A 57,671-nucleotide genomic window follows, 5' to 3' on the forward strand; every position below is an offset into this window, starting at 1 on the left:
AGTTGCTGCTGGCTTAGGAGCTGGCTTAGATGCAGCTTGTGGCTGCGCTGCTTGTGTCGCTTGATTTGGATCGTAGTTCGCAACATCTTGTGAACGTACTCTTCCCATAGGATCTGTTGTTGGAACTTCACTTAAATCGATTCCTTTTTCACGCGCCATTTTTCTAGCTGCCGGTGAAGCAATTGTGCGTTGTTTATTATCTTCCGCTGGTTTGGAATCAGCTGGTTTCGCTTCTTCTTTCACCTCTTGAGGTGCTTCCTCTTTTTTCTCTTCTGCTTTAGGAGCAGGAGCTTCTCCACCTTCACTTACAACTGCGATGGTATCCCCTACATTCACAGTGTCTCCTTCTTCTGCTTTTAATTCTGCAAGTACACCACTATATTCAGAAATGATTTCTACATTTACTTTGTCTGTTTCAAGCTCAACAACATAATCACCTTTATTGACTGTATCACCAGGTTGTTTTAGCCACTGAGCGACCGTACCTTCTGTAATTGATTCTGCTAATTCAGGAACTTTAATATCTGCCACAATAATTTCCTCCTTATTACTTACGTGTTAAAGATTCTTCAATAATTCTCTGCTGCTCTTTTTTATGCACGACTGGATCGCCTTCTGCTGTGCTTGAGCGGCGGCGTCTACCGATATAATTTACCTCTACTCCGTCAGGGGCAATATGTTTTAACCTTGGTTCAACAAAATTCCATGCGCCCATATTCTTCGGTTCCTCTTGCACCCAGATCATTTCTTCAAGATTTGGATAACGTTTTACTACTTCCGTAATGTCAGCAAATGGGAACGGATAAATCTCTTCTACACGTACAATATGGAACCACTCTTTATCTTCAATATCTTTTAATTTATCTTCTAAATCAATAGCCATTTTTCCTGATGTGAAAACAATTCTTTTCACTTGCTCTTTTTTCTCACCAAGGCCAGATTGCTCGAGAATCGAGTTAAACTGTCCTTCTGATAAATCTTTAGCAGTTGCAGCAACTGTAGGGTTACGTAAAAGACTCTTAGGTGACATTATGACCAATGGTCTTACTTCTTCCTGATTCAAAATCGCTGCTTGTCTTCTTAAAATATGGAAGTACTGTGCTGCTGAAGAAAGGTTAGCTACTGTCCAGTTGTTTTCAGCTGCCAGCTGCAGGAATCTTTCTAATCTTGCACTTGAATGCTCTGGACCTTGTCCTTCATATCCATGTGGAAGAAGCATTACTAGACCAGATTTTTGTCCCCATTTCGCGCGACCAGCAGAAATGAATTGATCAAACATAACTTGTGCAGAGTTCGCAAAGTCACCAAACTGTGCTTCCCAAAGAACTAAAGTTTCTGGAGCTGACACATTATAACCATATTCAAAGCCTAGAACAGCCATTTCTGACAACGGGCTATTATGAACAGCAAATGAAGCTTTAGCTGTTGAGATTTGATGTAAAGGTGAGAACGATTTACCTGTCACTTCATCATGTAACATGATATTTCTATGGGCAAATGTTCCACGCTCTGAATCTTGACCTGTAAGTCTTACCGGCGTACCATCTGAAATAATTGAAGCGAATGCTAATGTTTCAGCGTGACCCCAATCAATTTTCCCAACCTCTTCTAGTCCATTTTTACGACGTTGTAATATTTTACTTAGCTTTCTAAAGACTTTATATTCTTCCGGCCATTTTAGAAGTTCTTCATTCAATTGCTGTAAAGACTCTAATGGCACAGCAGTTTGAATGCTTGGTATACCATTTTCCACTGTCTCAGGTGGATTTAATTCAGTTGCATCTTCTTGTTTATCCGGCACTTTATCGTAAGCTTGCTGAAGTTTTTCAGCTACTTCCGAATGAATAGCAGTAACCTCTTCTTCTGATAAGTATTGATCTTTTTTTAATTTCTCACCATAAAGCTCTTTAATCGTTGGTCTTTTATGGATAATATTATACATCGCTGGGTTTGTGGTCATCGGCTCGTCCATTTCATTGTGACCAAAGCGGCGATACCCAATTAAGTCAATTAAGAAATCTTTATGGAATTTATCTCTATATTCAATAGCTAATTTAGCGGCATTGATGACTGCTTCGGGATCATCTGCATTTACATGCACGATTGGAACCTCATAGCCTTTGGCTAAATCACTTGCATATCTAGTCGATCTAGAATCATAAGATTCTGTTGTAAAGCCAATCGTGTTATTAGCAATAATATGGATGGAACCACCAGTATTATAGCCATTTAATTGACCAAGATTTAATGTTTCAGCGACAACACCTTGCCCTGGAAAAGCAGCGTCTCCGTGAATAATGATGGAAAGTGCTTCGTCGTAATTAACTTCTGGGAAACCATCAGTAGTACGTTTATCTTGAGCCGCTCTTGTATATCCTTCAACTACAGGACCAACGAACTCTAAATGGCTTGGGTTGTTCGCAAGTGTTAAGTTTGCAACTGTTGTATTTTCAGCCTTGATTTGTTTGTCTAATCCCAGATGGTATTTTACATCGCCTGTCCATCCATAGCTGATACCAATAGAACCTTCAGATGGGACAAGATCTTTGTTCGGCGCATGCTGAAATTCCGCGAATATCATCTCATAAGGCTTACCAAGTACATGAGCAAGCACATTTAAACGTCCGCGGTGTGCCATTCCAATATTTATTGTTTTTGTGCCATTCGCCACTGAACCTGATACAATTTCATCTAACATTGGTACCATCGTATCTAAACCTTCAATAGAGAAGCGTTTTTGACCGACGAAAGTACGGTGTAAGAATTTTTCAAACTCTTCTACTTCCGTTAATCTTTTGTACACTTTCGCTTTTTCAGGTTTTTGCAAGTTAAGTTTAAGGCTATTTGTTTCAACCTTGCGACGAAGCCAATCTTTTTCTTCTAAATTGTCAACATGAGTGAACTCAAATGCTAACGTATCCATATAAGCATTTTTTAAGTATTCAAATGCTTCTAATCCATCTCTTAACGGAATATTCGCATCTGTACATATAAGATGAGCTGGTATTGCACGTAAATCTGCTTCTGTTAATCCATAATTACTTAAATCAAAAATAGCAACATTCTTTTCTTCCCTATTAACTAGGGGATAAATATCAGCAGCTTTATGTCCGTTTGAACGAATAAAATCGGCAAGACGAATAGCTGATAAAGTTTTTTCAATTTGTGCTGGACTTACGCCAGTGCTTTCTGCTCCTAAACTTACAGGAGCTACCCCTGTTTGTTGCAATGGTGAACCATTAACCTCAAAATACTCTCTCATTTCTTGGTCAACTGATTCTGGATTTTCTAAATACATCTCATAAAGCTCGATTACATAGCCAAGGTTAGGACCATAAAAACTTTGTTCTAAAGGTCCGCTACCCTCTGAAGGCTTCTTCATGGAAAATTACCTCCACAACTCTTTTTTAAATATATTTGGATAATTTATTTCCGCCCCATATCCATTCTAGGATAGTAACAATATTATTTCGTATATTAAAATTCCGAATAATGTTAATTTCCAGAGGACGAAATGTTTCCTAAGCCATTTTACCACGTTAAAGGCGCATATACAAAGGGAAAAAAGAGAAAATCACGAAAATACAGCTAATATTTTTAGAAAAAATACTTATATTAAAAAAGTGAATTAATTTAATTCCTATATCACGCCTATTAGTGTAATAAATTGGAAAGATGAACTAACGTCTACAAGTTGATAATCATTCAACTTCTAAACCGTTTGCCTATTTAAGTATATATCAAAAGCCTTATTATTGGTAGAATTGTGCACTAAATATTCAAACTGAATAAAATACTACGAGAGAGGATGTGAACTTATGGATTTAGCTAGAGCGAGGGAACTACTAAAAAGTCAAAACGAATATGAAGTAACTTTCGATGGCGTAAATATCGTCATTGTCGATCTCTATGAATTAACTAAAATGGCAAGGGTGTGCGAAAGAAACAACGTAGATAAGAATCAAGTTGTTCCACTCGCACAATTAATAGAAGAAAATACAATACGTTAACGGTCCGTTTTTTTCGTTAAAATACGGACGATTTTCTCCGAATCTTTATCATATTCAATAAACACATAGAGCCCATATTCTATCTCCTGTTGACGCATCCAAAGTTTAAACTTTTCTATTTCTGTCTCATCCTTTACTTCTTTTCCAAGATGCTGATAATCAACAATATCTGCTGATGGGTATTTTTCCTTTGCGATCATCATCGCTTCTTTACCCCATTTCGCATAAGAAGGTGCATCATAAACGGCAAAGCTTGTTTGAGGGCTTGAAATAAATATATAGCTAAACAACACTATGACAATTGAGAGAAACACTCTTTTCTCCATTTTCTCCTCACCTCTTCACTTTTATTTTTTGATGGAAATATTTATAGTTTTACTATCTTTTCAATGTTTATTCTTTATGAAAGTTTTTTTGGGAAATGGGTTATATAATGAAAGAAAAATTCAAAGCAAAACTTGCTAGTGCAAAAGTAAATATCAATAGATAAAGAAAAGCGGGCAAGTTAATGGTTAAAACTTGCCCGCTTTTCTTTATCTATTGTTCCATTAACCCTTATATCGTAAATGTCAACATAGCCTTTAAAAAATATAAGAAAATGTTCATTATTATTTCATTTGATTAGTTTTAGATATGATTATTTTAATAAAAGTAATCGTACAACATCTAAAACAAAAAGTGGAAGACATAAAGGCCTATTTTGTTCTCTCAAGTAAATCATCTATTTCAATTATTTCTATTAAATGATGAATATCATCAGTCGGGTTATATACACCGTCTAAAAATTGATCAATATCAAATTTCTTTAACAAGATAACCCTCCTCTTTTTTCATCCGTTTCAAAACCATTCGAAGACTTCACACTTTTTTTGTGGGTACTGTTAGTCAAATACACAACATCATTTATATTAATATAATAAATAAAGAAGCAACCTTTAAAATTTATTGAACGATGCAATATTCATTTTTCAGTTTTTTCTTAAAATAGAGTATTTAAATAATATTATTTTTTCTTTTTACTTTCAGTTTCATGAACATTTTGTGACCAAATTCATCATTTGTTCATGAACATTTTGTGACACCTATCACATTCAATTGTTTTTAACCATTTATGATACTAACATAGGGTTACAGGCGTGATATTCACGTTCAAATAAAACAATAGATTTTTAGAAAGATAGAAAGGGGTACATCAATGAAATTGAAAAGGGCTCTTTTATTGGCTATAGTTGCCATTGCCGCTGTACTTGCTGGGTGTGAACCACTTACTGTTCTAAATCCTAAAGGTCCACAGGCCGAAGTCCAGGCTAACGATATTATGATGTCCATATGGTTAATGTCTGGTATTGTTATTGTAGTTTTTGCAATGCTTGCATATATGCTCATTAAATTTCGTTCATCTAAACAAGGAAAAGATTATGAACCACCTCACATCGAGGGAAATAAATGGGTGGAGGCAGTTTGTGTCGGAATACCTGTACTAATTGTTGCTTATCTATCATTTGTTTCTGTCCAAAGTAACTATAAAGTTGAAGCAACACCACCAGGGTATGAAGATAAGGAGCCATTAGTTGTATATGCATCATCATCTAACTGGAAATGGCACTTCAGCTATCCTGAAGAAGATATTGAAACAGTAAATTACTTATATATACCTACAGATCGAGCACTTGAATTTAAACTTTACTCATTCGGTCCAATTACCAGCTTCTGGATTCCACAACTTGGCGGACAGAAATATGCAATGGCCGATATGGTAACAACATTACATTTAGCTGCTGATCATCCTGGTGAATTCATGGGTAGAAATGCAAACTTCAGCGGAAAAGGTTTTGCTGAAAATACGTTTGATGTAACAGCAATGTCTCCAGTTGAATTTGAGGAATGGGTAGATGAAGTTCATCAAACAGCTGATCCAATTACTGAAGATAAATTTGAAGAGTTACTAGAGCCAGGTCACTTAGGTAAGATGACCTTTACTGGCACTCATTTAGAGTTTAGCCCAGCACCTGAAGGGCATGAACATCATCAATCAAATGATGAAGATTCAGAAGAAAATCATGAAAATCATGATGAGCACGAAGGTCACACTGACCACAGTAGCCATTAATTAGATGAAGTGTCTATTGACATCTTCTGAAAGGAGTATACAGGATGGAGTTCTTTGAACGTTTTGCCATACCACATCCAAGTCCAGCTATTTATGCTTCAATGGTAGCAATTGCAATTGTTTCTATTGCCATTGTAGTTGGGATAACATATTTTAAAAAATGGGGTTATTTATGGCGTGAATGGTTAACAACTGTTGACCATAAACGATTAGGTATTATGTATATTATTGCAGCGATCCTCATGCTATTCCGAGGAGGCGCTGACGCAATTATGATGCGTGCGCAATTATCAGCACCTGAGAACAAATTGCTTGATGCACAGCATTATAACGAGATATTCACTACACATGGTGTTGTTATGATTCTCTTCATGGCTATGCCATTTATTATCGGGTTTATGAACTTTGTTGTTCCACTGCAAATTGGGGCTCGCGATGTTGCGTTCCCACGTCTTAATGCACTTAGCTTCTGGTTATTCTTTGCCGGTGCAATGTTATTTAATATCTCTTTCGTTATCGGAGGATCACCAGATGCGGGTTGGACATCTTATTTCCCGTTAGCAGATAATGAATTTAGTACCTCTGTCGGTACGAACTATTATATGATTGCGATACAGATTGCCGGTCTAGGTACATTAGCAACAGGTATCAACTTTATGACGACAATCTTGAAAATGCGTGCTCCAGGCATGACATTAATGAAAATGCCAATGTTTACTTGGTCAGCATTAATTACGAACGTTATTATCGTATTTGCTTTCCCTGTATTAACAGTTGCGCTTGCAATGGGTACATTAGATCGTTTATTCGGTACACATTTCTTTGCATCAACAAATGGCGGTATGGATATGTTATGGGCCAACCTTTTCTGGGTTTGGGGACACCCTGAAGTATATATCTTAATCTTGCCTGCATTCGGTATTTACAGTGAGGTAATCTCTACTTTCGCTAGACGTAACCTATATGGTTATAAATCAATGGTTGCTTCAATGGTAATCATTTCACTATTATCATTCGTTGTATGGGTTCACCACTTCTTTACAATGGGTCAAGGCGCTTTCGTTAACAGTATTTTCTCTATTACAACGATGGCAATAGCAGTACCTACCGGTGTAAAAATATTCAACTGGTTGTTAACACTGTATAAAGGTAAAATCGTGATGACAACGCCAATGCTTTACTCAATGTTGTTTATCCCACTTTTCACACTTGGTGGTGTAACAGGGGTTATGCTTGGTATGTCAGCAGCTGACTATCAATACCATAATACAATGTTCTTAGTTGCTCACTTCCATATGGTAATCATTCCTGGGGTTGTGTTCGCAATGCTAGCTGCCCTTTATTACTACTGGCCAAAAATGTTCGGCTTCATGTTAAATGATCGTCTTGGTAAAATCGGCGCTTGGATTATTGCGATTGGTACATTAGTTGCCTTTATGCCAATGTTCATCTCTGGTTTAGATGGTCAAGCTAGACGTATGTACACTTATTCTGAAGCAAGTGGATTTGGTATTTGGAATATGATTTCTATGGTTGGCGCCCTTATGTTAGCAGCTGGATTTGCGTTAATCGTTTATAATATTTACTATAGTTTCCGTTATGCACCAAGAGATATTGGATCAGATCCTTGGGATGCACGTACACTTGAATGGGCTACACATACGCCAGTTCCTGAGTATAATTTTGCAACTATGCCTAAGATCGATTCCTATGAAACATTCTGGGATTCAAAGAAAAAAGGCACACCGTTATTCCCAGATAAAATTGAAAAGATTCACATGCCGAACAACAGTGGTATTCCATTCATTATGGGAATTATCTTCTTCATGTGGGGATTCTCGTTCGTCTTTGCAATGTGGATTCCGTTAATTATTTGTACACTAGGTATTTTCGCTTGTATGGCTTATCAATCATTTGAAAATGATCATGGAAGATATATTTCTATTGAAGAAATAGAAGAAACAGAAAAAGAATTGGGAGGTAAAAGATAATGAAGATTGATCACTCTCTCCCTCTTGAGTACAGTACTGATGAAAATCGCTTAAAGATTCTTGGCTTCTGGATTTTCCTCGGTGCGGAAGTTATGTTATTTGCAACATTATTTGCATCTTACTTTATTTTGTCAGGTGGTACAGGTGATGGCCCATCGGGTGCTGAAATTTTTGAAATCACACCTGTATTAATTGAAACACTCGTTCTATTAACAAGTAGTTTCACAATTGGCCTCATGGTTCACGCGATGAGACTTGGTCGCCAAAAAGCAATGATGGGATTCTTTATTGCAACAATCGTACTTGGGGCTATCTTCCTCGGTGTTGAAATTTATGAATTCGTTCATTATGTTCATGTTGGCGCAGGACTACAAACAAGTGCATTTAGTGCAATCCTATTAACCACTTTAGGAACACACGGCGCGCACGTAACTTTCGGGTTATTCTGGGGAACATGTATCCTAATTCAAGTAAAGAAATATGGCTTAACACCAAGAACAACGAATAAGTCATTTATCTTCTCTCTTTACTGGCACTTCCTAGACGTTGTTTGGATCTTCATCTTCAGCTTCGTCTATCTGAAAGGAATGATGTAATGATGAAAGAATTATTCCCGATGAAACAAGTGATGGGATTTATCTTTTCACTCGTGCTAACAGCTGTTGCCCTAATGGTTTACTTCTTTGATATGTCATTTGCAGTTGGAATGACAATCTTACTTGTAACTGCTTTTATTCAAGCAGGGCTACAATTAGTACTATTCATGCATGCTGGTGAATCAGAAGATAAAAACGCCATCTATATTACAATTTACTATGGTGTATTAATTGCAATCTTCACCATTCTTGGTTCCCTACTAACAATGGTTTGGACTTACCAAATTCAATAAATAAAAAAGGAGCGTCCTCTTTCGGGCGCTCCTACTTTGTTTTAATAGATGTTGCTGTTACTTTTGCTAATGTATCTAGTTTAGATTTTCTTCTACCTGTCTTTTCTAATACTTCCTCTGTAGCTACAAAAAAGACGCCCATTAAAAAGACAAAAATGGCTCCCATTACCGTACCAATACCAATACCAGTTAACGTACTGGAAACGTTTCCAAAGAATCCGATCGAAAAGATGATGATTCCGGCAATCAATAATGTACCTCCATAATACTTAACTGCTTTTAACATAGCTTTTGATGTATTCATTTCCATCATCCTCCTTTTCATCCATTATCCACCCTGTTCACAATTATGTCAATATTTTTTCGCGAATTTGACAAAATTATCTCTTTTTTCGGGTTGACTTTTCGATTAATTTGTTATTTTTTATTATATTATGCAAATAATTATAGTTTGATTTTACTTTTAGCCTTATTTTTGACAAAAATAACGGTTTCACCACTTATTTTCTTCACAAATTATGCATTATATTCCTATGTTAACAACGTTTTATACTAAAAATAGCTTTTCTCTCCCTTTATAATGGACATATATTTACATTACCAAAACATGTTTGATATTAATTTTTTTGGGGGTTATAAATTTGTCACATAAAATAAAACGTGCAACTCTCATTCTTATATCACTGTTATTTATGTTAGCTATTTTTATCACCTATTATTTGATGAATAAACCAACCACTCATACAATCCCCTTCTCTCAATTAGAAGCCAATATACAAAATTATTCCCAAGCTGACATTGAAATGAAGGAATATAAAAACGGAAAAATAGAAGTGGTAATAGACGAGAAAAAATTTATTTCTCATATCACACCTAATAGTGATAAAGTTGAAAACCTTGTCGCTACTTATCCAATAGAATATAAATATTCTGCGACTAACTCATATAGTATATGGATTATTATTGCTTTCTTATCATTATTAATTGCAACAGTTATTTATTTGTTTAAATCAGGAAAAATGGGTGCAACCAATCAACTAAAACAATCTGTATCTAAAGCGAAACCGCTCCCCTCGACAACATTAAATGATGTTGGAGGCTTGCAACCAGAAATGAAGGATGAATTATTACAAACCATATCATCCTTAAAGTCGCCAGCTAAAGCAGTAGAATTAGGGATTAAGCCTCCTAAAGGGATTCTTCTTTATGGCCCTCCTGGCACTGGTAAAACATTGCTTGCACAAGCAATAGCTAAGGAATTAAATGCGCAATTTTACTCTTCAAGTGGTTCTGCTTTTAATGAAATGTTTGTTGGTATTGGTGCTGCAAGGGTACGTTCACTTTTTCAAAATGCCCGCAAGAATCAACCTGCTGTTATTTTTATTGACGAGGTAGATGCTTTAGCAGGCAAAAGAAAGCCTCATGGCGGGGAAGAAAGTGAAAAAACATTAACGGAATTACTCGTTCAATTAGATGGTGGGCTATCAAATGATGGTATTTTATTTATTGCAGCAACGAACAGAAAAGATATGCTAGATGATGCCTTTCTTCGACCAGGCAGAATTGACTTCAGCTTTCATATTCAGTTACCTGATTTGAAAGGAAGAAAAGAAATCATTGATATTCATGCAAAAAATCGACAACTTGCCAGTGATGTCTCAGCTTCACTTACTGTTTTAGCTGAATCAACATCCGGTTTTTCTGGAGCTGATCTCCATTCTCTGTTTGAAACAGCAAGTAGAAAAGCAATACTCAATAATCATAAAGAAATTACAAAAGATGATCTCAATTTTGCATTGGACCGAACTATACTAGGAAATAGCAGCCTACCTTTACAAGATGTAAATATTAAGCGAAGAGTAGCCATCCATGAAGCGGGCCATGCCCTCATTGCAGCTGTGACAAAACCGGGTTCAGTTAGAAAAGCGACCATTATTCCTCGTGGCCAAGCATTGGGTTATGTTGCACCTATTCAAAAAGAACTCCATTTATCTACTTTTAGCGAACTGCTTGATCAAGTGGCAATGATTTTAGGTGGAGGAGTAGCAGAAAGACAACTATTAGGAGAGCATAGTATCGGTGTTAGCGGGGATGTCCAACAAGCAAAGCAACTATTAGAACAGATGGTTGAAAACGGTCTCTTAGAAGATGGATTCACCCTTTCTTTTGAATCAAAGCGTAAAGACGAATTATTACAATCACTTTATTATCAAGCATTAAAACGAGCAGAGTCCTTACTACTCGAACATAGTAAGGCACATGCAGACATTGTTCACGCCCTCATGTCTTATGAAACATTAGATGGAGATGTAATTGAACAATTAGTACGAAACAAATGAAAATGCCAACACATATAAATGAACACTTTCAACCGCCTGTTGAAAGTGTTCATTTTTTAGTTCTCTCCTCAACGATTCTATTATTCGACAAAATGAAGCAGGAATATCCAACTAAATGTATAATGTTTATATATGAATATATAACCATGTTAGGAATGATGCTTTTGTATGAATTCATCACAAATATTATACTGCATTTTTTGATTTTAATGATTATACCAATAACAAAAATAATTGTCCCTTCTAAATATCATCCTAAAAAGAAAGTTGGCATTTTTTTTGTTTCTATTTTACTTTCCTTAACCTTAACTATTCTTTTTCCAGTGCATCTTTCTAACCATACTGTTTTTGATTTAATGTACATACCCATTTTTATTTGTTTTTTCTATGTTCATAAGTATACCGGCTTATGCTTATTATTTTTCGCTCTTATTTACCGTTTGATTGAAAGCGATACTAGCGATGTATTTCTCATAGTCAATTATCTCGTCCTCGCTTTCATATTTCATTTACTAACAAAATTTTACCAAAAAAGTTCTTTAAGAAAGAAAATATTGATAGGATTATTATTTTATATTCCTATCGCCAGTACTAGAATGATTATATTTTTTAAGAATCAAGAAACACAATTTTTTATTCAAGCATTATTTCTTGTCTTCGTTTACGCTTTAACATTAATATTGATTATTTATATGATTGAAATGCACCAATCTCATTTATTAATGAGAGAGACGATCCAAGCGGCAGATAAACTCAATGCGATTAGTCAATTAGCTGCATCCATCGCTCATGAAATAAGAAACCCAATGACTACTGTAAAAGGATTTATGCAATTAATGCACGCTGAGCAAAATCTTACTAAGACACAAATACAGTACATCGAAGTCTCTTTAAAAGAACTAGAACGAACCAATCAAATGATTAATGATTTTCTCACTTTATCAAAACCTGCTAATAACACTGTAATAACATTTGATCTTATTCCTAACATTCAAGATGTAACTGAATTTATGAAATCATATGCCCATCTGTCTAATATTCAATTGCATTGTAAAATAACCCACTACCCCATTTATATAGATGGAAATGCTAATGAGTTAAAACAACTGCTAATTAATTTTATTAAAAATGCTATTGAAGCCATTAATGAAAATGGTACGGTAGAGATTGAGGTTATTTCCTTAAAAAACAAAGTAAAAATTACGGTTCGAGATAATGGGAAAGGAATGTCAAAAGACGAGTTATCACGAATCGGACAACCGTATTTTTCAACAAAAACAAGGGGAACTGGCCTTGGTTTAATGATTGCCTTTGATATTATTAAAAAAATGAATGGGAAATATGAAATAGAAAGTAATGAGAACGAAGGAACAGCCATTCATTTGTATTTTTCTACATCAGATTCTGTCTAACGATGTCGCATTTCCCTCAATGAAGAAGGAATATGTCACTTCTTGCGCTTGCCTAGGAAATAACAAGAGAATAAAGTCCTTATTTCCTTATATATTAGAAGTGATAATCGCTTCATCTAAAATTATCACTTCTAATATATCTTTTCATAAGTTAGTTCTTAACTTCTCGGAACCATTCTATTAACGAAGCCATTCACTTCCTTCAATCTGTTCAGATAAAGGAATGATATGAGCCTTTTCTTTCAAATGCTCAATATGTCGATTTAATACGGTAACCATCATTGGTCCCGAAACGCCAACATGCCCTATCGCAATTAGGCGGTTTTCAGTTTTAAGTCTATTCTCCAGTCTCTGAGTTTGTTTTTCAATGTGACTGACGGAATAAGTGTCATCAAAAAAAAGATTGTTCTCTAGATAAGGTAAGTGTAGCTCTTCTGCTATTTCTGGTATGACACTCTTGCCAGTGGTTTTACTATCAAGATAATATAATCCCCTTTCAGCACAAACCTCTAGCACAATTTGCATAATTCTTTTATCTTCAGTGATTTTCGACCCCATATGATGATTCATTCCAACAGCATGTGGTACATTCTCAATTGCGTCCTCTACTCTTTTGCGAATTTCTTCATCACTCAGATCAGCAGTAATCGCTCCTGGACCTAACCAACTTTTTTTCCCTACTTTGGGCTCCATCGGCATATGAACGATTACTTCGTGACCTTTTTCAAATGCTGCATTGGCATCTGCAGTTGTTGAAGGCATAAACGGCATAATCGCAACAGTTAACTTTGCCTGTAAATTAAGAATATCTTCTGTTCCATTCATATGGTTACCTAAATCATCAATCACAATTGATAAAGAAGGCTTCCCCCCTTCATCAACTTGTGCGAAACTGCCTTTACTCATTAATGGAAATAACATGATATGAACTAGCAAGCTTATGAACAATAATCGTTTCATCTCATCACTCCTCAAAGTTAAATTTCCCATAACTTTGAAGAAAATTGCATTTGTTTTTTATAAAGCTGATTTTTTTTCTACTTGCGTGTAGGGCGTTTTTCTATTTCGAACCCACGCTATGATTACAGCAGCTATAAGAACTAAACCTAAATAACCAGTAATCGGATACAGGATACCAACTAAGTTAGTAAATCCAAAGAAACTAGAGACAAAAGATGTCAAACTAATGGCAAGAACTGCCCATTTAAAGTGTTTGCTTTCTCTTTTCACTATCCTTGAAGTAAAGCTATAGATCATTCCAACGGCAGTGTTATAGATCATTCCTAAAAGAATAATTGTCATCAACACACCAATGATTGGAGAGATTTCATTTGCTAAATAGAGCATCGGAATATCGAGTGTTGCCACATCTTCTATTCTTGTGAACATTCCGACATTAATGAGTATTAGCATAAGACCAAGACCCAGACCACCAAGAACTCCGCCCCAACCTGCTTGTTTCGCGTTTTTAGTTGTGCCACCCATAACCGCTAGCATCGCCACTCCACATGTAATGTTATAGGAAACATAAAGTACTGCACCTAGTAACCAATGTGGTGCTGCTGGACTACCTTCTTGAGCTACGAGACTCAATTGTGAGATGTTTGCATCAGCTGTAAATAGAGCATACGCTGAAATAATCATGACAAGCATGAGAAGAAAAGGAGTGATACTACCGATTATAGTCATGACTCGATTCACGTTTACAAAACAAGTGAACACTGTTAACAGGACCATGATTAAACTTCCTATTTGACTCGCAATACCAAATTGTTGTTCAAATGTTGAACCTGCACCTGCAAACATAATTGTTGCCACACCGAATAAAAAGAAAGTAATAATAAAATCCACTACTCTTCCTATATATTTTCCACAAATATAGTGAACAACATCTTTGTGAGATTCTGTTTGTAGCCTACTACCTATTTGCGTAATATTCATACCGAGAAAAATGAATAAAATCGTAGCGGCTATTGTACCAATAAAACCTAACCAGCCAAAATTAGTGAAAAATTGCAATACCTCTTGTCCAGATGCAAAACCAGCTCCAATGATTGTACCAATATAAGCACCTGCTATTTGAATGATTTTTCTCATAAAACCTCATCCTTATATTGAATTTTCTGATATTTTATCATAATGAAAGCAGCTGCCTATATACACACAGCTGGCTTTCTTATTAGACATTATTGATATGTTTTTTCCATTATTGTATATTTTTCAATGACCGCTAAATCTGGGGCGTAACCTATTCCGTCGTTTTCAGGTACGGTAATATATCCGTCTTCGACAACAACCTCAGGTGTTATGATATCCTTTTCCCAATATCTTGAGGAACCTGCAGTGTCACCAGGCATAATAAAATTGGCTAAAGTGGTTAAAGCAACATTATGAGCTCTTCCAACGCCTGACTCTAACATTCCTCCACACCAAACAGCAATTCCTTGTTCTTGACAATAGTCATGAATTTTCTTTGCTTCTGTTAAGCCGCCTACTCGTCCAATTTTGATGTTAATGATTTTGCAACTACCCAACTCCACAGCTTTTCGTGTATCCTCCAACGAATGGATGCTTTCATCTAGACATATCGGCGTTTTCATTTCAGCTTGAAGTTTAGCATGATCAACAATATCATCCGAAGCTAAAGGTTGCTCAATCATCATTAAATTGAACTCATCTAATTGTTTAAGATGCTGAATATCTGATAAACGATAAGCAGAGTTTGCATCAGCCATTAGTAGAATATCAGGAAACTTCTCTCTCACTTGTCTCATCACATCTATGTCCCAGCCCGGCTTAATTTTTACTTTCATTCTTTTATAGCCTTCATTTACATAGCCCTCAATTAATTGTAGTAAATCTTCTACAGATTTCTGTATGCCGATACTGATACCTACTTCAATCTTCTTCTTTTCTCCACCAAGTGCCTTAGCCAAAGGGATTTGATTTCTTTTTGCATATAGATCCCAAACAGCGCCTTCTATAGTAGACTTGGCCATATTGTTTTTTCTAATAGAAGAAAAGATTTCATTTACTTCATCAGGATGAGTAATTTCCTTATTTAATAATGCTGGAATGAGAAAATCCTCAAGCATATGCCAATTCGTTTTAAAGGTTTCTTCATTATACCAAGGCACCTCAAAAGCAACAGATTCTCCCCAACCAGTATTACCTAATTCATCAGTTGCTTCTAATAAGATAAACTCTTTATCTTGAAAAGATCCAAAGCTAGTGGCAAATGGTGCTTTCATTGTCATTTTTAGATGGCGTAACTTTACTTCCTTTAATTTCATTGATCTCTTCTCCTCACATCTAATAGTAATTTTTGTCTTTTGATAGTGATGATATAGCTTACGTGATTATTTTTTTGGACATCATACGCGGTGTACCCATGCTGAAATAATTGCTGAAAAATTCTTCTTGTCACCTGTCGCCATTCCTTAGCTAGTGAAGGATTATGTTTTTTAATTTCCATAAACTCCGCGGGAATGGGGACAGCAATACTCATTTCATTATAATCAATGGTTTGTAAAGTTTGTTCCATATCGTTTATCGCAGGAAAATCGTTTCGATTCAAAACTTCAAATGGATATATCGGTGTCACATCATAGTTAAGTTGTTGTTTGACATGTGAACTGCTGATTCGCCACTCTATGTTGAAACGATCGCTTGGTAAGCCTTTATTAATTCCATCTACCATTTCACCATAACAATTCACAAGATAATCATTACAAATACCATTTAGTTTTGATAAATTCAAGTAAGCATTCCTGCTTTGTAAAGGATCAAATGTCCAACGAATCAGATTGTATCCCATTTCCTCAGCAGCTTCCCTCTGTGCAACTTTTAGTAGAGCACCAATTCCTTTATCACGATAGCTTTGATGGATACCGAGCATATGAGAACAAAGAAAAGCTTCTCCATTTGCATAACCAGGAAAGCCATAGCTAAACCCAATCAATTCATTTTCATCAAAGGCGCCTAGCATGAGACCACCGTTTTTTATTGCTGTTGCTGTTTGATGAACAGGAATGGGATCCATTCCCCATACGTCTCGCTCTAACTTTTGGATTGTTTCCATCTCTTCTATCGTGGTCAATTTTTTTATCTCTAAGCTAGTGAGCATGGGTTACGCACCTTCTTTTTCTAACGTATTTAAGACGGTTTTGACAAGAATTTCGATACCCGTAAATATCGCTTCATGGTTAAAATTCATTTCAGGATGATGTAAGCCAGGAGATAATCCACAACCAAGTCCGAGCATCGTTGCTTTCAATTCAGGTCTTTTCAAAGTATAAAAATGAAAATCTTCTCCTCCAGATGTGATAATTGGTGGAATCATTTTGTCTTTACCGATTGTATCAACAATTGCCTGACTCATTAATTGCACTGCGTCGGTATCTACTTGTGCAGCAGCAATATCAGCCGTTGTTTTATAATGAATTTCTACCTCGTGAAGAGAAGAAATATGAGCAAATATCGCATCTACTTTAGTTGCTAATTGTTGCATCACTTCATTTGTTTGTGCCCTTAAATCTAAACTGAAATGTGCTTTACCTGGGATAATATTACTTGACTCACCACCGGCTTGGAACTTCGTCATTTTAACTGAATGCGGAACCATAGGATTTAATTTAATCCGATTTAATTCTTGAACAATCGCTGCACCTATTTCAATCGCGCTTTGCCCGAGGTGAGGTCTCGCTCCATGGGCATCTTCACCAATAATTTCTCCAGTAACGAACCGTCCAGCTCCGTGCATAATTGCTGGTGAACATTGACCATCTCTCAACTCCTGAATCGGCCTTAGATGTACACCGTATAAATAGTTCAGATCGTCTATTAATCCCTCTTCAATAAACTTTAATGCACCAGTACCTTTTTCTTCAGCTGGTTGGAATAGAAATTTAACCCTGCCTTTTTTATGAGCATTCAAACGATGTAGTACAAGTAATGTACCAATCGCCATGGTCATATGTGCATCATGCCCACACGAATGATTGGCCTGCATTACTCCATCGACTTCCTGCCACAATGCATCTATATCAGTTCTAACGCCAATGGCTTTTTCACCGCTACCTATTTCGGCAACAAGTCCTGTCGTTTTTGGCAAGGTTTGAAACAGGATCCCTTCTTTTTTTAAAACTTCAGCAATAAATGTTGTCGTTTTTGTTTCTTGCCAACTTATTTCCGGATTTTGATGGAGATGATTAAATATGTTTGTTAATTTTGGCTTTAGTGCTTCAAGTTCCTGCAATTCTTTCACCTCTTTAATCTGTTAACTGGACTCAAAATAATCATGGAATACTTTATCGTAGTAATCCTTTTCTTCTTTAAATGACCCTTTATTCTCTGTCATCATTGCCGCAATCAACGCATTCAAGAATGAAAAAAGCACTGGTGTAGAATCAAGTGTAGGTTTCTTTCCTGAAAAAAGTGGAATGAGAATGTCGACATTGTTTTTTAATGGAGATAGTGGCGTATCAGTAATGCCAACAACTTTGGCATTTCTGCTTTTTGCTTGCTTTGTAAAATCAGTCGTACTTTTCACATAACGATGAAAGCTGATTGAAACCACTACTGAAGTTTCATCCATCGAATGGAGGATTTTCAATAAATCATCGGACTCTGTTCGAATAAGATGGACATCATCCTTCACAAGCCCTAATGTAAATGCTAACCAGCTTGCAGCAGCAAATGATGTTCTTGCACCAATAATATAAATCTTTTGGGCTGATTTTAATTGCTCAATAGTCAAATCAAATTTCGCTTCATCTATTGTCTGAATGGCTTGTGTGATTCGCTCTGCATCCATGTTCATCACTTTTTCAAGAAAATGTGGTTCGCCAACAAATGGTTGCTTCATTTGAATATAAGAATCCAAACTGCTTTTATCATGAAATAATTGCTCACGAACTTCTTTTTGTAATTGAGTATATCCTGATAATCCTATTCGATAACAAAAACGGATGACAGTGGTTTCGCTCACACCTGCTTTTTTACCTAATTCACTTGCAGACAATACGGCTATATCTTGATAATTGTCTAGTAAATAACTTGCTAATTTCTGCTGGGTTTTCGAAAGTTTTTCATAGCTCCCTGTAATAACTTCTTTCAGATTCACCTGAACACCTACCTCAAAATGAAGTCTGTACTTTTTATGCAATATATTAGAAGTGTTAACTTCTTATTTATAGTAAATTATCACAATTTTTCAGTTATTTCAATGCTTTATAGAGAAAAAGTTTCAACTGCCATATATTTCTTTTATATTTAGAGTAAGTTCTTTATTTTTTATCCAAGCATGGCTAACTCTCACGTCCGTTACCCTTCCTATAAATTTAACGTCTCAGCATTTTTAAATGCCACCATTGTTTTCGCCAAAATAATCATAAAGTACGAACAGCATTTGTTGCTTATATGCATTTCATTGTACTCTTCCATTAAAAAAGCGGACAAATTCCACCATTGAAATTTGTCCGCTTTTCGGCTGCTATGACGATCTTTTCTGTTCCTTTTTATTTTATTGTTTATTTACGATGCATTTTAAATTCAAGAAATAGTTCGTTATAATAAGCAAGCATTTGTTTACCTAGGTTCTCGTATACCTCTAACTTAGCTGTTTGCTCTTCATCTGGATAGAAGCGCTCATCACTCGTTGTTTCCTCATCCATATGAGGAAGAGCTGCTTTATTCGGTGTTGAGTAACCTACATATTCAGCGTTTTGCGCAGCAACTTTCGGATCTAGCATAAAATTAATAAATTGATGAGCCGCTTCTTTATTTTTTGTTGTTTTTGGGATGACCATGTTGTCAAACCAAAGGTTCGATCCTTCTTCAGGAACCATATATTCCAGTGATTCATTTTCCCACATCGCATCTTGGGCAGTTCCAGACCATAAAACAGCAACGGCCGCTTCATTATTTTGCATTAATAATTTAATTTCATCACCAACGATGGCTTTAATATTTGGTGTTAATGTATCCAGTTTATTCTTCGCTTCCAGTAATCTTGCTTTATCTGTTTCGTTTAATGAATACTCGAGACTATTCAATCCAAAACCTATGACCTCTCTCGCTCCATCAACAAGTAATACATCATTTTTCAAGCTTGGATGCCAAAGATCGTCCCATTGTTTAAAATCAATTTCATCACTTACTTTATCAGGATGATAGAGAATACCTACTGTTCCCCAAAAATAAGGAATAGAATATTCATTGTTCTCATCAAAAGCTAAATCAAGAAAACGTGGATCAATATTTTTCAAATTCGGCAGTTGTGCATGATCAATGGGGAGAAGTAAATCCTCCTGTTTCATTTTGTCAATCATGTATTCTGAAGGTACCGCTATATCGTATGAAGTTCCACCTTGTTCGATTTTTGTTAACATGGCTTCATTTGAATCAAAGGTTTCGTATATTACTTTGATACCTGTTTCATCTTCAAATTGGTCTAATAATTCAGGGTCTATATAATCTCCCCAGTTATAAACAGTAATCGTGTTCTCACCTGTATATCCTTGTGCAGTATTTAAGCGGTGAACGATATACAACAAGACAAAAGAAACAATTAATACAAGTGACAAAGCACGTATGAGGTTTTTCATTTTCTAACCCCCATTCGACCTATCTTGCTCGTTTTCTTTGTTATAAAGTAATAACCAACAACTAAAAGCATGGTGAATAAAAATAACAAGGCTGATAAAGCATTAATACTTAGAGATACCCCTTGTCTCGCCAATGCATAAATTTCTACTGAAAGAGTTGAAAATCCATTACCGGTCACAAAAAAGGTGACAGCGAAATCATCCAAAGAATAAGTAAGTGCCATGAAGAAACCAGCAAATATACCAGGTGTAATATAAGGTAATACAACCTTTGTTAACACATCTAATCGACTTGCTCCTAAATCCAGTGCCGCATAAATGATACTCGTACTCATTTCTTCTAACTTAGGTAATACCATTAAGACAACAATTGGTACACTAAAGGCGATATGTGCCAATAAGACGGAAATAAAGCCAAGCTTTATACCAATCATTGTGAAAAAAATGAGAAAAGATGCGCCGATAATAACATCTGGACTAACAATTAAAACATTATTTAACGACAATAAAGTATTTTTTGTTCTTCTTCTTCTTGCATAATAAATGGCCAAAGCGCCAGCTACCCCTAAAACTGTTGATATAGCTGATGAAAGCAGGGCAACAATAATTGTATTTAATACTATAATGAGTAGCCTAGTGTCATTAAATATTTCTTTATACCAATCCAATGTAAACCCTTCAAAGTGATACATGTCACCGCCACTATTGAAAGAATAAAAAATCAGATAAAAAATCGGTGCATATAAAACCATAAAAACAATGATTAAATAAAGAGAGGACCATTTAAATTTCTTCATCTCATTTCGCCTCTCTTTCTTCTACCAGTAAGAAGCATAATGACAACCATAAAGATAATTAAGAAAACAGCAATGGTTGCTCCCATTCCCCAGTCTTGCGTCACGAGAAAATGTTGCTCAATTGCGGTTCCTAATGTAATCACTCGGTTTCCTGCGATTAACCTTGTCAGCATGAACAAAGAGAGGGCAGGGATGAATACGATTTGACATCCTGATTTCACCCCATCTAAAGTCAAAGGGAAAACGACACGAGAAAAGGTTCGCCAGCTTGAAGCACCTAAATCTTTTGAAGCATCAATAAAAGATGGGTTCAGTTCATCTAGTGCATTAAATATTGGTAAAATCATAAACGGTAAAAAGATATAAACAGAAACAAACACAAAACTAAAGTCAGTAAATAAAATTTGCTTCCCACCTACACCCATCACTTCAAGAAATTTATTCGCTGCACCGTATGTGCCAAAAATACCAATAAATGCATAAGCCTTTAATAATAAATTGATCCATGAAGGAACGATAATAAGGAGTAACCATAGTTGTTTATGCTTTGTTTTTGTTAATAAATAAGCAGTTGGATAAGCGATTAATAACGTGAAAAATGTAATTAAAAACGCGTACCAAAAGGAGCTAAGTGTCATTTTTAAATAAACTGGTGTAAAGAATTTTTGGTAGTTCTCTAAGGAAAATTCACCTTCTATATTAAAAAAAGAATAATATACGACTAGGACAATTGGTGTGATAACAAAAAGAGCAATCCATAAAACATAAGGAATTAAATAATAATTACGAGATTTAGCTTTCATAACTTCCCTCTTCATATGCTTCAAGACGCTTATCGAATTCCTCTTCTGTTTCACCAAGACGCATGACGTGTATGTCTTCTGGCTCAAAGTTGAGACCAATTTCACTTCCGACAATTGCTTTTTTTGTCGAGTGAACGAGCCACTCATTGCCATCTTCATCATAACAACTTATCTCATAATGTACGCCTCTAAATAATTGTGAGTCTACTTTCACCTTTAACTTACCTACATTAGGACTAGTAATTTCTAAATCTTCGGGGCGAATGACAATCTCAACCGTTTCATTTGGATTTAAACCGCCATCAACACAATCAAATGTTTTGCCTGTAAACCGAACGACATAATCTTCAACCATTACACCTTCGACAATATTAGATTCACCGATAAAATCAGCAACAAAACGGTTAATCGGCTCATCATAAATATCATTAGGCGTCCCACTCTGTTCTATTTTACCGTTATTCAGAACAAAAATTTCATCGGACATCGCTAATGCCTCTTCTTGATCGTGTGTCACAAAAATAAAGGTGATGCCTAAATTTCTTTGTAATTCTCGCAATTCATATTGCATTTCTGTTCGCAACTTTAAATCTAGTGCAGATAATGGTTCATCAAGAAGAATAAGCTCAGGTTCATTAACAATCGCTCGCGCAATCGCAACACGTTGCCTTTGCCCACCTGACATCTCTTTTATCTCTCTTTTTTCATATCCTTCTAAGTTTACAAATTTCAAAGCTTCTATTACTTTTTGATTAATCATTTCAGATTTTAATTTTTTTATTCTAAGTCCAAATGCTACGTTTTCAAAGACATTCAAATGAGGAAAAAGTGCATAATCCTGAAAGACAGTATTCACTTGTCTTTTATTTGCAGGTACTTCATTTACCTTTTTATTATTAAAATAAATATTACCTTTTGATGGCGAAATAAATCCGGCAATTAAGCGAAGTATGGTCGTTTTTCCGCATCCAGAAGGACCGAGCAAAGTATAGAATTTCCCACGCTCTATTTCAAATGAAACATCATTTAAGACAGCCGGGTCATTGTCATATTGCTTTGTTACGTTTTCAAAACGAATAATAGTTTGGTCTGACATTTCAATCTCCTTCTTCTATAAGATATTCCTTAGTAATTCTAGATTAAAAAAAACTGATAATCAATACACAATAATAAATATATATAGATATTTTTATCTACGCATAATAATTGGAATTGCTGAAACAATAAGGAAAAAAACAGGTGAGTAATTGTGAATCAAAAACTAAGCTTTATTAGCATTGCCTATATTATTATTCTCGGCATCGGTTTATTTGCTCATGTTGAAATTATTCCTGCTGTATTGTCTACTTCTAGACGCGATACATGGATCAGTATGTTACTTGCCATTATTCCTTTGATTCTATTCACCCCTCTTATTTATAAAGTGGGGCAAACAGTTAAAGGAACACCATTTATTCGAATTATTAGTGAACAATTAGGGAGATTCAAATTCTATATTTTATTCTTCCCTTTACTCGTATATTTAATAATTTCTGCCTTTGTCTCTACAAAAGAAATTATCTATTGGTCACAGCTAAGTTTTATGCAGAATTTCTCCAGTATGATCATTGGCGGTGTACTATTAATTGCCTGCTTCTATTGTAGTTTTTCCGGTGTAGAATCAATGGCCATTATTAGCCGCTTGTTACTACCAGCCGTCGTATTTTTAGGATTTTTTGTTTCTTTCGCCAATATGAAGAAAAAACATTATGAGTTGTTATTACCCATATTCCAAGAGGGTGTACTAGATATTCTAAAGGGAATGCTTTACACAAGTTTACCGATTATTGAGATTGCTTTTGTTTTGTTTTTCCTACCCTATATGAAAGGAATGATTAAAATTAAACATTTAATCATTCTGGGTGTACTTATTATCGGGTTAATGATTGGGCCTGCAATTGGAGCGATAGTGGAATTTGGTCCTAAATACGCTTCCGAATTTAGGTACCCAGCATTTGAAGAGTGGCGAATAATATCTATTGGAAGATATATTTCTCATACAGACTTTTTTGCTATTTTCCAATGGCTTTCAGGTGCTACGATCCGAATTGGATTTTTTATCTACCTCACCTCTCAAATTCTTACGAAAGGGGGGAAAAACAGAACACCCATCTCTATCATTTTTATTTTGTTATTCATTGCAGTTGTTATGCCGTTAGATCAAGACCAATTTTATAATTTTGTTTTTCGTTACTTCTTACCCATATCAACTATTGTTCTTCCTATTCAATTTATTATGGTTTCTATATATATCTTTAAGAATAAACAATTATTCCTAGGAGGATGAAGAGCTTGTATGAGCAATCCCTTTTTACAAAAGAAAAGTTAGCAGAAATCTTTAACCATTCTGCAGATATACACATCAAGAGCATCCCTGTTCGTCATACTCCTAAGGGAGAGCTGATTATTATCTATTGCCGTCCCATTGTAAACATAAAATTAGTCCACTCTCTTGTGATTCCTTATTTAATGGATGAGGAAAGGGAAAGTGAAAAACTTTATAACTACATACAAAGTGACTACAGTTTAAAAGCTAAATTAACAAAAGAAGAATTAATTAACCAAGTATTTTGTGGTAAATTAGCTGTGATATCAAACTTCCGTGAACGCATTTATTATTATGATGTTAAAGAAGAACCGAATAGACAACCAGAAGAATCCGTTATTGAAGTATCAGTAACTGGGCCGAAAGACGGTTTCATCGAAAATATTGACACTAACCTTGGGCTTGTACGTAAAAGGTTAAAAACCCCCTCGTTCGTTAATGAAGAGTTTGTAATTGGACGTCGGTCAAATACGAGGGTTGCACTTCTATATATTAAAGATGTGATGAATGAACAAGTAATTAACGATGTCCGAGAGAAACTAAATAACATTGATGTCGATATTTTGCAAAGTCGTGATGAATTGGAAGAGTTACTAGTAGATAATAAATTCTCACTACTACCACTTACAAATTTCTCAGGACGGCCTGATTTTGTTGTTGAATCACTCAATCAAGGAAGGTTTTCAATTATTATTGATGGTGCCCCAACAGTGATTATCGCCCCCATCAACTTGAGCTTTCTTGTTAAAACAGCCGAAGATAGTAATATTAGCTTTTATTACTCCTCTGTAGAACGAATGATACGTTTACTAAGCTTATTCCTGACGGTGTTTTTACCAGGTTTTTATACAGCACTCGTTATGCATAATGTTGGACAATTACCTTTGCCGTTTATTGCCACTATTACGATTGCAAAGATGGGTTTGCCGTTTTCTACATTATTAGAAATGATTACAATCTTTATTATGTTTGAGTTGTTTAAAGAAGCGGGTGCAAGACTGCCAAAAGGAATTGGACAAACAGTTGCTGTTATAGGGGGATTAATCATTGGTGATGCAGCAATCAGAGCTGGTATAACCTCGCCGACGCTACTCATTGTTGTAGGAATAACGGCAATCGCAGGGTTTACTCTTGTCAATGCCAGTCTTACAGGTAATGTCTTCTTCTTAAGAATTGCTGTTTTATTAATAAGCTATTCTTTTGGTATTTTTGGTTTTATTCTTTCGTTAATTTGTGTATTTATCCACTTATCTACCCTCAAATCCTTTGGTATGCCTTTTTTAACTCTAGCAAGGCAAAGAAAGTGGTCAGAAGAACTAAAAATGTTCATTACACTTCCTTTTAGCCTGCAGAAAAAGAGAAATCTATCTTACGGTGTTAAAGACAAAACGCGAAAAAATAGTGACAATGATTAAAGAAGGTGTTCATTCACAAACATACTACTTGTCTGATTTTTAATGGTTGCCAAAGTAAAGAAGTTCAGCATCGCGTATACACTATAGATATCGGACCCGATTACCAAGAAGAACAGTATATTATTTACCGTTTTAAAACTTATCAAAATTAAGGAAAACGAAAACTACAACAATAGCGATTAAAATGCAGTAACTGGAGCCATCATTCCTACAAAATGAGACGAAGAAAAAAAGGAGTTTTAAACTCCCCAACTTTTAACTGAAATGCTTCATATATTTTCTTTATTATATTTTGATTTTCATTTGTCATTCTTCCGTTTACAATCAATGCGCGTGCCACTTGCGGAAACTCTTTAACTCTTTATAGGGCCTCTTTATTAATGCCTCTACTTGCTTATCTTTAGAAACATTAGGTACTTTTTTTCCTTTAACTTGCTTATAAATTGGGATTACAGAAGTAGCTCCTCCTTCAATAATCCACTTATTTCCATTTTGAGTTAACTCAAGTTCTATTCTTCCTAAATGATTTCCCCAATGCCCCGCTTGAACAATGAATGGTGTTGTCTGAGATTGAAACCATTCATTCGGTTTTTCTGGAAAAATATTATGGCTATGTCCAAATAGAATCACATCAATATTCTCAATCGATTTTAATTCATTGACACTATTCCCTTCTTGCGCAGAAAGGCCCTTATCGGCATTCACACCAACATGAGCTAAAGCAATGATGATATCTGCTCCTTTTGCTTTCATTTGTGGAATATACTGATTAGCCGTTTCAGTGATTGTCCTCATTTTTAGCTTTTGCTTAAAATAATTACTATTCCAATCGGCGACAATAGGGGTTAAAAAACCAATCACACCAATTTTAATTGCACGTTCATCCCCATTGGCATCGACCAATGTCCGATCAAGAATCACATATGGGTTCATATATGAAACATCATCAAAGATGTTTTTCGTCATATCCTCATTGTATATATTGCTACTTATAATGGGAAAAGTCGCATCTCTTAAGCTTTCTGTTAAAAAGCCGATACCATAATTGAATTCATGATTTCCGAGTGTCATGGCATCATACCTTAGTGTGTTCATGACATTAATAACCGGGTGAGTTTGTCCTAAATGCATCAATCTTGTTTGAAATATATAATCTGCAAAGGCATTTCCTTCTAAGATATCACCAGTATCAAATAACAGGACATTTTTGTTTTCATTACGTTCATTTTTAATTAAGGTTGCGGTTCTAACAAGTCCAAAATCGCTAACAGATTCGCCTTCATCGTTTTCATCCATTAAATGACCATGCATATCTGTTGTCTGGAGAATCCGTAATTTAACCGGAGCTGATGAGGCATAAACACTAGTAAATAGCGATAACCCGAAGAGCCATCCAATGATAGGAAGGATAAAGAAAACGACAGTTATCTTTCGCATATGACTTTTCATCATTTCACCTCAACACATTTGATGAATTCTTATTTTGTCATGACTTACTTAAAATCATTCGATGGAAAGTAGAATTGTCCTAAACCACTTTATTCCAATTAGCACATTTATGACAAGTATTGTGCATATGTTAGAACAAGCTATTATATTTTTTTATCTAAAGAAAAATATATGAAATTAAAAAAAAGTAGGATAGAATAATAAATAGAAGGAAATACTGAGAGGATGTAGGTTTTGTATAAGATATGTTTATCAATGATGTTCATTTGCTATATGTTCATTACGCCATTTTTTACTGAGGATATAAACGAACATCGTTCTCTACATTATGATGATGATGTTCAATTAACGGCTACTATTGCTACATTTAAAAAGCCTACGGAGATTGTTATACCAAAAGAAAATAATCCTATTGTACATAAAATCAATGATTTTGTTCGCTTAGAAGAACCCCATAGCATCATTCAGGAGAACCAACAATCAAAACAGGATCGATTTCAACTACCAGTCCAGTATCAATCCAGTTATTTATCTAATCTCCTTATATAAAAAGATGCTTTATTGTTGAAGATTTTATAGGGGGAATGTGAAAATGGAAAATTTAAAGAATTGGTTACAAAGCAGCGGGATTAAAAGAGTTATTATTTTTGCAATTCTCGTATTCGCATTATTTTTAATGAGAAGTATGATTAATGTCATCCTTATTACGTTTATTATTTCCTTTCTAATGGACCGCTTAGTAAATCTTGTCTTGAAGAAAGTGAACATAAATCGAAAATTCACAGTAATCGGTCTTTACTTATTCATTATTGCGATATTTACTGTTGGAATCAGCAGATATTTACCAGTTATTATTTTTGAAATCTCGCAACTGATTGGACAAATGCAAAGCTTCTTTAGCCAAAAGCACGACAATATTATCATGAACTATATTACTGAATTATATGAACGAAATGAAATATCATCTTATTTAGAACAAGGGGTCACGGTTCTACTGAAATACTTCTCTGATATAAGTTCATTTGGCATACAATTTTTGATTTCACTTATTTTAAGTATTTTCTTCGTTTTAGAGAAGCCGAAATTGATGGCCTTTACAAACAAATTCAAATATAGCAAAGTTGCACCATTTTATAATGAGATTGCTTACTTTGGTTCTAAGTTTGTTCAAACTTTTGGCAAAGTAATTGAGGCACAATTTATTATTGCCCTTGTGAACTGTGCATTAACAACATTTGCACTATGGATAATGGATTTCCCCCATTTAATGGGACTATCTATTCTTATTTTCTTTTTAGGCTTAATACCAGTTGCGGGCGTGATTATATCATTGGTGCCATTAAGTTTAATCGGATATACGATTGGTGGATTCATGCTAGTCATTTATTTATTAGTCGTTATTATGATTATTCACGCAATCGAAGCATATATACTTAATCCAAAGCTAATGTCATCAAAAACCAATTTACCTGTCTTCTATACTTTTATCGTATTGATTTTTGGCGAACATTTCTTTGGCGTATGGGGACTTATTGTCGGTATACCAGTGTTTGTCTTCTTACTAGATGTATTAGATGTGCAAACGACAGGAAAAAAGTCGGTAAAAGTGTAAATATAAGATAAACGCCGTGCATATAGCACGGCGTTTATCTTTATTTTTCTCCTGGAACTTTTAGCTGTGAATGACGACATTATCGTTAGATCAGTTGAATTTATACACTCCCGATTAATGTGGTCTATTCCATCATTTATATTGCTTCAACACGATTTATTACTTTAAATTGATCTCAATACCTAGTAACAATCGATAAGAAATATAAAATAGAAACCTCCTAGGTAGTTGTTCTCGTGAGGTTTCCTTACTGTTGATTTTGAATGGACTTTAAACCCGTTATAATTAAAAATAAAGCATATATAAGTAAGAAAACACCTGGAACAATTAATAATAACGCGCTTCCCTCCCTAGACTGTGCGAATTGTGTAAAATAGCCTGCGTAAGGGATAGTAAAGCCGGTATACTTAGCTGTTACATTGTCGGAAAGTACGAGATCTTTATCAATTGTATTATTATTATCTCCTTTTGTTTCATACATGGTGTGCACGCCACTATGGATAACATTATGAATACGATGGGTAACAGGAATGCCTTCTTCACTTTGAAAAGTGATAATATCTTGCTTTTGTAAAGATTGCTTTTCATCCTGCTCTAATGGTTTAACGGCAATAACTGCACCTGTTTGAAACGTTGGTTCCATAGAACCAGATAACACAGACTTTAATTGGTACCCTAAAATTGTTGGTTCCCCGCCTGATGCTTTAGCAGCAACAACAACAACCGCTAACACGATAACTATCACCATTAAGAAAACTGTCAAAGACGTACTAAACCAATTAAGTACCTTTCTCATTTATTCAACTTCCTCTTCTTCCAGTGTTTGTTCAATTTCGTCATCAGAAGATGGTTTTTCGTTACTAACTTCCTCTTCTTCCAGTTCTTCTTGGTTATGTTCAACATCGACTTTTTTTTCTTCTTCTTCTTCAGTACTTTCGTTTTGCTCCTCCTGCTGTTGCTTATCTTCTTTTGGCATCTTTTCATCCTCTTGCTTTTCTATCCCTTGGTCATTTTCCTTTTCATGCTCATTTTCTGTCTCTCGTTTTTTCTCACTATCGCCTACTTCTGCATTAGATGACCAGACTTTACTCTCTACATTTACATCAACGGAGGTTGAATATGTATAACTTGCTTTTGTTTGTCCTATTAAAACTGAATGGAAAGTCAAAATGAGAGAATAGATAGACAGAACAGAGAGTAATAAAACAATTTTTCCATTGCGCTTCATGTTATATCCCCTTTTCTTTCAAGGGCTGGGGAACAAAGATCATTTCCCCAGCATGTTTTAATTACTGAACGCCAACAGCGTTATAAGCTTGTTCAACTGCAGTAACTGCCGCTGAATCTTCACCATAGAGATCTTCTGCAGCATCGATGGCAGCTTGTCTCATCATGGCAAATGTTGAATTTGGTGTTAAATAAACCGATAAGGCCCGATAATAAATTTGTTCTGTTTTTTCTCGGCCAACACCAGTTACTTCCACTCCGTAATGCTCTCCCCCTTCAGAGACAAGGTAAGCAGCTTTATTATTAATACTACTATTAATATGGACACCACCATTATCAAGAGAGCCTGTATACCTTCTATCCCAATGATCTGGATAAGGTTGTTGTGTTCTATTCTCAATTAAACTAGCTGGGTCTTCCATAGAGCGTAATCCAATCGCCCCATTCGCCATAATATCTTCACCGATAATCCAATCATCTCGATCGACCATAGCACCGAATATATCAGCAAATGATTCATTCAACGCACCTGATTCATTGCGGTAAATTAACCCTGCTGTATGTTGAATGACACCGTGAGACATTTCATGTGCAGCCACATCGAGACCACCAGCTAGCGGATGAAATCTAATACCATCACCATCTCCATAAGACATATATACACCATTCCAAGAAGCATTGTTCCAATTATCCCCAACATGTACACGGGAGAGTAATCTTTGCCCTTGATCATCTACAGAGTTGCGATCAAAGGTTTTTTGGTAATAGTCGTATGTCTTTTGAGAATTGGCATGAGCATCAACTGCAGCACCATCGGTAAATAACTTACTTCTACTAACAATATCTTCATTAATATTATTATCATAATCGTATGTAATGACCCCATCACCTCTTGTTTGGTCATACATTTTAAACAAACCATCAATGTAAGATGCCTTAAACATTTGTTTATCTCCGAATACACCATAACCAAATGCCGTTATTTCATTTGCTGCATTAAAGGAATCAATAATCTGCCCATTCTCTATATTTACAAAGTAATGCCAATACCCTACTTCCGGAGAGGTGGTGGAAGCTTTCACAAGATAAACAGGATAATAGTTATCATTAAACTTGTAAATGAATTTTTCTGCTGTTACTTCACTATCATATTGTTTTACTTCGCCAATTGATGCTTCTATTCCTGCTGTTGCAATGGAAATAGCCTTTTTTTCACTTATTTGTTCGGATGAAGTTTTTATTTCAACATCGATGTCTGAAACGACTTCACCGTAAAAACTAACTTTATCGCTATCTGTTCTAATATTAAAAGTTTGTTCTGCTCCATATATAGGAATACCATTATATAATTGTTGCAAACGATAATGATGGAAGTTTTCATTTTTGTCAAACTCATAATCTTTTACTGTAAAACTTTCGCTTATTTGTTTATTAGATAAATTAAATTGCTTACTTTTAGAAAGAAGATAGCTTTCAAGTACTTGTTTAGGATGAACAATTTCACTTGCCTGCATATGTTCAGTAAGATTAGATGAGTGGCTATTCAGTTTGGTTTGTGATTCATTTGCATAAACTTGTCCTTGAATAGGACTCGCTAGCATTCCTAAAATGAATGCTGTTGATAATACTTTCGTTTTTATCGACATGCAAAAACGCCTCCCCATTGCTTATTTTAATTTACTTCTCCTCACCAGCTGTTTGTGAAGCATTAAATACCCATTCTAGATTTAACTGGTCCCCTTGGAATTGGTTTTGATCTTCACCGTTTTCAATAAATTCGAATTGTACCCATATTTCATTTGTTTCTCCTGGAGCTAGGCCACTATTCTGCTTCCATAAAGGATCCCATAGGTCTCTTTGAACGATATCAGGGTCCATATTTTTCAATTCATACAAAGTTGTCTCAAAAATAGGTTCAGACTCTTTCTCCCAATTCCACAAAAAGTTCACACGAATATGTTTGCCGAAATCTTCTGTATTATCAGATAATTCATCCGATACTTGGTAATTTGTAAGCAGGTGAACGGATTCAATTGGCAACGAACCACTATTACTTAAAACAAGCTCTCTCGTGACTGTGTCACCCGGTTTTATGTTCTCAACTTGAAACACAACCTCAGGATTAATTGATAAGTCTAGTGTGCCAGCAGCAAATACATGATTCGTCGCTACTTCATCGGAAAAATAGGCAAATGTCCCTCCTCCAACCAGAGCCAATCCAAGTGCTGCTGACATCATCCCAGATGCAAGCTTTCTTTTCACTCCCATAGTAAATCTGCTCCTTTCAACCCTTTATTTTGACTTTTCTTCATTTGCTGAGACTTATAAGAAAAGCTTACGTCAAACATAAAGGAATCAATGGTTGGAATTAAGTTTCCTATGCCCTATTTAAATATAGTCATATTCCTTCATTTTTCACATTTTTAGTAAAAATGAGGTATTTATTACCATTATTATAGGCGGAAAAAGTGATTTTTCAAGCTTACTATTAGCAACCCTGTTATATGCCAAGCTTGTTATTCCCTTTGCCCTTCTCCTACCTATAGTACTTAGGTATTTGTCTCATCCAACACCAAAAGTTGAGATTTAACTATGCCGTTTCTCTATTATTCTATGATTGTCACAAAGAGTTGTATATAGGGTTATTTAATATCAAGTGGACAGATTTTAAAAAAACAAAAGGGGATTGGACCTCATAAAATGTTCCATATGAGAAAATCCATTTCCACTATAAAAACTTTTTACTTAATGTGCTTAACAGTTTTATACCGCCAAACTCCATTTTCCATTCCCTTCTCTACTTTGTTCTTTTCTTCCAAATAATCTAAGTGACCAATTACCTCTGACATAACAAGGCTGAACTGAGTATAATATTTGTCCGGGTAAAAATGTCGGGCAATTTCACTCGCTGTTTTTTCTGCTTCTGAAACATAGGATAGGAATTTTTCAGCTTTTCTTTCTATCCCTTTCAACCTTTTATGTATAAGTAAATGTGGCGCCGTTATACGTTCCCCATGCCCACTATAACAATAGTCAATATCATAGGTTAAACATTTTTGCAGTGACTCCACATACTCAAGGACCGTCTTTCTTCTTTCACCATTCATATAAGGTTCAATTAAAGCATTACTTGATATATGGGCGATAAGGTGGTCTCCACCTAACATCACATTGTTTCTTTCATCTATTAAAGCGATATGATCTGGGGCATGTCCTGGTGTTTCAATTACTTTTCTATTAATAATATAATCATTTTCACTTAACGTTCTATAATCAGCACGCAATCCCTCGTTTTGTTTTTCTATGACGATATTCTTAAGCTGCTGTACTCTTTGTTCACCTTCCGTCCCACAACCCAACTCACGATATAACCTTTCATAAAAAGAAGTTCTTTGTTCAAAAAATGACTTTTCCCTCTTTAACCGAGGAATCGCTTCAGCATGAACATAGACGGGGATATTATGCTTTTCAATGATTCTAGGAATCAAGCCTATATGATCCTCGTGTGAATGAGTAAGGATGATTTCATTGATATCCTCTAACAGAAATTGATGGCACTGTAGTGTTTGAAGAAATTGCTGCCAACATGCTTCATGATTAATTCCAGCATCTATTAATGTTAATCCTTTACTGCCTTCTACAATAAAAAAATTAAAAGTCCGCAAATCACTGTTTGTCGGTATGGTTATTGGATAAATCATGACTTTATTCCCCCTACTAAACTATTTATCTAAAAATGATTGAGTGAGCACTCAATCAAAATGTCTTATTTCTCTAAAAATTTCACTGGCAATGATTATCTCTTAAGTTTTTTTATACAATATAGTATAATAAGTATGATTGTCAAACCGACCATTGCCACGCGAATATTGTCCATACTTGAGGTGATAGAATGGAATTTCATGCAGAAACAACAAAAGATAAAGTGTTATTTTTATTAAAAAAAGAGTCTTCCATGTCTGTCAACGACCTTAAGGAACGCCTGAATATTAGCCATATGGCGGTGAGAAAACATTTAACCGGATTAGAGAATAGCGGTTTAATCGCATCTATAGAAACGAAACAAGCGCTAGGTCGCCCGACTCAATTCTACTATTTAACAAGTAAAGGCGAACATTATTTTCCGAAAAATTATGAAGGTCTATCACTTGAATTTCTCAATGATATCGAAGAATTGTATGGCAGTGAAGCAATTGAAAACTTATTTATTAAACGGGAAAAGCGACTAGTGGAAGAGTACGAAAATAGATTACTAGAACAAGCGCCTGATATGAAAATGCAAAAATTATTAAACATTCAAAATGAAAAAGGCTATATGGCATACTTGTCAAAAACAGGAACAGACGAATATGAGCTCACAGAGTTTAATTGTCCCATTCTTTCCATAGCCCAATCGTATAAAACAGCTTGTCATTGTGAAACCCAATTGTTCAAGCAAGCATTAAACACAAATCAAGTCCACCGTGTAAGATGCAAAACAGAAGGGCATGATCATTGCCAATTTAAAATTAAATTTAATTGACTGAACTATTACTTGATGGAGTAATAGTTTTTCTTTTTTATTGACACTGGTCGGTTGATTGTTTTGTGGATTTTTAGGGCTTCCCTTTTTGTATGTATCTTCTTTTTATGACATGTCGAATAGGAACAACAGAGTATATTTTTTACTTTGTGTTTGTGGTTTGTGTGTATTTTCTATTTGTCCCCTCTTTTTCCTAGATTCCTCATAGGTTGTGTGCTTTTTGTTTTTACCTTTTAAATGCTTCTACCTCTCATTATGTATATAAAAAAGACCCAAAATCAAATTTTGGGTCCCTCATCAACATCCTTATTTTGATGCTGCGAATAATTTGTTTACTTCATCCCAATTCACAACATTGAAGAATGCTTGAACATAATCTGGGCGTTTGTTTTGATATTTTAAGTAGTAAGCATGCTCCCAAACGTCAAGACCAAGGATTGGTGTTTTACCTTCCATTACTGGGCTATCTTGGTTTGGTGTGCTTGTAATAGATAATTGACCATTTTCAGATACTAACCATGCCCAACCAGAACCAAAGCGTCCAGCTGCAGCTTTAGCGAATTGGTCTTTAAATGCATCATAGCTACCAAAAGCTTCTTCAATTGCACCAGCAACGTCACCAGTTGGTGCACCGCCACCGTTTGGAGAAAGTAGTGTCCAGAACAAGCTGTGGTTTGCATGTCCGCCACCGTTATTACGTACAGCTGTACGAATATCTTCAGGAACAGCGTCTAAGTTAGCAATTAGTTCTTCAATAGATTTGCTAGCTAACTCGTCATGTCCTTCTAATGCAGCATTTAAGTTGTTTACATATGTTGCATGGTGACGATCGTGGTGGATTTCCATTGTTTGCGCATCGATATGTGGTTCAAGCGCATCGTTTGCATAAGGTAATGCTGGTAATTCGTGTTTAGCCATTTTGAATTCCTCCTAATATGTAAAATCTATTTACACTCTATATTTTAGAATACCTTATCTACTTTTTCAACTAATAAGTATAAAAAGTAACTAGAAAATAAAACTCCTTATTTCCACCTTATTTTGTTAAACTTGGGATAAAATGAGTGAGAGGGTGACTTTATGAAAGCAGTCCTCCATTTATTTCGATGGTACGTTAGCCAACACATTAAATTGTAACGCTGCGTTAAACAAGATGTTTAACATTTAATGAGCGTACACTTTCTCATCATGAATGCCAATCTATGTTAGGTTCATCAGAATCAGGGATTTCCGAAAACATCTAAAGCTTACCAAACGACGGAGTTTCAACTACAAGCAAATACCGAATTGGATGATTGATAAACATTGTGTAAAGCTTATCAAAGGGGATGAGATAATGAGCGACCAGTGGTTAACATGGGCGAGGAAAATCCAAGCGATTGCACAATCAGGCTTAGCTTTTTCAAAAGATATCTATGATATTGAAAGGTATGAGCAGTTAAAAGAACTGAGTGCTGAGATCATAGGTGAGTACTCAGGGCAAACAATGGATGAGATTGTGGCAGTATTAAATAATGAATCAGGCTATCAAACACCGAAAATTGACGTACGAGGGGTTGTTTTCAGGAAAAACAAAATTTTGCTAGTGAAAGAAAATGTTGATAACAAATGGTCCTTACCAGGTGGTTTTTGTGATGTTGGCTTATCTGCAAGTGAGAATGTTATAAAAGAAATTCAAGAAGAATCAGGTTTTATTTGTGTTGCGAAGAAGCTCATAGCCTTATTGGATATGAATAAGCACCCACACCCCAAACAATTCTTCCATTATTATAAAATATTTATTTTATGTGAGATGTCGGGCGGACAAGCTGACTGTGGTATAGAAACCGAGGCGATTGATTTTTTCACTGAAAACAACTTACCTCCTTTATCCCTTAATCGAAATACGGGAGAACAAATCAAAATGGCTTTTAGCTACCTTAAAGATCCTCATAAATCCCCCATCTTCGATTAATCAAAGTAAAAGGCCCATTACCATTTTTGGTTATGAGCCTTTTTCTTATGCATCAATGGTTATCTTCTGTAATCGCTCTTGCCACGCTTCATCTGTTAAACCATTTTCTTTCACGTATAAATTATCAGGGTGTGTGCGGCATTCATCCGAACAGCTCCGTAAATATTTATGCTCGTTTTCTTCTGTCGTCATAAAACGTTTATCACATTCAGGATTAGCACAATTGACATAACGTTCACAAGATTCACCAGTGAAATAGTCTTTTCCGACAATGGTATGTTCTTTCTGATTAATTGGCACACTGATTCTTTCATCAAATACATAACATTGACCGTCCCATAGTTCTCCTTGAACTTCTGGGTCCTTACCATATGTGACAATGCCACCATGTAGCTGACTCACATCTTCAAAACCTTCTCTTACTAACCAACCAGAGAATTTTTCACAACGTATGCCACCTGTACAATATGTTAAAATCTTCTTACCAGAAAGTTGGTCTTTATGTTCACGTATCCAATCAGGTAAATCACGAAATGCTTCAACATCCGGTCTAATCGCCCCTCTAAAGTGGCCGATATCATATTCATAATCATTTCTTGCATCAATAACAACAGTATCCTCTGCTTGCATTGCTTCAAAGAATGCTTTTGGCTCTAAATATTTGCCTGTGATCTCATTAGGATTGAGATCATCCTCAAGTTTTAATGTCACTATTTCATTACGAGGTCTGACATGCATTTTCTTGAATGCATGGCCATTCGTTTCATCAATTTTAAAGACCATATCACTGAAGCGTTTGTCGTTTTTCATCATATTTATATACGCATTTGTTTGTTCCACTGTGCCTGAAACCGTACCGTTTATACCTTCTTTGGCAACAAGGATTCTTCCTTTTAATCCGAGCTCACGACATGCTTTTAAATGATGTTTACTAAAGGCTTCAGGATGTTCGATTGTTACATATTTATAATAGAGTAAGACTCGGTATTGATTATTTTCTTCTGTCATTTCTTCCACCTGCTTATTTCTGTTCTTTCATTTGCGATAATAGTTCACTGGGCGTTTCACATTGTATAAACTCGCCATTAACTATTGCATATGGACTTTTCTTGCATTGCTTACAATGTGATTGGCATTCATATTGTTTGTAAGATACCTCTTTACTAGAAAGAAAAGGACCAAATAGCGTAAAGTCTTCATCAGTATAAAAACGATCGAGGTTCTTTTCACAAAATTCTATCGTAACTTGTTCTTTTTTCGAAAAAATTTTATTAAATAATCCCATTTACAACATCCTTTTTTAGATGTCTATTTCATATTTATCCGTAGAATACTATACCATGCTTTGACAAGCATTTTCAAATAGATTTGTAACCATTACCTTTCCCTAATCTCATTCACTATAACTTTTAAACCGTTCGTCAAAGGAGATTTGCTCATACTAGCAATCATTTCTGCTCTATCCAATTCCATTTGTCTTAACGTATGTAATAAGGAACCAATTGCTTCTTCCTCAACTACTTTAGCGAATCCTTTTTGTGCAAAAGACTCAGCATTTAACAATTGATCTCCTCTACTTTGTTTTTTAGATAGGGGAATGATTAACATGGGCATATTTAGTGCTAAAAATTCAAATAACGCATTGGATCCACCCCTTGTGATTACACAATGAGTAGCGGCAAGGATATGTGGTAATTCCTCATGAATATATTCGAATTGTTTATAACCTGCTTTCCCTAGTAAACTTTCATCAACTTGACCTTTTCCACAAATATGCACAACTTGATAGTTACCTAATAGATTCGGTAATTCCTTGCGAACTTGTTCGTTTATCTTTTTAGCACCTAAACTACCACCCATAACAGTAATAATTGGCTTTACACTAGAAAAATGAAGCAACTTTAGGGCCGTGTTTTTATCGCCGTTAAATATTTCTGGCCGTATTGGTGAGCCAATGGCAAACACTTTTTCTCGCGGAAAATAAGCTTTCGCTTCTTCAAACGAAGTGAACACCTTTTCAGCAAACCGTTGGGCAATTTTATTTGCTAATCCGGGTGTTAAATCACTCTCATGGATAAATGCTGGTATTTTTAGCATTTTAGCAGCAATTATTACGGGGACTGATACAAATCCACCCTTTGAAAAGAGCAAATCAGGTTTTATCTGTTTTAAGATTCTCCTTGCGTCAATTACACCTTTCATGACGCGAAAGATATCCCTTACATTCTCTAAGTCTATATATCTTCTTAATTTCCCACTGGAAATTGAAAAATAAGGGACCTCGGTCTTTGCGATTAACTCCTTTTCAATGCCTGTTTTCGAACCTATGTAAAAAAAATCGACTTCGTTCTGTAATTCTGTAATAAGGGCGAGATTAGGGGTAACATGCCCCGCTGATCCCCCTCCTGTTAAAACTACTTTTTTCTTAGCCAACATAAATCATTCTCCTCATTCTCTTATTTAATGGTCTTACTGTTATTTTATTTTCCTAACCCCTCCCATGCAAATTTGATTTCTTCTATTTCAGCCTGAGCTCCTCCCTCATCATGAACATCAATAAAGCCAATTGCGCGGTTTAAACTTGTGCCTATTTGATTCAGTTCATTTTTCTCTACAGAAAACTGCACTCGCATCTGAACAGTTAAAAACCCTTCTTTGGCTCTATTGATTTGTTTTTTTGCACTTTTCCAATCACCTTCGTGAATTGATTGTTCAACTAAAGAAAGCGTCCCTATTACATCATCCCCATCAACAAGTGGTTGTTTAAGAAAATCTCCAGACTTCATTGTGAAAATAAAAATAGCCAATATAAGTAATGGAATCAATTTATAAAGAATAAACTCTTTCATTTACTTCAATCCTTTAAAATCTGTTATATCTACGGGTTTTTTCATTTTATCATGATAAGCGTCAATAAAGAGCATCCCGTTGCTATCAATAATCGCTAGAAAGATATCACTAATTTTTGTATATCCACGATTTTTTAATTCTTTCATCAGCCATTCCTCAGATTTTTGCAATTGCTGCAAATTATTGCGGACAAGCACACCATCATAAATTAATTCCGTCCCTATTCCTTTATATGTAGACTTTAACTGTAAATCTCTTGGGGTAACTGGTAAATAATCCGCTTTTTTTAACACGGATATTTGCCCATCTTTTTCTACAATTGCATAATCTACCTCTTTTAAATCAAATATCCCTTTTTCTCTTAGTTGTTCTTGGAGATCAGAGATACGGTAACGCAGTTTCTTCATAACTTCATCCATAATTTCCCCATCCATAATAACGATGACAGGCTCCCCATCGAAATAGATTGATGCTTGTCGCCACTTCATTGTTACTTTTTGCAGACATAATACAAGAACCGTCCATGTAAATAGCCCCACCCAATATGGCCAAGCATCTGTGGCGATGTCTGCTGAAAGATTTGCGGCCATAGAACCAATCGAGATACCTAAAATGTAATCAAAGAATGTGATTTGACTCACTGTTTGTTTACCTAAAAATCGTGTAAATATAAGTAATGTACCAAAAGCAATAATCGACCTTACAATAACGACCGATGTCTCATTCATTGACTTCACTCCTACAATCATTGCCTTTAGTATGAGCAGAACTAGAAAAAGTATCCAGAAAACCATTGAAGTTTAAGGGGAGTAAATAGATTTTTTACAAATGAAATTTTTTTGTATAGATATAAGGGTTCTTATTTAAAGAATCAAGATTCTCGCACTATCTTTACAAGTTTTGCTTGCTTAGTTAACATCTATTTAATTTTACATTTGTTAGTTGCACAATAGATTGCTTTATCTTTTGTCAATTAATATGCACAACACAAAAAAATGAAGCCTTATTAGACTTCATTTCATTTTCTCCCTATATATCTAATTCTAAGAAAATCGGACAATGATCACTACCCATTGTTTGACAGTGTGCACCGGCATCTTTGATTTGTGCTTTTAATTTTTCCGACACGATAAAATAATCAATTCGCCAGCCAATATTCCGCTCTCTCACTTTGGCCATGTACGACCACCATGTATAGACATCTGTCTTTTCTGGATAAAGGTATCTAAAAGAATCGACAAACCCTGATTCAAGGAGAATTGTCATTTTCCCGCGTTCTTCATCAGTAAATCCTGAATTTCCAATATTGGACTTTGCATTCTTCAAATCAATTGTTTGGTGTGCAACATTTAAGTCCCCTGTATAAATCACCGGTTTTTCCGCCTCTAACGAAAGCAAATATGTTTTTAATTCATCTTCCCATTGTAAACGATAGTCTAATCGGGATAGATCTCTTTTTGAATTCGGTGTATATACATTTACAAGGTAAAACGTTTCAAATTCCAACGTGATAATTCTACCTTCTTCTTGTTCTTCGTTTTCCCCTACGCCATATTTTACTGATAAAGGTTTTTCTTTCGTAAAAATAGCGGTTCCTGAATAGCCCTTCTTAACAGCATAATTCCAATATTGATGATAGCCTTTTAAATCTAATTCAATTTGACCCGCTTGAAGCTTTGATTCTTGTATACAAAACACATCCGCATCCACTTCTGCAAAAAAATCGAGAAAGCCTTTCTTCACACAAGCACGCAAACCATTTACATTCCATGACACAAATTTCATGTTGCTAAACTCCCCTTTATCTCTATCTGACCCTTCTTATTCTATAGGAAGTTTGTCTTTGATAAAAGCCTTGTGATTTGCTATAGTTTTTACGTATAGTTGAAGGAGGAATACTAATGGCTGATCATCAATTTCATTTAAAAGCACACTTTCCAGGATTACGAAATAGCGTCGGAACAATCGAAAGTGGACAACTGCATACAAAAGTATCTATTCCACCTGAAATGAACGGTCCAGGAGTAGGGACTAACCCAGATGAAATGCTTCTAGGTGCTGCTGCCACTTGTTATATCATTACATTAGCTGCCATGATGGAAAGAAGTAAAGTGGAAAAAAATGATTTATCGATGGACTCAACTGCAATTGTTAACGAAACGAATGGCGTCTTAACTTATAAGAAAATCATTCATAAACCAACCATCGTACTTACTAACCGTGATAATGAACGTGACAGAGATCTTGCTCTGAGATTGGCTAAAAAAGCAGAAGCATCCTGCATGATTTCACGCGCCATACAAGGCAATGTAGATATTGAACTAGAAGTAACCATTAGATAAAAGTTTTGCTTTCAATCCACGTCTCTTACAGGTATTCACTAGAGGCGTGAGGATTTAATAAAACGACGCCAACCACTTCTCCGTGATTTCTACAAATCTTTTGGCTGCTGGTGACAGATTAAACTTCATCGCTAATCCTAATGTGCGATAGCTTTCTTCCTTTAATGGCATTACCACACAATTTTTAGGAATGGTTTCTAATAATAATTCTGGCAATATGCTTACACCAAAATTATGAGCAACCATTGACTTAATTGAATCTTCCGCCATTAATTCAAAGCGAATATTTGGTTGGATCTCCGCTTTAGCAAATAAATCTTTTACTTCATGGTACCCCCCATATGTCGGCATGATAAAAGGGATATCCTTTAACTCTTGTACGCTTATTTCACTTCTTTTTGAAAAAGGATGATCTGTTGACACAATACAACGCAAACGGTCTTTTTTTAACGGAATAACATCAAAATGACTGGAGCTATCGACATTAATAAAGCCACAATCCAATTTTCCATTAAGAATCCAACGGTCAATCGCTTCATAATCTCCTTCAATTAATTCAATACGGATATGTGGGTAACTTTGCTCCATTGATTTAATGATTTCGGGTAACCAAGTAGATGAAACACTTGTAAATGTCCCTACTTTTACTGTTCCTTTCATCAAACCCGTTATTTTCGCTGCCTCTTGTTGTACTTGTTCGTCATAATGTAACACCTTACGTATACTTACAAGCATGCTTCTTCCTTCATTCGTCAATGTAAGCCCACCTCTTGAGCGATGAAAAAGCGTGAAACCTAATTCCTTTTCTAAATTAGCCATCGCATGACTGACTGCAGATTGTGTCATCCCTAGTACTTCTGCTGCTTTCGTAAAACTTTGAAGCTCAGAAACCTTGCTATAAATCTCATATTTAACTAAACTCATCTCGCTACTCCTTTTCATGAAATTATTTCATATAAACAATGAAAAAGATTCGTTTTATTAATGTTAATAGATTCATTATAATACATGTAGAAAATCATGAGAATGGAGAAATGGTTATGAGTATGCGCACGAAAGCAACGATTCTTTTAGTTGTGGTAAATTTTTTCTGGGGATTATCTTATATTTTTATGAAGATGGGAATCGCGTCGATTGAACCATTTAACCTTGTCGCATTAAGATGTTTAATTGCCTTTATAATTGCCGCTACCTTTTTTTATCGTTTTTTACGGCATGTAAATATCGAACTTTTATTTTACAGTTTTCTATTAGGCTTCTTATTATTACTTGTGTTCTCTTTAGTTACCATTGGCTTAACGATGACAGATGCTTCTAATGCCGGATTTTTATTAAGTATGACGGTCATATTCGTTCCGGTGATTCAAAGTATTTTGCAAAGAAAGTTACCAATCGTGCCAGTTAGAATTGGCATCATCATTACATTTGTTGGTATTATCATCATGACAATTACACATTCCTTATCATTCAATTACGGCGATATTTTGTGTATGCTTTCCGCTCTCGCATACGCTATTCAAATTCTGATTATTGGAAGAGTCACTAAGGATCATGAACCTATTACAGTTGGTATCATGCAACTCGGCTTTGCTGGTATACTCGCTCTTGTTTTAAGTAGCTTTTTTGAATCACCAATCCTGCCCCAAAACACAGTTGCTTGGATGAGTATACTTGGACTAGCGATCCTATGTAGTGCCTTTGGCTTTATTTCCCAAGCAGTGGCACAAAAACATACATCACCAACACAAACGAGTTTAATGTTTTCGCTAGAACCTCTCTTCGCTGCCGGTCTAGCTGTTATTATTCTTGGTGAAGCATTTACCATTCGAGATATCATAGGTGCTTTTTTAATTATTTGTGGTGTGATTGTTGCGACATTAGGGAGTTATCGAGTGCCTGTTAAGGTAAAAACTGAGCAAACAATGGAACAAAAAACAGAAAAAATTCTACTTTAGTACAGCCATTAACTTAATATGGAAAGGAGGAAGTTTATGTTATCATTTCGTAGAGTCTTAAAATTACGTGATTTAGAAATCTTTCATGTATGGAAGCAAGAACATTTCTTATCTTATGTAATCATTGAAGATACTAGAAAACCTTTTACAATTGATGATAAAAAACTAGAGCCACTATGTTATATGGATGAAGAAGATATTGATGAGATACTAAATGTTTTCAGAATTTCTATCATTAATGATGAAAAGTTAAACGAAGAGGATTCGGAAACACTACGATTATATTTTTCGGACTTCGTTAACAATACTCACTTAACAAATTTTATTATGAAGGAATATATTCAAGAAGGTTTGTATGAGAACAAAGACGATATAAAATCCTTTAATTAAATCCTACAAAGTATTGGTTCAAATTATATAATAGAAGAATTTGATGAAAAAAATTGAATTTATTTATCACAAGACTAAGGTTTCTTATAAAAATAGAGCCGTTCACTTCGTTCAGAACGACTCTACTTTTTTAATTTTTTTAAAATGATTCTATATCAATAACCTTTTTTCATCAAATACACACATAATAAAAGTGAAAGAACGATAAAACTAATTAACGCCATAAAACCGCCTGTAAAAGAGCCTGTTGTTGTACTGAAAAAGCCAACAACCATTGGCCCAGCAGCTGCTACTAAATAAGATACACATCCGAATGTACCGCTTATTCTCCCCATCACTTGGGATGAAGCGACTTCATGGAGCATCGTCATGGTTATCGGTGCTGGCATGTATAATACACTTAATAGAATAATTGTAAGTAGAATAACGACTGTAGTATTCGTAGTGTATAAGAAGCCTACGAAGCAGCCTATGATGATGACACTTGCTACGGCGACAAACGCAGCCCGTTTCATCCATCTATCAGAAAGATAGCCACATACTAATTGAACGATGATGGCAAGAGCATAACCCGCTGCATTAATCATAGCTGAATTAACAAAATCAATCCCTTTTGCTTCTGTTAAATAGCTTGGCAAAAATGTAGAAAATCCAAAAAAACCGATGGAGACGCAAGCATATACTGTTGTTAATATCCAGAACAGAGGACTCGTTAAAACAGATTTAACATTTCCTGTATCGATGTTAGCAGTCTTTTTTACTCCTTGCCCCTTTTCTATATAGTTTACTTCTGCAGCATTAGTTGCATAATGTTCAGATGGTTTGTTTCTAATCATAAAAATAAATATGGCCAAACAAATAAAAGAAATAATCGCTAGTGCGAAATAACTTTCTCTCCACCCAAAAGAGGCGGCAATTAATGCGATCGCTGGAATACCAATAACTGGTCCGATTGCATTCCCTGTAAACCAAAAAGACTGTGCTTTCCCTTGTTCTTGTTGCGGAAACCACTTAGCAGTTAAGGTAAGTGCAATGGGGTATAAAACGCCTTCACCTACCCCTAGTAATGCTCTTGACCATAATAATGCCGTAACCGATGTAGCTACTCCACCGATAATCATCGCTATACCCCAAATGGCTATACCAATCATTCCACTTTTAAATGCGCCGATACGGTCGACTACAAACCCCCAGAAAAACTGCCCTAATGCGTATGTAATTAAAAAGACAGAACTTAATGTTCCCTTGATCACATTATCACTAATAGCTAAATCTTGTAAAAACTGTCTTTCAGCAAATAATATATTAATATTAGATTTATCGATCATTGAAACCGTGAACAGTAGCATTAATGGTAGTGAAATATAAATCCACCTAGCATTTGTTGCCTTTGTCATGTTTTCTTCGTGAAGTACATTTGCCTTTTGCATAGTTGAATCACTCCTTGTGAAAATTGGCATGTTAGTAGAAGAGTGATATAATAAATACACTCTTATTGATGGCTTTCCTAGTAATCTTTAAGATAGAACAGGTATCTTGCAATCAAAGGGATTTCCCACAAAATCCTTTGGAAGATACCTGTTTTTTCCTTTAATTTGTTTGTAGTGCTTGAAAAGATGCCTCTGCTTCCTTAATCCATGTTCTTAACTTATTTGGACTGATAGGTAAATCATTTGTTTTAATCTCTAATGGATGAAGTGCATCTACGATTGCATTTGCTATTGCAGCTGGTGGCGCGATGGCACCCCCCTCACCTACACCTTTTATTCCTAGGCGATTTCTTGTTGATTTGAATTCCTGGTGTGCTTTTGCCACCGTTGGTACTTCCATCGATGTTGGTAATAAATAATCCATATAAGTACCGGTAAGCAATTGCCCTGTTTGGTCATAGACGATTTCTTCGTAAAGAGCTGAACCAATTCCTTGTGCAATACCGCCTTGCACTTGACCATCAACAATCATCGGATTAATAACCGTACCACAATCATGTACAACACTATATTTCTGTAAATCTACAAAACCTGTTTCTTTATCAACCTCCACTTGTGCCATATGAATCGAAGCAGCAAATGTAACCGTTGGAGGGGAAAAATAATGTGTTACTTCTAAGCTTGCTTCCATGCCTGCTGGTAAATTCCCTAATTTAGCAGGCAGCGCCGCTCGCCCAACATCTTGATAGGTGACAAACTTTTCAGGAGAAGTCTCTGCATATATTTTCCCTTCATCAATGACTAAATCTTCATCCGTTTTTAGCAAATGTGCGGCGATTTTTAACACTTTCTCTCTCATTTTTAATGCTGCCTCATAAATAGCTGAACCTGCATTTACTGCGCTTCGGCTTGCGTAAGTTCCTTGGCCCATTGGCAACACAGTTGTTTCGCCAACTCGAACAGTAATATTTTGCGGGTTTACACCCAATCCGTCTGCTGCAATTTGTGAAAATACTGTTTCATGCCCTTGTCCTTGAGGGGTACAGCCTAAATAAGCTGTTACATGACCAGAAGGGTCAATAGAGATATGTGCCCCTTCATAAGGTCCTGCGCCCGTACCTTCTACGTAAGAAGAGATGCCGATACCAACTAGCTTACCTTCTTTCTTCTTCTCTTCTTGTTCTTTTCTAAAAGCATCATAGTCAACTAAATCAACTGCCTTGCGTAATGCATCAGGATAATCGCCACTATCATAAATAAGCTGATGGCCATCTTTTACAAGAATTCCTTGATCATAAGGCATGTCTTCAGCTTGGATCATATTTTTCTTCATAATTTCGATTGGATCTACTTTTAATTTTCTTGCGACGATGTCGATAATTCGATCCATTACAAAGACTACTTCAGGTCTACCTGCTCCCCTAAATGGCACATTAGGTGTTTTGTTCGTTAAGATGACTTCACATTCACTATCATAATTAGGGATTTTATAAGCCCCTCTTAAATGATAAGCACTATTATAAGCACAAGTTAAGGCGAAGAAATTAACAGCACCACTATCAATCACAAAAAAATCCTTAATTGCCGTAATGGTTCCATCCTGTTTAAATGAAACTTTCACATCATGGATTTGATCCCTCGATTGCCTTGCACTTGTTAAATGCTCCATTCGGTCCTCTACCCATTTTATCGGCCTCTGCAATTTTTTAGCCAAGTAAGGAATAACAATTTCTTCTGGGTGAACTCCACCTTTTGGTCCAAATCCGCCTCCAACATCAGGTGCTGTAACACGAATACTTAGATCGGGTAATGACAAACAATGTGCTAAAGTAGATCTGATTTCATAAGGCATTTGCGAAGAAGACCAAACTCTCAGCTCTTGATTTCTTGTATCAAATTTCGCCACTACTCCTCTTGTTTCTAACGGATTTGATCCGAGTCGGGGGGTGCGAATTTTTTCATTCATTATATAGTCCGCCTCGGCAAATGCTTGCTCAACATTACCTGTTGTCACATGAAAATGGGACTGAATATTATTTTCTAAATGTTCTTGTATAAGAATTGCATCCTCTTTTCGCGCCTCATATGGGTCAACAAGGGGTTGTAGCGGCTCATAAGTTACTTCAACTAGATCAGCTGCATCTTCGGCGATGTAACGGTTTTTCGCCACAACAATTGCTACAGATTGGCCAACATATGTAACTTTCTTCTTAGCTAAAATATCTTCATAGTTAAAGTTGATTGTTGGCGATATAGCCTCAACCAAATTGGGTGGTAAAAAACAATGTGATTCAAATTGCGTCAATGGTTTTAGGTCTTCAATATCTTTTGCAGTAAATATCCCATAAACACCCTTTAATGCTTTTGCAGCCTCTATATTTATGTCCACAATCTTCGCATGTGCATGAGGGCTTCTTACAAATACTGCCTCTGCCATATTGGTTAAACTAATATCACCTACAAACATGCCCGTTCCAGTTAAAAGGCGATAATCTTCCTTTCTGTGCATGCTTTTTCCGATATATTTATGCATGTTTCTCCCTCCTTTTATACCGTTTGATGTGTAACTTGCTTTACTGCTTTAACAATATTCGCATAGCCTGTACAACGGCAAAGATTTCCTGAAATGGCTTCTCGAATTTCTTCTTCTGTCGGATTCGGATTTTCTTTCGTAAATTGCGTTAATGTCATTAAGAACCCTGGTGTGCAAAATCCACATTGGAGGGAATGGCAATCCGTAAATGCTTGTTGAAGAGGATTTAATTGTCCATCTTCACCAGCAAGCGATTCAACCGTTTCAATTGTAGCCCCATCTGCTTGAACAGCTAGCATTAAACAACCTCGAACCGCTTCACCGTTTAAAAGTATTGTACATGCCCCGCATACGCCATGCTCGCATCCGACATGTGTGCCTGTTAAAAATAATTCTTCTCTTAAGAAGTCTGTTAATAAGAGCCTAGGTTCTATATCTCTTTCCACTTTTTCACCATTTACATTTAAAGAAATATTTACTTTATCCAACCTTCTCTTCTCCTTCCCATGCTCTTGCTATTGCTTCTTCTATTGCACGTTTTAATAGGGTACCAATAAGTTCCCTGCGATAATCAGCACTTCCGTGCAAATCTCCTTCTGGGTCCACACACTCACTCGTTAATTCAGCTATTTCTTTTAATAAAGCTTCTGTCACTTCTTTACCTATTAATAATTCCTCAGCTTCTTCTATTATAAGAGGAACTGGATTAACACCTCCTACAGCTAGTTGTGCCTTTTGAATAAGTCCTTGGTTATCAAGTTCAATTACTGCTGCAGCAATTGCTAAGCCAAAATCTCCATGTCTCCTCGCCACTTCTACAAAAGAATGCCCCACTCTCTCTCCTTGTGTCATAATTGGAAAACGGATTTCTTTCACTAATTGATTTGTTTGTAATGACGTCAGGAGATAAGTGAGAAAAAAATCTTCAGGACCGACAACTTCCTCTTCATCCACTGAAGCAATCACAATTTCACCTCTTAATGTTGTCAATACACACGGTAGTTCTGCCGAAGGATCACCGTGAGCTACACTGCCACCAATTGTCCCACGATTGCGAATTTGTTTATGACCTACCCACTTAATTGCATCAATAAGCAACGGACATTTTTCTTTAATTAATAGTGAATTTTCCACTTCCACATGCCTTGTCAGTGCACCAATGGCAATATATCCATCCTCTTCACGAATATAATTTAACTCTTTTATTCCGCTCACATCGATTAAAAAGTCAGGGGTGGATAGCCTCATATTCAGTACAGGTATTAAACTCTGTCCCCCAGAAATGATTTTACAATCATCTCCGTATTCTTCTAGATAGGTTAATGCCTCATTAACACTTGACGGTTTTAAATATTTAAATTTTGATGGTTTCATGCTTGTGCCACCCTTTCGTTACGCCTTTTGTAAAGTGATTTGTTTCTCAACATCTTTAAAAAAGTTTCCAGCAATAAATTTCGCCACACCGCTCATTACTCTGCTTCCTACACCAGCAATCATGCCGCCAACTTCAGCATCACATTCCCATTTCACTTCACATTTTTCTTCATCAATTGCAGTAATATAGCAATCCATTTTTGCTTTAACAAATCCTGGTTTCCCACTCCCTTCTGCTATTAATTGATAGTGTACAGGTGCTTCGATATCTTCAAGTTTTACATTCCCTTTGTAATCCCCTTTAACTGAAGCGATGCCCAATTTCATTTCAACATCATAGGTTCCGTCTTCTTTTAACAGTAGGCTTTTGCATCCTGGAATAGCTTTTTCTAATATTTGAGGGTTATGAAGTGCATCCCAAACATCTTTATTATTTTTTTTCATTTTCACTTGACCTGATAAGATCATTATTTTCTCCCCTTTACACTTTTTGAATTGTGCTAATAGTAATAATATTAATTTTTTCAAAAAATTTTGTCAATAAAATGCGGATGTTTTTGTTTTGTTAACTAAATAACGTTTATTATATAAAACATAAATGTGTAAATAAGTTTGTTTTAGATAAAGAAATCTGTTTTTTGTTTTGAATGTAAAACTACAATATTATTTTAGCTTTTCATACTCTTTTATTGTGTCTATATCTAATAGAATACCGCGATCATTCACTGCTATTTCTTCCTTATATGGGATGGTCTGAATAAAGTTCTTTCCACTTTGTTGTTGAATCGATTGAATCATTGTATTATTGATGTTTGCAAAATAAACAGGATGGCCAGGCGTTTGATCATATGATGGCCTTATAGATATTGGATGATTTTTATCTCTCGCTAACTGCTGCCCTCTTTGAATAATCATTTCACTTGTTTCCTTTTCTATAAAGGGGGTGTCTCCTAAAAATACGAGTGCATCTTCCTTTGGAAAGGCAACTTGGGTAAGTCCTTTGTACAGTGAAGACGATTGACCATTGGCATAATCCGAATTATAAGCCCAAGAAAAGGAAGGGTCGTTTATCTTTATTTCTTCCATAATGGTAACTGCATCATGACCAATAACAGCTATCACTTCTTTACAATGTAACTTTAATACTTGTTCAATGACATAATGAAGCATAGTTACCCCTTTAAATGGCAGCAACTGCTTCGACCGCCCCATTCGCGTAGATAATCCTGCTGCGAGAATAATTGCTTTTATTGGACGTTTATGATGATTGGTGGATAAATTCCGCACCTTGTAGAAAGCCTCCTTTATGTCTTGTTCTAACTGCAATCACTTCAGCAACAATACTAATAGCAATCTCCTCAGAGGATACGGCTCCAATATCAAGTCCAATTGGACTATGCATTCTTTGTAAGTCTGTATACGTGAAGTGACAACCTTCCAAATAAAGCTGATCGAGAATTTTGATACGTCGTGATTTCGGCCCTAAGACGCCTATATAAGGAGCCAGTGAAGATAAGGCAAATTTTAATGTCTGCTTATCTTTCTCAATATGATGATTCATAACGACAATATATGTACGATTTGTTACACGAATACAACCTGAGAAATCCTCTGGTCTAGCTATTATTCTTTCGGCATGAGGAAACCTTTCTTCATTGTTATAAAGGCTTCTTTGATCAATGACAACCGTTTTCATCCCGCATTCTGCTGCATATTTAACAACTGGTATCGCATCATGTCCTGCACCAAACACCATCAAAGTAGGTGATGGAACAAATACATCGAAGAATATGTCTACATCTAATTCATTCTCATCTTGTATCATTAAACTTTCTGATTGCGGGTTGGATTGCCCTAACTTTTCTTTAGCAATGGATAAAGCAGCCAATTCCAATGCTTGATCATAGAAAGATCCAATTGGAGGTTGATTTTCTAGATAGCAAATCCGATAATTTTTTTGTGACAAGCTAGCTTCCGTAATGGTCATTAAAACAGCAGCTTGTTGTTGGTCAATGGCATCTAGCCAAGCATCAAAAGGAGGCAATTTCTTTTGCACATTCATCCACCTCCTCAATATTCTGTATTGTATACATTAATGGTTCAATATAGATATGAACCGTTCCTGGACAGCCAAGACCTAACCCCCATACCTCGTCTTCATCTAATTGATACGTTTTAATTATTGGGGTTTTTGTCTCTATTACTTCCTTGGCTATTTCTGCTACATCTGCTTCTAAACAGCCCCCCGATATTAATCCGACAGTAACTCCATCCTCATCGATTAGCATTTTTGCCCCTTCTTTTCGATAAGCCGATCCTTTTACTTTAATAACTGTTGCTAGCGCACAAGGAAGCTTCTTAGCTTTTAGTTTTTGTATTGCCCTCATCACTTCCAGCTGTTCATTTGTCATCGACATCACCCTCCAATGCGTATATATTTAATAGTAAAGATGAAAATTGGAATGTTTTACCTATAAAACAAAGTTTCCGATATAGAATAATATAATCGTTACTTCTTGACTATGTCAAATAAATTTTTAGAAAATTTACAATAGATTACTATTTGAAATTTTTGACTTTTTATTATGGAGGTATTCATTTGAAAAATCCTACATTATCCAATTATTGGCTTTCTCCTCACTCCCCTGAATGGTATAGGCAAATAAGCAAGAACGGGAATGCATACATTTATTCATGGCAATCTACAATTGATTCACCTATTGCAGAGAATATCTTTGATCAACTCGTCTGCTTACATACAAAAGATAAAGTTGCCCTTGATTTTGGCTGCGGTGAAGGAAGATTCACAAAAAAATATGCTTTATATGCCAAGCAAATGATTGGTGCCGATTCTTCTACGCAATTTATTCAGACGGCAATGAAGACAAAGCCCGATAATACATCCTTTATAGTTGCTAATTCAAAACATGTACTTCCTTTTAAACGAGCATTCTTTGATATTGCTATTATCCGTAAAGGGCCTACTTCCATTTATCATCATTTACCTCTTTATGTAAAAGAAGGAGGGCTCATTTTAGGGTTGCACCCTGGTGAAAATGAAGGAAAAGAGTTATCAAACTGGTTTCCTAAACTTTTTCCAAACAACCAACATAACATACCCATTCAACAACATCTCACAAAGATCTTTACAAAGGCTCCTTTCAGGAAATTTGAAATTCACCCGTATCATACGATTGAATATTTACACTCACCCCTTGATCTCATCCACTATCGTTGCTTTGGACAAAAAAAAGAAATCTATGAATTAGTTAGCTCCGACATACGAGAGATCACTAACATTTTCAAGAAACATCAAACAGTTAAAGGATTACCTATCACCTATGAACGATATATAACAATAGTACACGTGTAAATCCCTTACAATTCTATGGATTAAAGTCATTATTAGAGTAAATATTGGCCACCCTGCAAGTAGGTAGACCCAGTTTTTATTCTCTAAGGGATAAAAGTATGATTCTTAGGTATGTGTTACTTATAACTCTAGCATGTCTTTTATTTTCATCTTTTTTTGCGGTGGTCATAATTGCTGGATTCTTCTAAAGACAAGATTGGTAACCTTATATAACACGATGGCTGATCTTTGATGGAATATAAGATAATAAAAGACTAATCAGTACCTTGTTTATACAGCAAGGTACTGATTAGTCTTCTTCTTTAAATATTTCACGTAAATATCTCTCTCTATTTTCCAAGAAGTATTTCGTTATTTGGTAATGATCTGTTTCTTCATACGTTGTTTCCGCAATGCTACCTTCATCGAAATTTAAAATTGTTGCTCCTGGAAAGCCAAGTAGTATCGGAGAATGGGTGGCAATAATTAATTGGCTTTCTTCTGCTGAGACAATATCATGCATGATTCTAAGAAAAGCAAGCTGCCTTGCAGGCGATAATGCCGCTTCAGGTTCATCTAACAAATAAATACCCTCTCCATCAAAACGATTCAGAAAGAGTGATAGAAACGATTCTCCATGTGATTGTGCATGTAATGACTTGCCACCATAACCACTATATCCTGTTGGGCATTCCCGTTCTAATTCATCAATATGTGAAGAAAACTGATAAAAAGATTCGGCTCTTAAGAAAAAGCCATTTGTTAACTTCGGCATCCAAGAAAGCCTAATGTGGGCAGCTAAGGAAGATTCGGAGGCATGTAATTCATAACTATTACTTCTACTCCCTCCAGCCACATTAAAACCGCATTGATGGGCAATGGCTTCTAATAAGGTTGACTTGCCAGAACCATTATCACCTACAAAGAATGTTACAGGTGACTTAAATTGAATTTCATCCATTGATGCAATCGTGGGAATGGATAAAGGATAGGTATTTTCATGACTACTACTTATTTTCTTTATTCTTCTTAGCAAGGTCTCTCCTCCTGTTTTTAGGATGTCTCACCTAAGCATTTACTAAAAATATGCCATTGTCTATGGTATGATAAACATATCTTTCCAGAATCGAAATTTCTCATAAGAAAAAGAAGGTCTGCACATGAACAAAAGCTATTCACTATTGCTAGCAGTTATTATTGCCGTAGCAGGTGGGGGCATCTTCACCCTACTTCATATCCCTGTAAGCTGGCTATTAGGATCCATAACAAGTATTATGCTTTATTCTATAATATCAAAGAAGACGTTATACTGGCCAAAATCTTTTAGAAACATTGGGATCTTTATAATTGGATACAGTATGGGCCTTTCATTAACAAAAGAAGCGATGGTGTTCATCTTGCACCAACTACCCTCCATGTTATTTTTAACAGTACTTATTATTGGGTTCAGTTTAATCACTTCATTCTTCATAGCAAAATTAACCGGTATCCATTATCCATCGATATTGCTTGGTAGTATTCCTGGCGGTTTGTCACAAATGCTCGTATTAGCTGAAGAAACAAAAGAAATGAATGTGACTGTTGTTACTTTCTTACAAGTAGTAAGATTAATACTTATAATCTTTTTTGTTCCTTTTCTCATATTTGGTCCGTTCTTCCATAATGGCGGTAATATTTTACCAACCTATGAACATACGGCTAGTTGGCAGCAGTTACTACCTGACATTATTCCATTTATGATTCTATCATTTATTTTAGCTATTATTTTTAAGAAATGGAACGCACCAACCCCATTTCTTCTCGGTCCTATTATTGCAACAAGCCTCATGACACTGCTTAATATCAATGGTCCTGAATTACCTAACAGCTTACTTGAGATTGCACAAGTTTTTATTGGTATTAACATTGGTCTCATGATGCATCCAGAAAAACTTGAAAACAAATGGAAATTATTAAGCTTAGGTGCATTGAGCAGCGCTTTATTAATTGTCATTTCGATGGTTCTCAGCTTTCTTCTTAGTCATTTTTATGGGTTTTCCCTTGCAACAAGCTTCTTAAGTTTATCACCTGGCGGAATGGATCAAATGGCTATTATTGCCCATGAAGTCGATGCACAGTTAGCTGTTGTAACCGGCTATCAACTCTTTCGGGTATTTTTCATCTTCTTTATTGTACCACCTTGTTTAAAATATCTATTTTTTCGATATAGGAAAGAAAAAGGGTAACCAGTTGGTGACCCTTTTTGCCTATCCCAAATGATCTACCCTCATCTCAGGACCATTTACCCATTCCTTCCTAAATCTGTTTTTTATCTACAAAATTCATTGTCAAAATAGTCAATTTCCTTATAAAGTGCCTACATTTGTGGAATAACGTCTTGTTTTGATATCTTTTGTCAGCAGGCAGGAAAAGACGGGCTACAATGCGGAATAGCTAATTATACGGAATTTATTATGTAGTTCGGAATCCCCTTCCGAAAGATGAAAAATTACACTATGATGAAAGGGAGTTATTCATGAATCAAATTATGCAAGCATATACCATTAATGAAGTATCTAAACAATTAAATATTCCGCCGGGAACACTAAGACAGTGGGAAAAAGATTTAAAGGATATATTAGTTATTCCCCGATCTAAAAATGGGGCAAGATATTATACAGATGAAGAAATTAGCTTACTAGACACCGTGAAAAAGATGCGTAATCAAAATTTAAGTCAAAAAATGATTCGCAGATTACTTAAGCAACATCTTGATTCAGAGTCAATAGCAGACCAACAAGAGAACCCCTTAGAAACATCATTGAATCCTATACTACATGAAGCAACAACTGAGCAAGATCATCATCCTCTCAATATCGAACAACTATCTATGGTCATGACACAATTCCAGGACCATTTATTACAAGAGATCAAGCAAGAATTAAAAACGAACTTTAAAAAAGAAGTTGTAGAAGAAATGAAAATGGAGCTTTCCAAAAATTCTCTTCATACTGTTAAAACCATTTCAGACTCCATCTATAAATCCAACGAGAAGACGAAAGCAGAAATTCAAGAAATGACTGACGAATGGAAGCATGCTTCAAAACAAAGCTCCGGAGCGCTCGAAACCTTGTCAAAAAGAGTTGCGAAACAGTCGAAGCGAACGACAGACCAGATGCACTATATCACGAACAAAATTACCGAATCCTCAGAAGCATCCTCTGAAGAGTTCAAAACAATGATTCATTATATTTCTAGCTCGCAAGAATTAACAGGTACAGAATTTAGCAATGAAATAAATGAATTAAAAGAGAGCATGAATGCCGATCGTGATATTTATGTCGAAACAATGAGAAAAGAACATGAAGAATATTTACATCGATTACGTGAGCGAGAAGACGCATTTCAAGATATGATGCTATCTTTCCGAGATGCTGCAGCGAGTAAGCAAGAAAAAAAATGGTGGCAAAAGTGGAAAAAATAAATTCGTAGGGGCGAGTATCCCCTCAATATAAAGGGGTTTTTATCAAATGAAAAAACAGCAAAAAGCGCATCATGTGGATGAATTATTAGTTACAATGGACAATGATCATCATCGTGTAGATTTTCGTCTAGATGAACTGGAATCGAAAATGGAGATGTTAAAAAGAAAACTTGAAAAATTTGAACACAAAATGCAAATGCTTAAAGACTAACACGCCTGATAATACCCTCTAAAAGAAGCTGGGACATATATATTCTAGCTAAAGATTTATCCGAATGAACAGGAGTATACAACTTCTAATCATTCGGTTTTTTTGTGTGATTTATATCCTATATGAAAAGAATAGTGGAATGGAGCGGAAGACACTCGACTCCTGCGGAAAATAGAAGGAAAGCTGAGACCCGGCAGGCAATGCCGAGGACGCTCAAGCCCCTCCCCGCGACAAGCGAGGGTCTGTTTGTGCAATGGAACGGACTTGTTTTCATCTGATTTTTTATAGATCCTAATTTGTTATTGTTCGTTTTTGAGGTTAGGTCATTTAGTTATGTTCCAGCCCTTTTTTAGTTAATCTTCTTAAAAGCGGTCCCATTCCCCATTTATTCAGGGTATTATCTCTCCATTCAATAACTTCTCATACTATTAGAAAGCCAAAACATTTATCCTTTAAAACAAAACTATATTTTCATAAACAGATTATGTTATTCTGTAAATAACAGGAAATACACCCTTGATGGATAATTATGGATAAGTCAAATGAGTTGTTACCTATGTTTAACGAGACTATAATTTAGGCAATAAAGAGTAGTATCAAGGTTAGAAAGGAATTCTATTTTGAAAAAGATTAGTATATTTTTCTTAATATGTTTACTTATTTATATAAGTTGGCCGTCAATTCGTGAAGCTCTAGGGGATAAAACCAACGAACACTTGAAAGAAATTCAATCATCTATTGAAGAAAAAGATGTTCAAGGCTTTACAGAAGATGCTGTTACTGCTTTTAATCAAATGATTATCAATTTTGAACAATGGATCCAGCCTTCACCTAATGACTCTCCTCCGGCAGAAGATGAATCAATCGAGAAGCCCGCATTATCTGAACCTGATAGCCAAACAATCTCAGTCTATAATTTTGAAATCGGTGAGAAGAAAGCGGAAGTTGAGAATTCATTAGGATCCCCACAAAGAATTACAGCAAATGAATACGGTAGTAAATGGCATGCTTATCATGATAATTATCATCACTTCATCATGATTTCCTATGATGAAAATGAATTAATTAATGGCATCTATACGAATCAAGATTTAATTACTTCTAAAAACGGCTTTCAAATGAATATGACAAAAGAGGAAGTAACAGAAATATTCGGGGAACCGATTAGCGCGATTCGTAAAGGTATAACCAATTATCAATATGCAACCGATAGTAATTATGCACTTTATGAGGTCGATGATAGTTATTTAACCGTTTTCTATGATATTC

57 protein-coding genes and 1 pseudogene (2 of these 58 running past the window's edge) are annotated in these 57,671 nt (G+C 35.6%); 21 read left to right on the forward strand and 37 right to left on the reverse strand.

Going from position 1 to position 57,671, the window contains the following annotated elements; translation table 11 throughout:
* Together odhB and MKX67_RS12645 are read right to left on the reverse strand one after the other, a co-directional pair.
* A protein-coding gene (odhB, locus tag MKX67_RS12640; protein ID WP_095373129.1) for a 2-oxoglutarate dehydrogenase complex dihydrolipoyllysine-residue succinyltransferase crosses the window boundary here: on the reverse strand, nt 1-531 show its beginning. 717 nt of this gene lie to the left of the window's left edge; 531 of the gene's 1,248 nt are visible here — the first part of the coding sequence; its start codon is at nt 529-531; its stop codon lies off the left edge, out of view.
* Nucleotides 532-547: 16 nt separating this feature from the next.
* The gene (locus MKX67_RS12645; protein WP_342488269.1) at nt 548-3,382 is read right to left on the reverse strand and encodes a 2-oxoglutarate dehydrogenase E1 component; all 2,835 of its coding nucleotides are present in this window, start codon (nt 3,380-3,382) and stop codon (nt 548-550) included.
* A gap of 436 nt (nt 3,383-3,818) precedes the next feature.
* On the opposite strand from MKX67_RS12645, the gene MKX67_RS12650 reads away from it, so the two are divergent.
* Entirely contained in the window at nt 3,819-4,010 is a 192-nt protein-coding gene (locus MKX67_RS12650; protein ID WP_095373127.1) for a small, acid-soluble spore protein, H family, read from the forward strand.
* Here the strand turns inward: MKX67_RS12650 and MKX67_RS12655 are convergent.
* Nucleotides 4,007-4,336 carry a DUF3889 domain-containing protein gene (locus MKX67_RS12655; RefSeq protein ID WP_095373126.1) on the reverse strand — a complete coding sequence of 110 codons (330 nt, stop codon included), beginning with the start codon at nt 4,334-4,336 and terminating at the stop codon, nt 4,007-4,009. The genes MKX67_RS12650 and MKX67_RS12655 overlap by 4 nt on opposite strands.
* A gap of 869 nt (nt 4,337-5,205) precedes the next feature.
* Between MKX67_RS12655 and qoxA the strand changes: the two genes are divergently transcribed.
* The 4 genes from qoxA to qoxD are packed head-to-tail and all read left to right on the forward strand — an operon-like array spanning nt 5,206 to nt 9,000.
* The gene (gene qoxA / locus MKX67_RS12660) at nt 5,206-6,120 is read left to right on the forward strand and encodes a cytochrome aa3 quinol oxidase subunit II (protein ID WP_341094233.1); all 915 of its coding nucleotides are present in this window, start codon (nt 5,206-5,208) and stop codon (nt 6,118-6,120) included.
* A gap of 44 nt (nt 6,121-6,164) precedes the next feature.
* A complete protein-coding gene (gene qoxB, locus MKX67_RS12665) occupies nt 6,165-8,111 on the forward strand; it encodes a cytochrome aa3 quinol oxidase subunit I (RefSeq protein WP_307313633.1) in 1,947 nt (648 codons plus the stop codon).
* The gene (qoxC, locus tag MKX67_RS12670; RefSeq protein WP_095373124.1) at nt 8,111-8,707 is read left to right on the forward strand and encodes a cytochrome aa3 quinol oxidase subunit III; all 597 of its coding nucleotides are present in this window, start codon (nt 8,111-8,113) and stop codon (nt 8,705-8,707) included. The genes qoxB and qoxC overlap by 1 nt, the downstream gene beginning before the upstream one ends.
* Before the next feature lie 2 nt (nt 8,708-8,709).
* Nucleotides 8,710-9,000, forward strand: a complete 291-nt coding sequence (gene qoxD, locus MKX67_RS12675; protein WP_095373680.1) for a cytochrome aa3 quinol oxidase subunit IV — start codon at nt 8,710-8,712, stop codon at nt 8,998-9,000.
* Nucleotides 9,001-9,031: 31 nt separating this feature from the next.
* Here qoxD and MKX67_RS12680 read toward each other — a convergent pair whose 3' ends face one another.
* Nucleotides 9,032-9,304, reverse strand: coding sequence for a hypothetical protein (locus MKX67_RS12680; protein WP_095373123.1), 273 nt, complete (start codon nt 9,302-9,304; stop codon nt 9,032-9,034).
* Nucleotides 9,305-9,641: 337 nt separating this feature from the next.
* Between MKX67_RS12680 and MKX67_RS12685 the strand changes: the two genes are divergently transcribed.
* Together MKX67_RS12685 and MKX67_RS12690 are read left to right on the forward strand one after the other, a co-directional pair.
* A complete protein-coding gene (locus tag MKX67_RS12685; RefSeq protein ID WP_342488270.1) occupies nt 9,642-11,339 on the forward strand; it encodes an AAA family ATPase in 1,698 nt (565 codons plus the stop codon).
* Nucleotides 11,340-11,893: 554 nt separating this feature from the next.
* On the forward strand, nt 11,894-12,751 hold the full coding sequence (locus tag MKX67_RS12690; protein ID WP_342488271.1) for an ATP-binding protein: 858 nt from the start codon (nt 11,894-11,896) through the stop codon (nt 12,749-12,751).
* Nucleotides 12,752-12,931: 180 nt separating this feature from the next.
* Here MKX67_RS12690 and MKX67_RS12695 read toward each other — a convergent pair whose 3' ends face one another.
* The 10 genes from MKX67_RS12695 to MKX67_RS12740 form a co-directional block, all read right to left on the reverse strand.
* Complete coding sequence (locus MKX67_RS12695) at nt 12,932-13,657, reverse strand: divergent polysaccharide deacetylase family protein (protein ID WP_307313759.1); 726 nt, start codon at nt 13,655-13,657, stop codon at nt 12,932-12,934.
* 111 nt (nt 13,658-13,768) lie between these two features.
* A complete protein-coding gene (locus MKX67_RS12700; RefSeq protein WP_342488272.1) occupies nt 13,769-14,848 on the reverse strand; it encodes a hypothetical protein in 1,080 nt (359 codons plus the stop codon).
* A gap of 89 nt (nt 14,849-14,937) precedes the next feature.
* A complete protein-coding gene (menC, locus tag MKX67_RS12705; RefSeq protein WP_095373119.1) occupies nt 14,938-16,044 on the reverse strand; it encodes an o-succinylbenzoate synthase in 1,107 nt (368 codons plus the stop codon).
* On the reverse strand, nt 16,041-16,877 hold the full coding sequence (locus tag MKX67_RS12710) for a GNAT family N-acetyltransferase (RefSeq protein WP_307313626.1): 837 nt from the start codon (nt 16,875-16,877) through the stop codon (nt 16,041-16,043). Before MKX67_RS12710 ends, menC begins: the two co-directional genes overlap by 4 nt.
* 3 nt (nt 16,878-16,880) lie before the next feature.
* Nucleotides 16,881-18,017: a M20 peptidase aminoacylase family protein gene (locus MKX67_RS12715; RefSeq protein WP_342488273.1), complete on the reverse strand. Its 1,137-nt coding sequence runs from the start codon at nt 18,015-18,017 to the stop codon at nt 16,881-16,883.
* A gap of 12 nt (nt 18,018-18,029) precedes the next feature.
* Nucleotides 18,030-18,875 carry a MurR/RpiR family transcriptional regulator gene (locus MKX67_RS12720; protein WP_307313622.1) on the reverse strand — a complete coding sequence of 282 codons (846 nt, stop codon included), beginning with the start codon at nt 18,873-18,875 and terminating at the stop codon, nt 18,030-18,032.
* 406 nt (nt 18,876-19,281) lie between these two features.
* Nucleotides 19,282-20,358 carry an ABC transporter substrate-binding protein gene (locus tag MKX67_RS12725; protein WP_307313620.1) on the reverse strand — a complete coding sequence of 359 codons (1,077 nt, stop codon included), beginning with the start codon at nt 20,356-20,358 and terminating at the stop codon, nt 19,282-19,284.
* The gene (locus MKX67_RS12730) at nt 20,355-21,155 is read right to left on the reverse strand and encodes an ABC transporter permease (RefSeq protein WP_095373115.1); all 801 of its coding nucleotides are present in this window, start codon (nt 21,153-21,155) and stop codon (nt 20,355-20,357) included. Before MKX67_RS12730 ends, MKX67_RS12725 begins: the two co-directional genes overlap by 4 nt.
* Nucleotides 21,152-21,958, reverse strand: a complete 807-nt coding sequence (locus tag MKX67_RS12735) for an ABC transporter permease (RefSeq protein WP_095373114.1) — start codon at nt 21,956-21,958, stop codon at nt 21,152-21,154. Before MKX67_RS12735 ends, MKX67_RS12730 begins: the two co-directional genes overlap by 4 nt.
* Nucleotides 21,948-23,054 carry an ABC transporter ATP-binding protein gene (locus tag MKX67_RS12740; RefSeq protein ID WP_095373113.1) on the reverse strand — a complete coding sequence of 369 codons (1,107 nt, stop codon included), beginning with the start codon at nt 23,052-23,054 and terminating at the stop codon, nt 21,948-21,950. Before MKX67_RS12740 ends, MKX67_RS12735 begins: the two co-directional genes overlap by 11 nt.
* 153 nt (nt 23,055-23,207) lie before the next feature.
* Here MKX67_RS12740 and MKX67_RS12745 point away from each other — a divergent pair, with 153 nt between their 5' ends.
* Complete coding sequence (locus tag MKX67_RS12745; protein ID WP_157733971.1) at nt 23,208-24,284, forward strand: endospore germination permease; 1,077 nt, start codon at nt 23,208-23,210, stop codon at nt 24,282-24,284.
* A gap of 5 nt (nt 24,285-24,289) precedes the next feature.
* A complete protein-coding gene (locus tag MKX67_RS12750; RefSeq protein WP_307313612.1) occupies nt 24,290-25,738 on the forward strand; it encodes a spore germination protein in 1,449 nt (482 codons plus the stop codon).
* Between the two features lie 324 nt (nt 25,739-26,062).
* Here MKX67_RS12750 and MKX67_RS12755 read toward each other — a convergent pair whose 3' ends face one another.
* Complete coding sequence (locus MKX67_RS12755; RefSeq protein WP_322909440.1) at nt 26,063-27,187, reverse strand: metallophosphoesterase; 1,125 nt, start codon at nt 27,185-27,187, stop codon at nt 26,063-26,065.
* Nucleotides 27,188-27,421: 234 nt separating this feature from the next.
* Between MKX67_RS12755 and MKX67_RS12760 the strand changes: the two genes are divergently transcribed.
* Both MKX67_RS12760 and MKX67_RS12765 read left to right on the forward strand, forming a co-directional pair.
* On the forward strand, nt 27,422-27,736 hold the full coding sequence (locus MKX67_RS12760) for a hypothetical protein (protein ID WP_328198019.1): 315 nt from the start codon (nt 27,422-27,424) through the stop codon (nt 27,734-27,736).
* Nucleotides 27,737-27,779: 43 nt separating this feature from the next.
* Nucleotides 27,780-28,799, forward strand: coding sequence for an AI-2E family transporter (locus MKX67_RS12765; protein ID WP_095373108.1), 1,020 nt, complete (start codon nt 27,780-27,782; stop codon nt 28,797-28,799).
* 247 nt (nt 28,800-29,046) lie between these two features.
* Here MKX67_RS12765 and MKX67_RS12770 read toward each other — a convergent pair whose 3' ends face one another.
* From MKX67_RS12770 to MKX67_RS12790, 5 genes are all read right to left on the reverse strand, one after another.
* Nucleotides 29,047-29,595 carry a signal peptidase I gene (locus tag MKX67_RS12770; RefSeq protein WP_328198016.1) on the reverse strand — a complete coding sequence of 183 codons (549 nt, stop codon included), beginning with the start codon at nt 29,593-29,595 and terminating at the stop codon, nt 29,047-29,049.
* Nucleotides 29,596-30,027, reverse strand: a complete 432-nt coding sequence (locus MKX67_RS12775) for a hypothetical protein (protein ID WP_095373106.1) — start codon at nt 30,025-30,027, stop codon at nt 29,596-29,598.
* A 61-nt stretch (nt 30,028-30,088) separates the two neighbouring features.
* Nucleotides 30,089-31,672 (reverse strand): M4 family metallopeptidase, encoded by a 1,584-nt coding sequence (locus tag MKX67_RS12780; RefSeq protein WP_342488276.1) that lies wholly within the window; start codon nt 31,670-31,672, stop codon nt 30,089-30,091.
* Nucleotides 31,673-31,703: 31 nt separating this feature from the next.
* A complete protein-coding gene (locus MKX67_RS12785) occupies nt 31,704-32,294 on the reverse strand; it encodes a CalY family protein (RefSeq protein ID WP_307313603.1) in 591 nt (196 codons plus the stop codon).
* A 473-nt stretch (nt 32,295-32,767) separates the two neighbouring features.
* Entirely contained in the window at nt 32,768-33,727 is a 960-nt protein-coding gene (locus MKX67_RS12790) for an MBL fold metallo-hydrolase (RefSeq protein ID WP_342488277.1), read from the reverse strand.
* Between the two features lie 191 nt (nt 33,728-33,918).
* Between MKX67_RS12790 and MKX67_RS12795 the strand changes: the two genes are divergently transcribed.
* Nucleotides 33,919-34,548, forward strand: coding sequence for a metalloregulator ArsR/SmtB family transcription factor (locus MKX67_RS12795; RefSeq protein WP_342488278.1), 630 nt, complete (start codon nt 33,919-33,921; stop codon nt 34,546-34,548).
* 306 nt (nt 34,549-34,854) lie between these two features.
* On the opposite strand, the gene MKX67_RS12800 is transcribed toward MKX67_RS12795, so the two are convergent.
* On the reverse strand, nt 34,855-35,466 hold the full coding sequence (locus tag MKX67_RS12800; protein WP_095373101.1) for a superoxide dismutase: 612 nt from the start codon (nt 35,464-35,466) through the stop codon (nt 34,855-34,857).
* Between the two features lie 418 nt (nt 35,467-35,884).
* Here MKX67_RS12800 and MKX67_RS12805 point away from each other — a divergent pair, with 418 nt between their 5' ends.
* The gene (locus MKX67_RS12805; protein WP_342488279.1) at nt 35,885-36,502 is read left to right on the forward strand and encodes an NUDIX hydrolase; all 618 of its coding nucleotides are present in this window, start codon (nt 35,885-35,887) and stop codon (nt 36,500-36,502) included.
* Nucleotides 36,503-36,547: 45 nt separating this feature from the next.
* On the opposite strand, the gene MKX67_RS12810 is transcribed toward MKX67_RS12805, so the two are convergent.
* The 6 genes from MKX67_RS12810 to MKX67_RS12835 form a co-directional block, all read right to left on the reverse strand.
* Nucleotides 36,548-37,510, reverse strand: a complete 963-nt coding sequence (locus MKX67_RS12810) for a rhodanese-related sulfurtransferase (protein ID WP_340975198.1) — start codon at nt 37,508-37,510, stop codon at nt 36,548-36,550.
* 13 nt (nt 37,511-37,523) lie between these two features.
* Complete coding sequence (locus tag MKX67_RS12815; protein ID WP_095373098.1) at nt 37,524-37,787, reverse strand: DUF1450 domain-containing protein; 264 nt, start codon at nt 37,785-37,787, stop codon at nt 37,524-37,526.
* 92 nt (nt 37,788-37,879) lie between these two features.
* Nucleotides 37,880-38,938: an undecaprenyldiphospho-muramoylpentapeptide beta-N-acetylglucosaminyltransferase gene (locus MKX67_RS12820; protein ID WP_322909445.1), complete on the reverse strand. Its 1,059-nt coding sequence runs from the start codon at nt 38,936-38,938 to the stop codon at nt 37,880-37,882.
* Nucleotides 38,939-38,982: 44 nt separating this feature from the next.
* Nucleotides 38,983-39,351 (reverse strand): DUF4363 family protein, encoded by a 369-nt coding sequence (locus tag MKX67_RS12825; RefSeq protein ID WP_095373097.1) that lies wholly within the window; start codon nt 39,349-39,351, stop codon nt 38,983-38,985.
* Nucleotides 39,352-40,080, reverse strand: coding sequence for a DUF421 domain-containing protein (locus MKX67_RS12830; protein WP_095373096.1), 729 nt, complete (start codon nt 40,078-40,080; stop codon nt 39,352-39,354).
* 301 nt (nt 40,081-40,381) lie between these two features.
* Entirely contained in the window at nt 40,382-41,137 is a 756-nt protein-coding gene (locus MKX67_RS12835) for an exodeoxyribonuclease III (protein ID WP_095373095.1), read from the reverse strand.
* Between the two features lie 116 nt (nt 41,138-41,253).
* On the opposite strand from MKX67_RS12835, the gene MKX67_RS12840 reads away from it, so the two are divergent.
* The gene (locus MKX67_RS12840) at nt 41,254-41,694 is read left to right on the forward strand and encodes an OsmC family protein (RefSeq protein WP_342488282.1); all 441 of its coding nucleotides are present in this window, start codon (nt 41,254-41,256) and stop codon (nt 41,692-41,694) included.
* A 54-nt stretch (nt 41,695-41,748) separates the two neighbouring features.
* Here the strand turns inward: MKX67_RS12840 and MKX67_RS12845 are convergent, their stop codons facing one another.
* Complete coding sequence (locus MKX67_RS12845) at nt 41,749-42,618, reverse strand: LysR family transcriptional regulator (RefSeq protein ID WP_307313579.1); 870 nt, start codon at nt 42,616-42,618, stop codon at nt 41,749-41,751.
* Nucleotides 42,619-42,734: 116 nt separating this feature from the next.
* Here MKX67_RS12845 and MKX67_RS12850 point away from each other — a divergent pair, with 116 nt between their 5' ends.
* On the forward strand, nt 42,735-43,649 hold the full coding sequence (locus MKX67_RS12850; RefSeq protein WP_342488283.1) for a DMT family transporter: 915 nt from the start codon (nt 42,735-42,737) through the stop codon (nt 43,647-43,649).
* Nucleotides 43,650-43,685: 36 nt separating this feature from the next.
* Nucleotides 43,686-44,096: pseudogene (locus tag MKX67_RS12855) on the forward strand (terpene synthase).
* A gap of 98 nt (nt 44,097-44,194) precedes the next feature.
* Here MKX67_RS12855 and MKX67_RS12860 read toward each other — a convergent pair.
* From MKX67_RS12860 to MKX67_RS12895, 8 genes are all read right to left on the reverse strand, one after another.
* Nucleotides 44,195-45,469, reverse strand: coding sequence for an MFS transporter (locus MKX67_RS12860; RefSeq protein ID WP_342488284.1), 1,275 nt, complete (start codon nt 45,467-45,469; stop codon nt 44,195-44,197).
* A 160-nt stretch (nt 45,470-45,629) separates the two neighbouring features.
* Nucleotides 45,630-48,002 carry a xanthine dehydrogenase family protein molybdopterin-binding subunit gene (locus tag MKX67_RS12865; RefSeq protein WP_342488286.1) on the reverse strand — a complete coding sequence of 791 codons (2,373 nt, stop codon included), beginning with the start codon at nt 48,000-48,002 and terminating at the stop codon, nt 45,630-45,632.
* A gap of 14 nt (nt 48,003-48,016) precedes the next feature.
* On the reverse strand, nt 48,017-48,490 hold the full coding sequence (locus MKX67_RS12870) for a (2Fe-2S)-binding protein (protein ID WP_095373088.1): 474 nt from the start codon (nt 48,488-48,490) through the stop codon (nt 48,017-48,019).
* On the reverse strand, nt 48,483-49,376 hold the full coding sequence (locus MKX67_RS12875) for a xanthine dehydrogenase family protein subunit M (RefSeq protein ID WP_095373087.1): 894 nt from the start codon (nt 49,374-49,376) through the stop codon (nt 48,483-48,485). The genes MKX67_RS12870 and MKX67_RS12875 overlap by 8 nt, the downstream gene beginning before the upstream one ends.
* A gap of 18 nt (nt 49,377-49,394) precedes the next feature.
* A complete protein-coding gene (locus MKX67_RS12880) occupies nt 49,395-49,844 on the reverse strand; it encodes a carbon monoxide dehydrogenase subunit G (RefSeq protein ID WP_095373086.1) in 450 nt (149 codons plus the stop codon).
* A 195-nt stretch (nt 49,845-50,039) separates the two neighbouring features.
* Entirely contained in the window at nt 50,040-50,663 is a 624-nt protein-coding gene (locus MKX67_RS12885; protein ID WP_095373085.1) for a nucleotidyltransferase family protein, read from the reverse strand.
* Complete coding sequence (locus tag MKX67_RS12890; protein ID WP_328197988.1) at nt 50,635-51,432, reverse strand: XdhC family protein; 798 nt, start codon at nt 51,430-51,432, stop codon at nt 50,635-50,637. The genes MKX67_RS12885 and MKX67_RS12890 overlap by 29 nt, the downstream gene beginning before the upstream one ends.
* The gene (locus tag MKX67_RS12895; RefSeq protein ID WP_307313562.1) at nt 51,407-51,787 is read right to left on the reverse strand and encodes an XdhC family protein; all 381 of its coding nucleotides are present in this window, start codon (nt 51,785-51,787) and stop codon (nt 51,407-51,409) included. The genes MKX67_RS12890 and MKX67_RS12895 overlap by 26 nt, the downstream gene beginning before the upstream one ends.
* Before the next feature lie 188 nt (nt 51,788-51,975).
* On the opposite strand from MKX67_RS12895, the gene MKX67_RS12900 reads away from it, so the two are divergent.
* Complete coding sequence (locus MKX67_RS12900; RefSeq protein WP_342488287.1) at nt 51,976-52,749, forward strand: methyltransferase domain-containing protein; 774 nt, start codon at nt 51,976-51,978, stop codon at nt 52,747-52,749.
* Between the two features lie 289 nt (nt 52,750-53,038).
* Here the strand turns inward: MKX67_RS12900 and MKX67_RS12905 are convergent, their stop codons facing one another.
* Nucleotides 53,039-53,764 carry an AAA family ATPase gene (locus tag MKX67_RS12905; protein ID WP_341055790.1) on the reverse strand — a complete coding sequence of 242 codons (726 nt, stop codon included), beginning with the start codon at nt 53,762-53,764 and terminating at the stop codon, nt 53,039-53,041.
* Between the two features lie 124 nt (nt 53,765-53,888).
* Here MKX67_RS12905 and MKX67_RS12910 point away from each other — a divergent pair, with 124 nt between their 5' ends.
* The 4 genes from MKX67_RS12910 to MKX67_RS12925 all read left to right on the forward strand — a co-directional run.
* Nucleotides 53,889-54,953, forward strand: coding sequence for an AbrB family transcriptional regulator (locus tag MKX67_RS12910; protein WP_095373081.1), 1,065 nt, complete (start codon nt 53,889-53,891; stop codon nt 54,951-54,953).
* 290 nt (nt 54,954-55,243) lie between these two features.
* Complete coding sequence (locus MKX67_RS12915) at nt 55,244-56,191, forward strand: MerR family transcriptional regulator (RefSeq protein ID WP_224938355.1); 948 nt, start codon at nt 55,244-55,246, stop codon at nt 56,189-56,191.
* A 46-nt stretch (nt 56,192-56,237) separates the two neighbouring features.
* Nucleotides 56,238-56,402 (forward strand): hypothetical protein, encoded by a 165-nt coding sequence (locus MKX67_RS12920; protein ID WP_157733964.1) that lies wholly within the window; start codon nt 56,238-56,240, stop codon nt 56,400-56,402.
* A gap of 620 nt (nt 56,403-57,022) precedes the next feature.
* A protein-coding gene (locus tag MKX67_RS12925; RefSeq protein ID WP_341055794.1) for a CAP domain-containing protein crosses the window boundary here: on the forward strand, nt 57,023-57,671 show its 5' portion. It continues 482 nt past the right edge of the window; the window shows 649 of its 1,131 coding nt (coding positions 1-649); the start codon lies at nt 57,023-57,025; its stop codon lies off the right edge, out of view.

This window comes from Cytobacillus sp. FSL W7-1323, assembly GCF_038595015.1.
GTDB classification, from domain to species: Bacteria; Bacillota; Bacilli; order Bacillales; family Cytobacillaceae; genus Cytobacillus; species Cytobacillus kochii.

Bases quoted from the DNA above. Each gene is read 5' to 3' on its own strand.
- MKX67_RS12810 (WP_340975198.1), bottom strand. From the start codon at position 37,510: ATGACAGAAGAAAATAATCAATACCGAGTCTTACTCTATTATAAATAT.
- MKX67_RS12910 (WP_095373081.1), top strand. From the start codon at position 53,889: ATGAACAAAAGCTATTCACTATTGCTAGCAGTTATTATTGCCGTAGCA.
- MKX67_RS12795 (WP_342488278.1), top strand. From the start codon at position 33,919: ATGGAATTTCATGCAGAAACAACAAAAGATAAAGTGTTATTTTTATTA.
- MKX67_RS12785 (WP_307313603.1), bottom strand. From the start codon at position 32,294: ATGGGAGTGAAAAGAAAGCTTGCATCTGGGATGATGTCAGCAGCACTT.
- MKX67_RS12740 (WP_095373113.1), bottom strand. From the start codon at position 23,054: ATGTCAGACCAAACTATTATTCGTTTTGAAAACGTAACAAAGCAATAT.
- MKX67_RS12805 (WP_342488279.1), top strand. From the start codon at position 35,885: ATGAGCGACCAGTGGTTAACATGGGCGAGGAAAATCCAAGCGATTGCA.
- MKX67_RS12735 (WP_095373114.1), bottom strand. From the start codon at position 21,958: ATGAAAGCTAAATCTCGTAATTATTATTTAATTCCTTATGTTTTATGG.
- MKX67_RS12860 (WP_342488284.1), bottom strand. From the start codon at position 45,469: ATGCAAAAGGCAAATGTACTTCACGAAGAAAACATGACAAAGGCAACA.
- MKX67_RS12815 (WP_095373098.1), bottom strand. From the start codon at position 37,787: ATGGGATTATTTAATAAAATTTTTTCGAAAAAAGAACAAGTTACGATA.
- MKX67_RS12645 (WP_342488269.1), bottom strand. From the start codon at position 3,382: ATGAAGAAGCCTTCAGAGGGTAGCGGACCTTTAGAACAAAGTTTTTAT.
- MKX67_RS12650 (WP_095373127.1), top strand. From the start codon at position 3,819: ATGGATTTAGCTAGAGCGAGGGAACTACTAAAAAGTCAAAACGAATAT.
- MKX67_RS12780 (WP_342488276.1), bottom strand. From the start codon at position 31,672: ATGTCGATAAAAACGAAAGTATTATCAACAGCATTCATTTTAGGAATG.
- MKX67_RS12830 (WP_095373096.1), bottom strand. From the start codon at position 40,080: ATGAATGAGACATCGGTCGTTATTGTAAGGTCGATTATTGCTTTTGGT.
- MKX67_RS12850 (WP_342488283.1), top strand. From the start codon at position 42,735: ATGAGTATGCGCACGAAAGCAACGATTCTTTTAGTTGTGGTAAATTTT.
- MKX67_RS12915 (WP_224938355.1), top strand. From the start codon at position 55,244: ATGAATCAAATTATGCAAGCATATACCATTAATGAAGTATCTAAACAA.
- MKX67_RS12725 (WP_307313620.1), bottom strand. From the start codon at position 20,358: ATGAAAAACCTCATACGTGCTTTGTCACTTGTATTAATTGTTTCTTTT.
- qoxC (WP_095373124.1), top strand. From the start codon at position 8,111: ATGAAGATTGATCACTCTCTCCCTCTTGAGTACAGTACTGATGAAAAT.
- MKX67_RS12820 (WP_322909445.1), bottom strand. From the start codon at position 38,938: ATGTTGGCTAAGAAAAAAGTAGTTTTAACAGGAGGGGGATCAGCGGGG.
- menC (WP_095373119.1), bottom strand. From the start codon at position 16,044: ATGAAATTAAAGGAAGTAAAGTTACGCCATCTAAAAATGACAATGAAA.
- MKX67_RS12755 (WP_322909440.1), bottom strand. From the start codon at position 27,187: ATGAAAAGTCATATGCGAAAGATAACTGTCGTTTTCTTTATCCTTCCT.
- MKX67_RS12775 (WP_095373106.1), bottom strand. From the start codon at position 30,027: ATGAAGCGCAATGGAAAAATTGTTTTATTACTCTCTGTTCTGTCTATC.
- MKX67_RS12770 (WP_328198016.1), bottom strand. From the start codon at position 29,595: ATGAGAAAGGTACTTAATTGGTTTAGTACGTCTTTGACAGTTTTCTTA.
- MKX67_RS12710 (WP_307313626.1), bottom strand. From the start codon at position 16,877: ATGCTCACTAGCTTAGAGATAAAAAAATTGACCACGATAGAAGAGATG.
- MKX67_RS12730 (WP_095373115.1), bottom strand. From the start codon at position 21,155: ATGAAGAAATTTAAATGGTCCTCTCTTTATTTAATCATTGTTTTTATG.
- MKX67_RS12880 (WP_095373086.1), bottom strand. From the start codon at position 49,844: ATGATCTTATCAGGTCAAGTGAAAATGAAAAAAAATAATAAAGATGTT.
- MKX67_RS12825 (WP_095373097.1), bottom strand. From the start codon at position 39,351: ATGAAAGAGTTTATTCTTTATAAATTGATTCCATTACTTATATTGGCT.
- qoxA (WP_341094233.1), top strand. From the start codon at position 5,206: ATGAAATTGAAAAGGGCTCTTTTATTGGCTATAGTTGCCATTGCCGCT.
- MKX67_RS12700 (WP_342488272.1), bottom strand. From the start codon at position 14,848: ATGAGAAAAATCATTCAAATAGCAGGTGCTTATATTGGTACAATCATT.
- MKX67_RS12865 (WP_342488286.1), bottom strand. From the start codon at position 48,002: ATGCATAAATATATCGGAAAAAGCATGCACAGAAAGGAAGATTATCGC.
- MKX67_RS12840 (WP_342488282.1), top strand. From the start codon at position 41,254: ATGGCTGATCATCAATTTCATTTAAAAGCACACTTTCCAGGATTACGA.
- MKX67_RS12765 (WP_095373108.1), top strand. From the start codon at position 27,780: ATGGAAAATTTAAAGAATTGGTTACAAAGCAGCGGGATTAAAAGAGTT.
- MKX67_RS12920 (WP_157733964.1), top strand. From the start codon at position 56,238: ATGAAAAAACAGCAAAAAGCGCATCATGTGGATGAATTATTAGTTACA.
- MKX67_RS12875 (WP_095373087.1), bottom strand. From the start codon at position 49,376: ATGAAACCATCAAAATTTAAATATTTAAAACCGTCAAGTGTTAATGAG.
- MKX67_RS12790 (WP_342488277.1), bottom strand. From the start codon at position 33,727: ATGATTTATCCAATAACCATACCGACAAACAGTGATTTGCGGACTTTT.
- MKX67_RS12835 (WP_095373095.1), bottom strand. From the start codon at position 41,137: ATGAAATTTGTGTCATGGAATGTAAATGGTTTGCGTGCTTGTGTGAAG.
- MKX67_RS12895 (WP_307313562.1), bottom strand. From the start codon at position 51,787: ATGACAAATGAACAGCTGGAAGTGATGAGGGCAATACAAAAACTAAAA.
- MKX67_RS12680 (WP_095373123.1), bottom strand. From the start codon at position 9,304: ATGAATACATCAAAAGCTATGTTAAAAGCAGTTAAGTATTATGGAGGT.
- MKX67_RS12695 (WP_307313759.1), bottom strand. From the start codon at position 13,657: ATGAGTAAAGGCAGTTTCGCACAAGTTGATGAAGGGGGGAAGCCTTCT.
- qoxB (WP_307313633.1), top strand. From the start codon at position 6,165: ATGGAGTTCTTTGAACGTTTTGCCATACCACATCCAAGTCCAGCTATT.
- MKX67_RS12845 (WP_307313579.1), bottom strand. From the start codon at position 42,618: ATGAGTTTAGTTAAATATGAGATTTATAGCAAGGTTTCTGAGCTTCAA.
- qoxD (WP_095373680.1), top strand. From the start codon at position 8,710: ATGAAAGAATTATTCCCGATGAAACAAGTGATGGGATTTATCTTTTCA.
- MKX67_RS12800 (WP_095373101.1), bottom strand. From the start codon at position 35,466: ATGGCTAAACACGAATTACCAGCATTACCTTATGCAAACGATGCGCTT.
- MKX67_RS12655 (WP_095373126.1), bottom strand. From the start codon at position 4,336: ATGGAGAAAAGAGTGTTTCTCTCAATTGTCATAGTGTTGTTTAGCTAT.